The organism is Pseudomonas juntendi (assembly GCF_021560075.1).
GTDB lineage: Bacteria > Pseudomonadota > Gammaproteobacteria > Pseudomonadales > Pseudomonadaceae > Aquipseudomonas > Aquipseudomonas juntendi.
Window position 1 is genome coordinate 280,838 of sequence record NZ_CP091088.1, and the last position, 57,671, is coordinate 338,508.

A 57,671-nucleotide genomic window follows, 5' to 3' on the forward strand; every position below is an offset into this window, starting at 1 on the left:
GGCGGGGTGGCGAGGTTATACCAGAGCCAGTCAGCCTCGGCCACGTGCTCGCCAAGCGGCGCGACACGCACCAGCCAGGGCTCGATCGCCAGCTGGAAGTGGCTGAAGGTGTGGGTCAGGCCATCCATGGCCTGGCTGCCGGCCAGGCGCAAACCGTGCTGGTAGGCCAGGTCGTCGAGTTGGGCGATGTCGTCCAGCTCTGGCAGGCTCCACAAGCCACCCCACAGGCCGCTGGACGGGCGCCGATAAAGCAGAATGGCGCCCTCGTGGTTGGCCAGCAGTGGCATCAGCGTGCGGCGCTGTGGCAGCGCCTTGCGCGGTTTGGGTTCGGGGTAGCGGGTTTCTTCACCGTGCAGGTGGGCTTCGCAGCCACGTTGCAGCGGGCAGATCAGGCAACTGGGCTTGCTGCGCGTGCACAGCGTGGCACCCATGTCCATCATGGCCTGGGTGTAGTGGTTGGCGCGCTGCTGCGGGGTAAAACGCTCGGCCGTGGCCCACAGCTGGTTGGCCACCTTCGGTTCGCCCGGGTAGCCGCCCTGGGCGGTGAAGCGGGCCAGCACGCGCTTGACGTTGCCGTCGAGGATCGGCGCGCGAATGCCCATGCTGATGCTGGCGATGGCACCGGCCGTGGAGCGGCCGATACCGGGCAGCTCGGTGAGCTGCTCGACACTGCGTGGGAACTCGCCACCATGTTGCGCCACGACGATCTTCGCGGCTTTTTGCAGGTTGCGGGCGCGGGTGTAGTAACCCAGCCCGGTCCACAGGTGCAGCACTTCGTCTTCGGGCGCTTCGGCCAGCGCCTGCACGGTCGGCAGCGCCTGCATGAAGCGGTCGAAGTAGTTCAGTACGGTGCTGACCTGGGTTTGCTGCAACATGATTTCCGACACCCACACCCGGTACGGGGTTATGCCCTGTTGCCAGGGCAGGTCGTGGCGGCCGTGTTCGTCGTACCAGTCCAGCACAGCGCTGGAGAACTGCTCGGGGGTCATCGCTTGAACAGCCCCTTGAGCGCGTCTTTCAATTCCGGGCTCACTTTGTCTCCGAGTTTTTCATCGAGTTTTTCGTCGATCTTGTCTTTCAGGCGGTCACCGGCCAGCTTGGCTGCGACCTTGCCCAGGCCGTTCTGGTCCAGGCGGCAGGCCTTGGCGCCCAGCTCCAGCGGGCCGCGGCAATGCAGCGGTACTTCAACCCCCACATAGCGCTCGTTGACCTGGCAGGCCGGGTCCGGCATGGCACGCTGGTCGCCTTCTACGATCACGCCGATGTTGTAGTCCATACCCAGTACACGCAGGTCGAGGTCGCCATGGCCGTTCACGGTCAGGCCCGGGATGCGTGCCTTGAGGTCCGGGTTGCTGGCAACGCCATTGCGCACCACCAGGCTGCCACGCAGTTCCTGGAACGGGGTGTCCTTGCCGCGTGGCTCGCCGGTGAGGGTTTTGCGGTTGAGGGTGGCGATGGCCTGGCACAGTTGCTGCTCAAGGTTGGCATTGACCAGCACACCGTCGTTGATGGTGAAGTTTGCACTGCCATTGAGCGTGTCCACCAGTGCCTTCTGGCTGTTGCCGGTGGCGGTCAGATCACTGGTCAGGGTCAGCAGGCCCTTGACCGGTGGCGCCTGCTCCTTGCCGTCGGCCTTGATGAAGTGCTCCACCGGCACCCGTTGTATGCGGGTGCTGACCCCCAGCTGTGGCACGGCAGGGCGCACATCGACCGTGCCCTTGGCGTCGAAGGTGCCGTTATACAGGCCGCCGCGCAGGGTTTGCAGGGTCAACAGGCCGCCCTGGCCGCTGGCCTTGAGCTGGGCGTCGACGATCGGCAGTTTGTCCAGGGTCAGCGAGCCAAAGGCCAGCTCGGCCTGCAGGTCCAGGGTACGCAGGCGGTCGACCGGCAGCAGCTTGTCATCGCTCCAGGCTACCTGGGTCGGTGCGTTGGGCAGCGGTGTGGTGCCGGCACCGGCAACCGCGCTGGCTTCCTGTTGCTTGACCTCGGCCTGGCGCGCCGCCGTGGCGCCTTTGGCTTGTTCGCTCTTGGCTGGCAGGTAGCGGTCGGCGTCGAAGCTGTCGCCTTTCAGCTGCAGGCGCAGGGCTTGCCTGGCGAAGTCTTCGATGGCGACGCGGCCGCTGAACGTGCTGTCGTCCAGCTTCACCGCCAGGTCATCCAGGCTCAGGCTGCTGGGTGTGCCTTGCAGGCGGGTCACCAGCTCCAGCTTGCCGAAGGCTGCCGGGTCGTTGGTTGCCGGCAGCGGGTGGCCGATGCCGTCCAGGAAGGTGCGCAGGTCGAACTGGGCAATGGACAGGCCGCCGCTCAACTGGGGGGTCTTGTCCAGGTCGCGCAGGTTCAGTTCACCCAGGGCGCGCAGTTGGTTGGCCGAGACTTTCAGGCCGTTCCAGGAGGCGACATTGGCGGCCATGTCGACCAGCAGCTGGCCTTGGGCAACGAAGGCCACCGTTTTGCCGCCGGTCGGTTCACCCGAAGTTTCACCCGACAGGCGCATGTCCTCGAAGTTGTAGCGCTTGAGCTTGCGGTCGAAACGCAGTTCGCCGGCCAGCTCGGTGCGGGCTTTGATATTCGGCTGGTTGGCACTGACAAAAGCACTGGCCTTGAGCGGGATGTTCGCGCCTTCATGCACGGGGCCGGTGCTCAGCTGGATGCTTTCAGCGCTGTAGCTCTGGCCGGTCTTGGCGTCGGTGTACTGCACCCGGGCGTTGTTGACGGTCAGGCTGTCGATGTCCAGCTTGACAGGGCGTTCGTTGCCGTCGGCGGCCGCGGGTTTCTGCTCGGAGGGGGCCTGGGCCGGCGCGTCGGTGGCAGTGCCAGGCTGCGCAGGCAGCGGCTTGCCAATGTCTTCCCAGTTGCCATGGCCTTGTTCGTCACGGGCCAGGGTCAGGTTCAGGCCCTCGACGCGCACGTCGCTCATTTGCACCTCGCGGCGCAGCAGCGGCAGTACCCGTACCGACAAGCCGAGCATCTGCAGGTCGGCGAACGGCTCTTTGGGTTTGGCCAGGGTGGCGATGCTGGCCTCGTGCAGCTCCAGGCCCAGCCATGGGAACAGGCTCCAGCCGATATCACCGTTGAGGGTCAGTTCGACATGTGCCTTGTCGCGCGCCAGTTGGCGAATCTCGTCTTTATAGTCGTTGGGATCGAATAGGTGGGTCAGGGCGAAGCCCAGCGCCACGATGATCAGCAGCAACCCGAGAAGCCCCAGTCCCAGGATTTTGCCGAACGCTTTCATGGGCGAATCCTTGTAGTCCGATTTTGAAATTCAAGCGGCTGAGTATAGCGCCGCCATGGATATCCCTGCGTATTCGACCAGAGATGCAGGATATTTCCTACGCTTTTAGTCGGTAGTACGGCTTCAAAAGGGGGACATGATCGATTCAGCCAAGCAAAAAAAACACGATATCAGATTGCTTTCACGCGACTCGATCCTGCTAACCTTGCGCCGCTTTGCCTGCCCTCACCCTATAAGAAAAGGATCACGTTCATGACCAGTACCGTCACGACGGGCGCCCCGGCGAGTACGCCAGGCTTCCTGTCGAAGGAGCGCATCATCGCCCGCCCGGGCTTCAACCGTTGGCTGGTTCCGCCAGCTGCCCTGGCCATTCACCTGTGTATCGGCATGGCCTATGGCTTCTCGGTGTTCTGGCTGCCACTGTCGCAAGCCCTGGGTATCACCGCCCCAGTGGCGTGCGCGGCCGACATGGGCTTCGTGGCCCGCCTGTTCAGCGCCGAATGCGACTGGCCGATTTCCATGCTGAGCTGGATCTACACCCTGTTCTTCGTCTTCCTGGGCTGCTCGGCGGCCGTGCTGGGTGGCTGGCTGGAGCACGCCGGCCCACGCAAGGCCGGCCTGGTATCGGCGCTGTGCTGGTGTGGCGGCATGCTGATTTCGGCCATTGGGGTCAAAACCCACCAACTGTGGCTGATGTGGCTGGGTTCTGGGGTGATCGGCGGTATCGGCCTGGGGCTGGGGTATATCTCGCCGGTGTCGACCCTGATCAAATGGTTCCCGGACAAGCGCGGCATGGCTACCGGCATGGCCATCATGGGCTTTGGCGGCGGCGCCATGGTCGGTGCGCCACTGGCCACCGCACTGATGGGCCACTTTGGCAACGCGCAGGAAGTGGGGGTGTGGCAGAGCTTCGTTGCCATGGCGGCGATCTACTTCGTGTTCATGACTGCCGGCGCCCTGGCCTACCGTGTGCCGCCCACCGGCTGGAAGCCTGAAGGCTGGACTGCGCCGCTGAAAAAAGCCGGCAACACCATGGTCACCGACCGCCACGTGCACGTCAGCGTGGCGTGGAAAACCCCGCAATTTGCGCTGATCTGGCTGGTGCTGTGCCTGAACGTGTCTGCGGGCATCGGTATCATCGGCATGGCTTCGCCGCTGCTGCAGGAAGTGTTCGCTGGCAAGCTGCTGGGCAACGAGCTCACCTTCAGCGAGCTGAACGCCGCGCAGCTGGCGCAGATCGCCGCGATCGCCGCGGGCTTCACCGGCCTGCTGAGCCTGTTCAACATCGGTGGCCGGTTCTTCTGGGCATCGTTCTCAGACTACATCGGGCGCAAGAACACCTACTTCGCTTTCTTCGCCCTGGGCGTGGGCTTGTACAGCCTGGTGCCGAACATGGGCCACCTGGGCAATGTGGCGCTGTTCGTGGCGGCGTTCTGCATCATCCTGTCGATGTATGGCGGTGGCTTCGCCACGGTGCCGGCGTACCTGGCCGACCTGTTCGGTACGCAGATGGTCGGTGCCATTCATGGGCGCCTGCTGACCGCCTGGGCGGCTGCAGGGGTGCTGGGGCCAGTGCTGATCACCTACCTGCGCGAGTCGCAGCTGGCAGCCGGGGTAGAACGCGCGGCAGCCTATGACATGACGCTGTATATCCTTGCCGGGCTGCTGGTGCTGGGCTTTATCTGCAACATGCTGGTGCGGCCGGTTGCCGACAAGCACTTCATGAGCGATGCCGAGCTGGCGGCCGAGCGGGCGTTGAGCCATGACAAGGGCGCCGATGGCGCGCGTTCGCTGGAGTGGAAAGCCGCGCCGGGTAGCCTGCCACTGGTGCTGTTGGCCTGGGCAGTGGTGGTTGTGCCGTTGGCCTGGGGGGTGTGGATTACCCTGCAAAAGACGGCGGTACTGTTCCATTGATGAGTGATACAGCCGGCTGAATTTGCCGGCTGTACCGGCCCTATCGCCGGCAAGCCAGCGCCCACAGGTCCACCCTAGGCCTTGAACACGGTTGGGCCTGTAGGAGCGGCCTTGTGTCGCGATGGGCCGCAAAGCAGCCCCCTTCACCCGGTTGTATAGACCTGTAGCGCTATCAACCCCCCCGTCATTGCTCGCTTTGCCATATGTCATCCGCGTTTCAAGCTGGCGCGTTCTGGGCCTATAATGGCACCCTTTTCGCCCAATGATTTTGCGGAGCTGGTGATGGTCGAACGTAAGGCTTCCGTCGAGCGCAATACCCTGGAAACCCAGGTCAAGTGCTCGATCAACCTCGATGGCAGTGGCAAGGCCCGATTCGATATCGGTGTGCCTTTCCTGGAACACATGCTGGACCAGATCGCCCGCCACGGGCTGATCGATCTGGATATCGAGTGCAAGGGTGACACCCATATCGACGACCACCATACCGTCGAAGACGTTGGCATCACCCTGGGCATGGCATTCGCCCAGGCCATCGGTGACAAGAAGGGCATCTTCCGCTACGGCCACGCCTACGTGCCGCTGGACGAAGCGCTGTCGCGCGTGGTCATCGACTTCTCGGGCCGCCCAGGCCTGCAAATGCATGTGCCGTATACCCGGGCCAGCGTCGGCGGCTTCGATGTCGACCTGTTCCAGGAGTTTTTCCAGGGCTTCGTCAACCACGCCCTGGTTACTCTGCACATCGACAACCTGCGTGGCCACAACACTCACCACCAGATCGAAACCGTGTTCAAGGCGTTCGGCCGTGCCCTGCGCATGGCGGTCACCCTGGACGAGCGCATGGCCGGCCAGATGCCGTCCACCAAAGGGTGCCTGTAAATGCAGACGGTAGCCGTAATCGACTATGGCATGGGCAACCTGCACTCGGTGGCCAAGGCGCTCGAGCACGTCGGTGCCGGTAAAGTGCTGGTGACCAGTGATGCGGCGGTCATCCGCGAGGCGGATCGCGTGGTGTTCCCTGGGGTAGGTGCGATTCGCGACTGCATGGCCGAAATCCGCCGCCTGGGCTTCGACAGCCTGGTGCGCGAAGTCAGCCAGGACCGGCCGTTCCTGGGCATCTGCGTGGGTATGCAGGCACTGCTCGAACACAGCGAGGAGAACACCGGCGTCGACTGCATCGGTTTGTTCCCCGGCCAGGTGCGCTTCTTCGGCAAAGACCTGCAAGAAGACGGCGAGCACCTGAAGGTGCCGCACATGGGCTGGAACGAAGTCAGCCAGACCATCCACCACCCGCTGTGGCACGACATTCCGGACCGCGCACGTTTCTATTTCGTGCACAGCTACTACATCAATGCCGGCAAGCCTGGCCAGGTGGTCGGCCGTGGCCACTACGGCGTCGATTTCGCTGCCGCACTGGCCGATGGCTCGCGCTTCGCCGTGCAGTTCCACCCAGAGAAAAGCCATACCCATGGCCTGCAACTGCTGCAGAATTTCGTCGCCTGGGACGGGCGTTGGTAAATGAGCAGGTCAAAGACCAAGGCCCCGATCATCACCCTGGCCCCTGAGCAGGAGCGCGACGCGCTCGCTACGCTCAAACGCTTCCTCGAAGACCGTTTCGAGCTGGAGCTGGGGTCTTTCGAGGTGGCTGAGGTCCTTGAGCTGTTCAGCAAAGAAATTGCACCCCATTACTACAACAGGGCGATTGCCGATGTTCAGCTGCACCTCAAGGAGCGGTTCGAGAGCATCGAAAGCGATCTGTGGGCGCTTGAAAAAAGCTGAAAGTTGCAAGCTTCAAGCTGCAAGCCGAAGCTGGATCGCCTATCGAATACACGACGCGCATTGCTTGCAGCTTGTCGCTTGCAACTTGCCGCTTGAATTGACGAAGGAAAGAGCATGCTGATTATCCCCGCTATCGATCTGAAGGACGGTGCCTGCGTGCGCCTGCGCCAGGGCCGTATGGAAGACTCCACGGTATTTTCCGACGACCCGGTGAGCATGGCCGCCAAGTGGGTCGAGGGTGGCTGCCGCCGCCTGCACCTGGTCGACCTGAACGGCGCCTTCGAAGGCCAGCCGGTCAACGGTGAAGTGGTCACTGCCATTGCCAAGCGCTACCCCACCCTGCCGATTCAGATCGGCGGCGGCATTCGTTCGCTGGAAACCATCGAGCACTACGTCAAGGCTGGCGTCAGCTATGTGATCATCGGCACCAAGGCGGTCAAGCAGCCAGCGTTCGTCGCCGAGGCGTGCAAGGCCTTCCCAGGCAAGGTCATCGTTGGCCTGGATGCCAAGGACGGCTTCGTCGCCACCGACGGCTGGGCCGAAGTCAGCTCGGTGCAGGTCATCGACCTGGCCAAGCGTTTCGAGGCCGATGGCGTTTCGGCGATCGTCTACACCGACATCGCCAAGGACGGCATGATGCAAGGCTGCAACGTGCCATTCACCAAGGCATTGGCCGAAGCCACCTCGATTCCGGTAATTGCCTCGGGCGGCATTCACAACCTGGGTGACATCAAGGCTCTGCTGGACGCCAAGGCCCCCGGCATCATCGGCGCCATCACCGGCCGTGCCATCTACGAAGGCACCCTCGACGTGGCCGAGGCCCAGGCCTTCTGCGACAACTATTGAATAGGAGCGGCAAGCTGCAAGCTGCAAGCTGCAAGAGAAAAGCCGGACCGCGTACTGCTTTATCTTGCAGCTTGCCGCTTGAAGCTTGCAGCTGCCCCCAGGAGCTTCCATGGCTTTAGCTAAACGCATCATCCCTTGCCTGGACGTGGACAACGGCCGGGTGGTCAAGGGCGTCAAGTTCGAGAACATCCGTGATGCCGGCGACCCGGTGGAAATTGCCCGTCGCTACAACGAGCAGGGTGCCGACGAAATCACTTTCCTCGACATCACCGCCAGCGTCGATGGCCGCGATACCACCCTGCATACCGTCGAGCGCATGGCCAGCCAGGTGTTCATCCCGCTGACCGTGGGCGGTGGCGTGCGTACCGTGCAGGACATCCGCAACCTGCTCAATGCCGGGGCAGACAAGGTGTCGATCAACACCGCCGCGGTGTTCAACCCGGAGTTCGTGGGCGAGGCGGCAGACCGTTTTGGCTCGCAGTGCATTGTCGTGGCCATCGACGCCAAGAAGGTGTCCGGGCCGGGTGAAGAACCCCGCTGGGAAATCTTCACCCACGGTGGGCGCAAGCCGACCGGGCTGGATGCGGTGGCATGGGCAAAGAAGATGGAGGGCCTGGGTGCCGGCGAGATCCTGCTGACCAGCATGGACCAGGACGGCATGAAGAGCGGCTTCGACCTGGGTGTTACCCGGGCCATCAGCGATGCGCTGGGTATTCCAGTGATTGCCTCGGGCGGGGTGGGTAACCTGCAGCACCTGGCTGACGGTATTGTGCAAGGGCATGCCAGCGCGGTGTTGGCGGCCAGCATTTTCCACTTTGGCGAGTACACGGTGCCGGAGGCCAAGGCCTACATGGCAGCGCGCGGGATCGTCGTTCGCTGAAACATTGAGTGGGGCTGCTTGGCAGCCCTTCGCGGGTACGCCCGCTCCTACACTGTGGGAGCGGGCGTGCCCGCGAAAGGGCCGCAACGCGGCCCCAATTGCATCACCCGTGGTTCTTGCCAAGCAGTGCGTGATACAGCTCGGTATCCCCCAGGATCCCCACCAGTTTGTCGTTCTCCTGCAGCACCAGCTTGTTGCCGGTGTGGTAGCGAATCTGCAGCGCTTCACGCATGCCGATGTCCGCATGCACCAACGTCGGCCGACGCCCCAGGCCTTCCACCGACTGCCCCGGCGCCCATTGCTGCATCTCCAGGCCGTTTTGCCCTTGGCGTGCGCGCTTGATCGAGTTGCCTTCGCCCAGGTCCAGCCACGAGTCGCCGCTCGGGTCGAGGCACACCGAACCATTGACCCGTTTGCAGTTGTCCAGGCTGCGCATCAGGCTGCGGCCGCAAAGTACGTTCAGCGGGTTGGTGTGGGCGACGAAGGTACGCACGTACTCGTCGGCCGGGTTTAGCACGATTTCTTCCGGCTTGCTGTACTGGATGATCCGGCCGTCTTTCATGATCGCGATACGGCTACCCAGCTTCAACGCCTCGTCCAGGTCATGGCTGACGAACACGATGGTCTTGCTCAGTTTGGCCTGCAGGCCCAGCAGTTCGTCCTGCAAGCCCTGGCGGATCAGCGGGTCCAGTGCCGAGAAGGGTTCGTCCATCAGCAGGATGTCGGCGTCCATCGCCAGCGCGCGGGCCAGGCCAACACGTTGCTGCATGCCGCCCGACAGTTCTTCCGGCTTCTTGTTGCGCCACTGGGTCAGGCCCACCAGCTCAAGCTTCTCGTCGACCAGCTTGCGCCGTTCCTTTTCTGGCCGGCTCTGCATTTCCAGGCCAAAGCTGATGTTCTCGCGTACCGTCAGCCAGGGCATCAGGGCAAACTTCTGGAACACCATGGCAATGCGCTTGGTGCGCATCATTTTCAGCTCGGCCGGGGTGCAGTGGGCGATGTCGATGTGCTTGCCTTCATGTTCGACAAACAGCTTGCCGCGGCTGACGGTGTTCAGGCCGTTGATGCAGCGCAGCAGGCTCGACTTGCCCGAACCGGACAGGCCCATCAACACGCAGATCTCGCCCTTCTGGATGTCCAGGTTGGCTTTTTCGACGCCCACCACCAGGCCGGTCTGCTTAAGGATCTGCTCGCGAGTCTGGCCTTTGTCCAGCAGTGCCAGCGCCTCGCGTGGCTTGTTGGAGAAAATGACGTCGACGTCTTCGAAACGAATGATGCTCATGCTTCACCCCTTACCGGCAGTTCCGGTTGCTTGCAGATACGGTCGAGCATGATCGCCAGCAGCACGATCGCCAGGCCCGCTTCGAAGCCCAGGGAAATATCGGCGGTGTTCAGTGCGTTGACCACAGGTTTGCCCAGGCCGTCAGCGCCGACCAGGGCGGCGATCACCACCATCGACAGCGACAACATGATGCACTGGGTAACGCCGGCGGCGATGCTGGGCATCGCATGCGGCAGTTCGATACGGGTGAGCAGTTGGCGGCGCGAGCAGCCAAACGCCTTGCCGGCGTCCATCAGCTCCTGCGGTACGTCGCAGATGCCCAGATAGGTGAGGCGGATAGGGGCGGCAATGGCGAACACCACGGTCGAGATCAGCCCTGGCACCACGCCCAGGCCGAACAGCGTCAGGGTGGGGATCAGATACACGAAGGTGGGTACCGTTTGCATCAGGTCGAGCACCGGGCGCATGGCGGTGTAGAACATGGGTTTGTGCGCGGCGACGATGCCCAGCGGCACACCGATGGCCACGCACACCACGGTGGCGAAGGTCACTTGTGCCAGGGTTTCCATGGTTTCCTGCCAGTAACCCAGGTTGAGAATCAACAGGAACGACAGGGCGACGAATGCGGTCAGCGACCATTTACGCTGGATGAGGTGCGCCAGGGCGGCGAACAGGGCGGTGAGGACGAACGGGTTGAACCAGGTCAAGGCACTGGTGACGCCGTGGATCATGAACTCCAGGCCCTGTGCGATGGCGTCGAAGTAACTCGCGCCGTGCAGGGTCAGCCATTCAACGAACGAGGCGATGTACTGACCCAGCGGTATTTTCTGATCGATAAGCATGATAGCGAGCTTCCACCTGCATAGATTGAACTCAACCCGGGGCAGGCACGGTCCTGCCCCGAGGTAGCGCTATGGCGAATTGCGTTATTGCGTCAGCTTGGCCTTGGCCGCCTCCAGGCCGGGTTTGCCATCCACGGTGGTCACGCCGCCCAGCCAGGTGTCCAGCTTGCCTGGGTTGTCCTTGAGCCATTTCTTGGCAGCGGCCTCGGGCTTCATCTTGTCGTCCAGGACGTAGCCCATCATGGTGCTTTCATCCTTGAGCTCGAACGACAGGTTCTTCAGCAGTTGGCCAACGTTGCTGCACTCCTGCACGTAGCCTTTGCGGGTGTTGGTGTATACGGTCGCCTTGCCGAAGTCGGGGCCGAAGTAATCGTCCCCGCCGGTCAGGTACTGCATCTTGAAGCGGGTGTTCATCGGGTGCGGTTCCCAGCCCAGGAACACCATGGCTTCGCCACGCTTCTGCGCCCGGTCGACCTGCGACAGCATGCCGGCCTCGCTGGACTGCACCAGCTTGAAGCCGGCGTCCTTCAGGCCGAAGGCGTTCTTGTCGATCATGCTCTGGATGGTGCGGTTGCCATCGTTGCCGGGTTCGATGCCGTAGATCTTGCCGCCCAGCTCCTGCTTGAACTTGGCAATGTCGCTGAAATCCTTCAGGCCCTTGTCATACAGCGCCTGGGGCACGGCCAGGGTGTACTTGGCGTTTTCAAGGTTGGCGCGCACGGTGTCCACAGTGCCGGCGTCGCGGTACTGCTTGATATCGTTTTCCATGGTCGGCATCCAGTTGCCGAGAAACACATCCAGGTCCTTGCCGGTAGCCAGCGACTTGTAGGTCACAGGTACCGAGATCATGGTGGTGTGGGTTTTGTAACCCAGTGCTTCGAGCACAACGCTGGTGGTCGCAGTGGTGACCGTGATGTCGGTCCAGCCGACGTCGGAGAAACGGACCGTCTGGCACTGCTCGGGCTCGGCGGCTTGAGCCAGCAACGGTGCGGACAGCAATGCAACCAGCAACAGCGAGGGTGAACCTTTCATGGGTGGACTCCTGAGATTTTGTCTTCGGGTTCGCGTGGGTCGCCGGACGTTCTGACGGTCCGGTCGACCAGGCCTGCAGAGGGCAGGATGCGTGGCCGTGCTTTACGAGTCGCTTTCGATAATCCTCCACCGCCGGGCAATCGCCTACTGGTAGGGTCGTATCCAGTACGGAACGGGTCGTATCCAGTATGGGCGATGTCGCTTATGGATTTTTCCAGCCCCTCGCCCGCATTTTTGCGTCACCAGGCCGCTGGAAAACGGCGTATCGGGGCCATTCCCCAAGTAAAACCGTGCGGCGCTGCTGGACAAAATGGCGTCGGTTGCAGACGGCGAGAAGGCCGGTAAAAGCCCGATGATGCTGGCAATTCAAGGCGGCCCTGCTTGAGCCTAGCAGCTACCCCGCCGTGCGCATGGCGCGCACAGACAAGCCCAGCAAGAGGTGATTCGGTAATGGCCATCAGCGTGTTCGACCTGTTCAAGATCGGTGTCGGGCCTTCCAGCTCCCACACCGTCGGCCCCATGCGTGCTGGCGCCCTGTTTGTCCAAGGGCTGCGCGAGCGCGGCGAGTTGGAACGGGTACGGCGGGTCGAGGTGCGCCTGTATGGCTCGCTGTCGGCCACCGGCGTCGGCCACGGCACCGACAACGCCACCATCATGGGGCTGATGGGCGAGTGGCCAGACGCCATTGACCCGACCCAGATCGTGCCGCGCATCGCCGACCTGCGCGAAACCAATACCCTCAAGCTGGACGGGCGCCTGCCTGTCGAGTTCGTGTGGGCGCGCGACATGCTGTTGCTGGACGAGAACCTGCCCTACCACCCCAACGCCATGACCTTGATTGCCGAAGGCGAGCAGGGCGAGTTGCACCGTGACACCTATTACTCGGTGGGTGGCGGCTTTGTGGTGGATGCCGCGCAGGCCGCCAGTGGTGTGCTGGATGCCGACCAGACGGTGCTGCCGTACGATTTCAACAGCGCCGCCGAGCTGCTGCAGCTGTGCAAACAAAACGACCTCAGCGTGTCGCAATTGATGATGGCCAACGAAAAGGTCTGGCGCAGTGAAGAAGAGATTCACGCCGGCTTGCGCAAGCTCTGGCAAGCCATGCAGGAATGCGTCAACAACGGCCTGAAATACGAGGGCACGTTGCCCGGTGGGCTCAATGTGCGCCGCCGCGCCGCCAAACTGCACCGCAGCCTGCAGGAGATCGGCAAGCCCAACGTGATCGGCTCGACCATGAGTGCCATGGAGTGGGTCAACCTGTTCGCGCTGGCTGTCAACGAAGAGAACGCCGCAGGCGGGCGCATGGTGACGGCGCCGACCAACGGCGCGGCGGGTATCATCCCGGCGGTATTGCACTACTACATGCGCTTCAGCGATGAGGTGGATGAGTCCAGTGTTACCGATTTCTTCCTGGGCGCTGCGGCGGTCGGCATCCTGTGCAAGAAGAACGCCTCCATCTCCGGCGCCGAAGTAGGCTGCCAGGGTGAGGTCGGCTCTGCCTGCGCCATGGCCGCTGCCGGCCTTGCGCAAGTGTTGGGCGCGACCCCGGCGCAGCTGGAAAACGCCGCGGAAATTGCCCTGGAGCACAACCTGGGGCTCACCTGCGACCCGGTGGGCGGGTTGGTGCAGGTGCCGTGCATCGAGCGCAACGCGATTGCTGCGGTAAAAGCCATCAACGCGGTGCAAATGGCCCTGCGTGGCGATGGCGAGCACTTCATTTCCCTCGACCAGGTGATCCGTACCATGCGCGACACCGGTGCCGACATGCACGACAAGTACAAGGAAACCTCCCGCGGTGGCCTGGCGGTCAGTGCCATCGAATGCTGATGTTCCAGTAGGCACCCAGGGCCTCTTGGCGGTTGAACCCGGCAAGAGGCCCTCGCGTTTCAAGGCAGCGCAAAATGCCTGCCAATGCTCCTTTATGGTGCGCTCGAATCTGCCAATTGCCGGATGTCGTAATCAGTGTGGGGCTTGTCGGTGACACTAAACAGTGTCGGTTCTGGGCAACTGCCCCATGGCGTGTCACCAAACTGCTCAGCCGTTACCCGCACGGCGCCTAGCACGGCTGTTTGAGACAACTTGGCCAGCACCTCCAAAGCCTATGATTTGCCTGACAAAGGGGTCGTTTTCAGGTTTTTTTGGATGGCCATTCAATTTCAGGCACGGCGTTTGCGTAGGTAATGGTCACCCACCCCCCGGCATGTGGCGGGGGCAATAACAAGAAAATGAGTGCCCGCCTGAGGCACATCCAGCATTTGTGTGAGGAGAAACCGCGATGACGTCCTACACCTCCGGGACCCCGTCCCAGAACCGCACAGCACCCCAGTCCATCGGGTTTCTTCTATTGGACAATTTCACCCTGATTTCCCTGGCTTCGGCTGTGGAGCCCCTGCGCATGGCCAACCAGCTGTCCGGCCGCGAACTGTACCGCTGGCACACGCTGACGGTCGATGGCGGCCAAGTGTGGGCCAGCGATGGTTTGCAGATCACCCCGGACGCGGCCATGCACAGCGCCCCTGCGATCGACACCGTGATCGTCTGCGGCGGTGTAGGCATTCAGCGCACCGTGACCCGCGAGCACGTAACCTGGCTGCAAGCCCAGGCGCGTCAGTCGCGGCGCCTGGGTGCCGTGTGCACGGGCAGCTGGGCCTTGGCCTGTGCCGGCCTGCTCGACGGCTTTGATTGCAGCGTGCACTGGGAATGCCTGGCCGCCATGCAGGAGGCCTACCCACGGGTCAACATGAGTACCCGGCTGTTCACCCTCGACCGCAACCGCTTCACCAGCTCTGGCGGCACCGCGCCGCTGGACATGATGCTGCACCTGATCAGCCGCGACCACGGCCGCGAGCTGTCGGCGGCCATTTCCGAAATGTTCGTCTACGAGCGCATTCGCAACGAGCAGGATCACCAGCGCGTGCCGCTCAAGCACATGCTCGGCACCAACCAGCCGAAGTTGCAGGAAATCGTCGCGCTGATGGAAGCCAACCTGGAAGAGCCGATCGACCTGGACGAGTTGGCGGTGTATGTGTCGGTGTCGCGGCGCCAGCTCGAGCGGTTGTTCCAGAAGTACCTGCACTGCTCGCCGTCGCGCTACTACCTGAAGCTGCGCCTTATCCGCGCCCGGCAGCTGCTCAAACAGACACCCATGTCGATCATCGAAGTGGCATCGGTGTGCGGTTTCGTCTCCACGCCGCACTTCTCCAAATGCTACCGCGAGTACTTCGGCATTCCGCCGCGTGATGAGCGCGTGGGCTCCAACACCACGCAGCAGGTGGCAATGATGCCGATTCCGCAGGCCATGACCTTGTCGCCGCACAGCGGGCCGATGGCTGCCCTGAGCCAGGCGCGCAACGAGTCGACTTTTGCCAGCGTAAGGCTCTGATACCGAGTCGCCTGCTTCGCGGGCACGCCCCACAGGTAAGGTGCAATCCTCGAGACTTGTGCGGTCCCTGTGGGAGCGGGCGCGCCCGCGAAGAGGCCCGCACTGGCAATATAAATACATTGGTTGATAATGATTCTCGACTACGGGTAACATCGCCGCCCCCGAAACACTCTGGCATACCACCCCGTGGCGGACGACAAACTCCAGCTCTACCTGGCCCATCGGGCGGCATTGCTCGACTATGCCGCGCCGATCGTCGGCTGCCGCGCGCGTGCCGAGGATGTGGTGCAGGAAGCCTGGCTGCGCTTCAGCCGGCAGCAGGACGACGCCGACATCCGCCACCCGGCCAGCTACCTGTACCGCATCGTGCGCAACCTGGCCCTCGACCAGACCCGCCGCAGTGCCACCGAAAAGGCCCAGCCTGGCGGCGACGAGATCCTCGCCGAGTTGCCGTCCAGCAGTGCATCGCCCGAACAGGCGGTCACCCAGCAGAACGAACTCAGCGCCATCAGCCGCGCGCTTGAAGAACTGCCCCTGCGCACCCGCGTGGCCTTCGAGATGCACCGCCTGGGCGGTCATACCCTGCAAGAGGTGGCCAGCCACCTGAACGTCTCGGTCAGCCTGGTGCACCAGCTGGTGCGCGACGCCCTCAGCCACTGCATGGCGCGGCTGGAGGATGACCTGTGAAAAAACACCAGGCTGCCGCGTCTTTTGCTGAACGGGGCGACTCTGTGCGACCCTTCGCGGCCTTCGCACCTTCGAGCCCCCAGGAGCCTTGCCCGACATGACGTCAGCAGACCTCATCACCCGTCGCCGCGAGCAGGCCCTGGACTGGTTGCTGCGCTTGCAGCAGGCCCCGCACGATCCGCTGCTGCGCGGTGAGTTCGAGCAGTGGTGCGCGAGCGACGCGGCCAATGCCGAGGCCTATCGCAAGGCCGAGCGGGTCTGGCAGCTCACTGGGCAGCTGGCGCCGACCACCACCGAGCAATGGCCCAAGGCGCCGGTGGTGCAACTACCTGCGCGGCGGCGTCGCTGGTGGCTGGGCGCTGCTGTTGCGGCCTGCCTGCTGATCGCCGTCGCGCCCTCCTTGAGCCTGCGTCTGCAAGCCGACTACCGCACCGCCCAGGGCGAAACCCGCGATATCACCCTGGCCGACGGCAGCGTGGTGCAGATGGACAGCGACACAGCCATTGCCGTGGACTATTCCGGCGGTCATCGCGACGTGAAGCTGCTCACGGGCCAAGCGTTCTTCGAGGTCAAGCCCGACAAGGCCAAGCCGTTCCATGTGCGCGCCGATGCGATCAAGGTGACGGTGACCGGCACCGCCTTCAACGTAGCGCTGCGGCCGGGCAGGGCGGGGGTGGATGTGCAGCATGGCTCGGTGCGGGTAGAAGATGCTGCTGATGGGCATGTGCTCTCGGATGCCCTCACGGCCGGAGAGCGCTTGCGTTATGTCGAGGGCATCGTACAGGTAAAAACCTTCGTGCCTTCGCAGGCAGCGGCTTGGCGTCAGGGGCAGTTGATTGCCGATGACCAGCGCGTAGCAGAGCTGGTGCAGGAGCTGGCGCGGTACATGCCGGGACAGGTGGTGCTGCGCGATGAGGCGTTGGGCAACAAGCGTGTCACTGGCGTGTATGACCTGCGCAAACCTGAGGCGGCCCTGCGAGCGGTGATTCGGCCCCATGGGGGTGTAGTGCGCAGTTATGGGCCTTGGCTGTTGGTATCAGCGAAGCCTTGATGATATAGGGCGCCGCTAGCTAAGAGAGGGGGAGAGAGCCTCGGCGCAGAGAGGGCTCTCTAGAGAATTACATAGTACATCGCACTGCTAGGTAGCCTAACTTTCTAGTTTGATCTTGAAGTCGGATAGTAATACGTCCCCTCTTGAGCTCAAGGACTCAATGGAAACCATCACCGGGAAGTCATCGTAGGTCAGATAAAATCTTTCTTTGTCAATAGTCACCTCCCATACTCTTATGTCGATAGCGTCAGTTTTTTTATCGATGTTGCCATCAAGTAGATTAAGTACTGCTTTTGCATATTCCGGGAAGTCATCCCAATTTATGTGTGAAGTTAAATTGAGGCAGGCTCGCCCAGAGTGCATGGTTTCTATGTTTAAAGCGTCCAGTCTTAGGCTATTCATTAAAATAAGTCTCCACCGCCGGAGCGAGTTGCGCTCTCGATGATTTGCTCAAAAGACTTGCCTTTTTCAACAAGCCATTCAAATGTTGGTCCGAGTTTGTCGCCGTATTTTCCTATGTTGCGCTCGTCAATTGTTTTCAAAAGGTCTGGAGGTGTAAACTCTCTGTACTTTAACTTGATTTTTGTGCGGGAGGAATAGGCGAATTTTGCAATCGCCTCAAGGCTCTCTGTCGAGCCTCTCATTGCGGCTACACGTTGCTGCAGATCGAAAACTTCTCGGACATACAGCTGTCTCAGTGCAGGTAGGTTCCCGAAATCACCATCGGCTCTAAATCGAACGTTCTCCCATTTTGGGGCCTCAAATTCGGTTGATGTCCTGATTTTTGTTAAGGCTTGTCCTGATGGTGGCTGCAGTTCCGGGTGCGACAATATTGCGATCTGGTTCTTGCCTAGCCAAGAGGCTAGTGCGCTGTTTGTCAGTTCAGCCTGGAAATTCAGACTTCTGGAAGCAATGCTTTCCATGCTGTTGGAAATGCCGGAGTTGATCGGACCGCGCAATAGGTAAGCGACTATTGCAGAGAGTAGCAATTGGATCAGTTGCTCCTGTCCTCTGGCCAGTTGGTTGGCGGCTCGGCTTATCATCTCCTCTCGTCGAGCTGCAGATCCTCCGGTTGGATCAAGCCCACTCGGTAATCCATCCTCGGACTGCCAGGCAGTAATAATACCATCTTGAAGTGTGGCTAGGCATTGAGGTGCTCCAAGAAGGAAGTACTCAGTGATTGCTGATAAGCCTAAGCCGACAAGTACGAGATTGCCAACTTCCAGTCCAATAGCGCCTCCGGCAATCGCACCGGGAGCTGCTCCTGCACCAAACGCCAGTGAGCCAGCAGCCCCGCCTACAATGGAACCAATGGCTATGCTGCCTCCAAGAATCATGGATACTTCTTTTGCAAGCGTGCGAAGTATGTCGATTATCTGGTTTATGTTAATCGCTGACCAATGTTGCCTGACTCGCTCTAAAAAATAGGCTCTGCGCGGTAAAGTGCCTCGCGGACGGCATCAATTCGATCTCCTCCTATGCTCCCATAAGCTCGATCAAATTGATGGTTTAAACGTCGTGTAAATCCATCCCAGCTGTGGGTAGTATCATGCCAAGACGTTTGAATGCCTTGGTTTAACTCGCCAAATTTGGTTTCAAGATTTCGCTCTATTTCGTCCCATGTTGGGATCCTGTTTAAAAAGTCCATTTACTCGATCTTCCTTGTTACATCCAGTTCAGCTAGTTGGGGCCTTCCACACGTTTTGGGTTGGCTGGCATTTTGTTGCCTTGCTTTACATCTGCATGAGTTGACGGGATTATAGTTTCTAGCTGGATTTTGGCGGCTTTTGAAGGGCTCGGCTATAAACGTTACGTTTATCGATGGCCGATCTCGCTGACAGGCTTCGCAGTTGATCGCCGATGACCAGCGTGTGGCTGAGGTGGTGCAGGTGCTGGCGCAATACCTGCCGGGACAGGTGGTGCTGCGCGATGAAGCGTTGGCAACAAGCGTGTCACTGGGGTTTATGACCTGCGCAAGCCTGAGACGGCCTTGCGCGCGGTGATCCGGCCGCATGGTTGAGAAGTGCGCAGTTATGGGCCCTGGCTGTTGGTGCTCGGTAAGCCTTGAGATCAGCGGGGGCCTCCGTGTGTTCACCGTGAGATTTTCAGCGCCTGTGAGATCGAGCGCCGCGCGGGCGGCGCTCGATCTCACAGGCGCCAGAGCACTCAAGACGGGCCCTTCTAAAACCCACCACGATCCCCAAAAAAATAATTTCACAATTTCCTGAAAATTCCCCGCACTGCCCCGTCTTCTCCCTCGCGCGCAACAACTGATATCGATTCGTATTCAATTTTGCTGCCCGGCGACTGTCCGGGGCGGGGATGTGGGATGACTCAAACAACAAGCCGGAAGCCGCGCGGTGCGCGGGGTTGGTCGTTGCGCCTGAAATCTGTGGCGGGGGCCGGGGTGCTCGGCATGTGCAGTGTGCTGGCGATGCTGCCTGCGTCTGCCGAAGAAGCGACCCAGCCAGGTTCGGAACTGGCCCAGGTCCACGCGTTCGACATTCCGGCCCAGAAACTGGCCATCGCCCTGATCACCTTCGGCCAGCAAAGCGGCCTGCAGGTGTCGGTCGACCCGGACCTGCTCGAAGGCCAGCAGTCCACCGCCGTCAGTGGCCATCTGAGCAGCGAGGCTGCGCTGGCGCAGCTGTTGCTGGGCACCGGCATCACCTGGGACTACGAATACGGCACCCTGATGTTTCGCCTGCTGCAGGCCGACAACGGTGCCGTCGAACTGCACAACACGGTGATCCTCGGCGACACCGAAGAGAACAGCTACATGGGCGCCAAGGTCATCGACCGCAAGGCGATCCAGGCCTTCCCTGGTGCCAACGGCGACATCACCACCCTGCTGCAGATGCACCCCAACGTGCAGTTCAGCACTGCGCAGAAGAGCTCCAACACGCCAGGCGAAATCGACCCTGCCGACATCAGCATCAACGGCGCCAAGTTCTACCAGAACAACTTCATGATCGACGGCATCTCGATCAACAACGACCTCGACCCCGGTGCCCACGGCTACAACGAAACCCGCCAGTTCGACTCGGCGCCCAGCCGTTCGCACGGCATCGCCCTGGACGCCGACCTGCTCGAGGAGATCAAGGTCTACGACAGCAACGTGCCGGTCGAGTACGGTGGCTTCAATGGCGGCGTGGTCGATGCCATCACCCGTCGCCCCAGCCACGACCTGCATGGCAAGTTGTCCTACGCCATGACCCGCTCGGAGTGGACGAGCTACCACATCACCCGGGAAAACAAGGAAACCTTCGACACCTCGTCGAACGAGAAGAACCAGCCCGAGTTCACCAAGACCACCCTGCGCGGCACGCTCGAAGGGCACTTCACCGACGATTTCGGCGCCTTGTTCAACTTCTCGCAGAAGCGCTCGTACCTGCCGCTGCGCACCTATGCCAACGGCTACAACAGCCCTGACAACGACAACGAACAGGAGCAGACCCGGGCGCTGGACAACTTCCTGCTCAAAACGTACTGGAACGTCAGCGACCGCCTGACCCTGGACACCTCGATCGTCTACGCCCCGCAGGAGAACACCTACTACCGCGAGGACTACCGCGACTCGGGCTACACCAACATCAATGGTGGCTGGCAGGGCTCGTTCAAGGCCATCTTTGAGGGCGACAACGCGCGCTGGACGCAGCAACTGGCGGTCAGCAACCTGTATGCCTCGCGCGACTCCGATCGCAATGAAGAGATCAAGTGGTACTGGTCCGACACCAAGGACTGGGGCAACCCTGACGACAGCAACGCGCGCAGCGCCGAGGGTGGGTTCGGCAGCCTGTACCAGACCCAGCGCAGCCTCGACTACAAGCTCAAGGCCGACTGGCAGACCTTCAGCCTCGGCGCGGCCGCGCACAGCCTGACCACTGGCCTGGAGCTGGGTTATCAGCGGGCGAGCTGGGAACGTGAGGACGACGCCCTGTCGATCACCACCTTGAAGCGCGACAACGGCGTGTGCAACGGCGGCGACCGCTGGTGCTCGAACGGCCAGTTGCTCAACGGCAACAACCGCCAGTGGGGCTCGGCGATGATGGTCTACGGCGCCGGCGAGATCGAAATGACGCAGAAGAAGTACGCGCTGTTCGCGCAGGACGAGATCGGCTACGGCAACCTCACCCTGCGCCCCGGTTTGCGCTTCGAGGGCGACGACTACATGGAGAAGAAAAGCCTGGCGCCACGCTTTGCCGGCGACTACGACTTCTTCGGCGACCGCAGCACGGTACTGGTGTTCGGTGCCAACCGCTATTACGGCCGCAACCTGTTCAAGTATCGCCTGGCCGATGGCCGCCAGCAGTTCACCTCGCGCTATACCCGCGCCACGCAGACCAGCGATTGGGTCCTGTCCAGCCAGAACAAGAACATGAGCAAGTTCTCCAGCATGGACATCCCCTATGACGATGAATTGATGCTGGGGCTCAACCAGCGCTGGTTCGACACCGAGTTTCAGCTCAAGTACGTCAACCGCAAGGGCAAGGGCCAGATCTACCGCACTCGGCCCTATTACAACCTGGATGCCAAGGATATTCCGGAGGGCTACAGCAAGGACTACTACGCCTACCTCAACGCCGGCACCAGCGAAACCGAGAACCTCAGCCTGACCGTCACGCCGATGCAGCCGCTGCGTTTCAGGGGCACCAGCACCAGTGTGCAGCTGGCCCTGGACTGGTCGCGGACGAAAAGTGGCTACGGCTCGACCTACGAGGCCGGCCTGGACGGTGACGAGCTGGCCGGCAACGATGTGGTGCTCGACGGCAAGCGCATCCCCTACAACGAACTGCCGGGCAGCGATTACAACCGGCCTTGGACCGCGCGGCTGACTACCATCACCGACATCCCCCAGTGGAACCTGTCGATCAGCAACTTCCTGCGCTATCGCGGTGCGTACGACCAGGTCGTCAACCTGGATGAGGACATCGAGGTCGACGGCGAGGTGCTCAGCCGCTACGAGACCGTGGCCACGCCGGCGGCCCCGACCTGGGACATGAAACTGGCCTGGGACATCCCCACCGGCAAGGACCAGGCGTTCTTCGTCAACGTCGATATCACCAACGTCACCGACAAGGTCAACAAGATCACCAGCCGTGAGTCGGTGAGCCTGGTGAGCTACGAAGTCGGCCGCCAGTACTGGCTGGAAGTCGGCTACCGCTTCTGACCCCATAACAACACCGTGGATAACCTGATGAACAAGCTCATCGCGGGCCTGCTCGGCCCGCTGCTGCTCGGCGCCTGCGCCACAGTGAACGAACCCGACGCGCCTCTGCCCTGGGATGCCCAGGTGGTGCATGGCCAACTGGCCAACGGCCTGGCCTATCGCCTGGTGCGCGAACCTTCGCAAACCGGCCGCCTGGACCTGCGCCTGACGGTCAAGGCCGGCTCGGTGGACGAAGCCGACGACCAGGTCGGCGTGGCGCACATGGTCGAGCACCTGACCTTCCACAGCCGCGCCGGCGGCAGCCAGAACCTGCGCCAGCGCATGACCGGCCTGGGTTGGGTGCAGGGCCGCCACTTCAATGCGGTGACCAACTACGAGCGCACCCAATACCTGATCGGCCCGCCCGCTGGCGTTCGCCAGGCCCCGCAGGCATTGCAGGCGCTGGCCGATCTGGCCTTCGCCGGTGACTACAACGCCCAGGACCTGGAGCGCGAGCGCCCGATCGTGATCGAGGAATGGCGTGGCGGGCTGGGCGTGGCACAACGCATGAATGAGCAACGCACCGCTTCGCAGCGGGTCGGCTCGCGCTATCCCGGGCACCGCACCATCGGCAACGAAGCGGCAATCCGCTCGGCCAGCCTGGACAGCCTCAAGGCCTATCAGGCGCGTTGGTACCTGCCGAACAACATGGTGCTGTCAGCCGTGGGCGACTTCGATCCGCAGGTGATGCTGGCGCAGATCGAACGGGCCTTCGGGTCGGCCAAGGCTGGTGCAGTGCCGAGCCGTGAGCAGCGTGAGTTGCCGCTGGACGACAAGCTCAAGGTATTCCGCCTGCAGGACCCGCAGTCGGGCAGCAACCTGGTGGCGATGCTGTTCCGCGCCCACGAACCCGACAGCCGCGGCACAACGCGTGCCGCCTTGCGCGAACGGCTGATCGACCGCATGACCCTGGCCGCCATGCTCGACAGCCTGCGCCGCCAGCCGCGCGAGCCTGGTGTGGGCAGCCTGATCGTGCAGAAGACCCTGATCGGCGAGCATTCCAGTGTGCTGGGCGTCGCCGCCAGTGTCCAAGGCCAGGCTCACGCCCAGGCATTGCAGCAATTGCTGACCGAGATCGAGCGGTTGCGCCAGCACGGCTTCACCCAGGCAGATCTGCAGCGCGAGCGCGAACACATTCGCAAGCTGGGCGACAAGACGCTGGCCAACCACGGGCTGCGTACCTTCGAACAATGGGTCGAGCAGCTTAACAATGCTGCCGTGCAGGGCAATGCGCTCAGCGAACGCCAGGCTGTCGCCGAGCGCTATCTTGAGGTGCTGGGTAGCATCGAGCGCGCTGATCTCGATGCGCGCCTGCGGCGTTGGCTCGCCAGTCCGGACCGGGTGCTGCAGTTCAGCGCCGCAGGCAGTGCCGACGTGGTGTTGCCGAGTGTCGCCGAGGTTGAGCAGCAGCAGGCCGAACTGGCCGCTCGCGCACTCAGCGCGCCAGCCCGGCAAGCAAAGGTTGCGCTTGCGCCGCCCAGGCTGGTCATGCCCCCAGCGGTGGGTACTGGCAGCATCGTTGAGCGCAAGGTTTTCCCTGAACAGCAGGTCGAGTACTGGCAACTGAGCAACGGTGATCGCCTGGTCTGGCTCAAGCGTAATGGCCCGGAAGGCAAGTGGTTACTGCAGGTCGATTCGTCCGCTGGCTATCACCTTGCCGGTACCCCGGCGTGGCGCTTGCAGATGGCCGCGCAACTGGCCATGCACAGCGGCCTGCCCGGGATGGATCAGCAGGCTCTGGCAAGCTGGCGCCAGGAACAGCACGCCACGCTTGGCTTCGACCAGCAGCCCCAGCGCCTGCAACTCAACCTTGGCGCAGCACCGGAGCAACTGCTGGCGCTGATGCAGAGCTATCGGGTAAGCCAACTGGCCAGCATCGACCCGGAAGTGTTTAGCACCACGCGCGATGCCTTGCTGCAACGCCTGCGCAGCCGCCCGGATGACGTACGCGGGCTGCAGGAAAGCCGGCAGCGTGTGCTCAAGTACGGCCTCGACCATTGGCGGTCACCGGATATCGACGCCCTTGAACAACTGAGCGCCGAACAGCTGAGTGCCGATTGGAAGCGCCTGGCGGGTGCGCCGGTGACCTATTACCTGATGGCGGACACGGCGCCGGAATCGCTGGAGAAAATGGTCGGTGAACTGCTCGCGACCATCCCGCGTACAGCGCCGTTGGGTAGCCAGCAGGCTTTGCAACAGCCCGGCCAGCGTCGTGATGACCTGGCGATCGCGCTGGAACCGCGTGCCGTTCTGCAAGCCAGCAGCTATCAGCCCCAGGCCTGGAGCCCGGAAGCGGCGGCACGGGTAGCGGTGCTGCGCGATCTGGCCAACCAGCGGCTGAAAGCCCAGCTGCGGGGTGAGGCTGCCGGCGTGTATCGCTTGCGGTTCGAAAGCGAACTGAATGCCGACACCCAGCGCATCGAGAGCAGCCTGAGCTTCACCTGCGACCCGGCGCGGGTCGACGAGCTGTGGGCCATGGCCCAGCAGACGTTGGCCGAGCTGCATCCGGATGCCCAATGGCTGCGTAGTGAACGCGCCGAGTTCCAGCGCCAGGAGAGCAAACGCCGCGAAGACCCGCAAACCCAGTTCAAGCGCCTGATCCTGAGTGACCGCCGCTGGCATGACCCGCGCTACTTGCAGACTCAGACGCAACTGCCTGAAGCTTTGAGCCTGCCAGCGCTGCAACAGCAAGCGAAACAGCTGTTCCCTCGTGCTAATCAGGTGCAACTGCGCGTGCTGCCATCGCCTGCGGCGTTGGAGCAGGCGATGTGAAAACCCTGCGTACGTTCTATCGCCTGAGCCGCCCGTTCTGGGCCAGCCGCCGGCAATGGCCAGCCTGGCTGATGCTGGCAGCGGTGATCGGCCTGGGGCTGCTGGTGGTGCAGATCAATGTGCTGATCAACAGCTGGAGCAAGACCTTCTATGACACCCTGGCCGCGTTCGACACGGCGGGGCTGTATGGCCTGGTCGGCGAATACGCGCTGTACCTGGGCAGCTATGTGCTGATCATCGTGGCCATGGACTACATCCGCAAAGGCCTGGAGTTGCGCTGGCGCCAGGCGATGACCGGGCGCCTGACCGACACCTGGCTCGCCGACCAGGCGTTCTACCGTCTGGGGCTGACCGGCGAGCCGGACAACCCCGACCAGCGCATCGCCCAGGACATCGATCTGATGGTCGGCCTGAGCATCGAGCTGGTGGCCTCCCTGGTGATCAACCTGGCGCAGGTTGGCGCGTTCATGCTGATCCTGTGGAACCTGTCGGGTGTGCAGACTTTCAGCCTGTTCGGCGAGACCTTCACGGTGCATGGCTATCTGGTGTGGATCGTTCTGGCCTACACCTTGGCCGGCAGCCTGCTGACGCACCTGATCGGCAGGCCGCTGCATGCACTGAACTACGAGCGTGAGCATCGCGAGGCCGATTTTCGCGCAAGCCTGCTGCGCAAGCGCGACCATGCCGAGCAGATCGCGCTGTACCGGGGCGAGGCCGTCGAGCGCGAGCACCTGGCCACGCGCTTTCGCGCCATCGCCGACAACTGGCGGCAGCTGATGGGACGCGAGCGCAACCTCAGCCTGTTCACCGTCTCCTACGAGCGTCTGAGCCTGATCATCCCGGTGTTCGCCGCGTTGCCAGCGTTCATGGCCAAGACCATCACCCTGGGTGGGCTGATGCAGATCCGCAGTGCCTTCAACGCTGTGCACGGCTCGCTCAGCTGGTTCATCAAGCTCTATCACAAGCTGGTGCGCTGGAGTGCGGCATTGCAGCGGCTGGAGCAGTTCGAGCAGGCGATTGCCGCGAGCCGCCAGCAAGTGCTTGCGGCGCTACAGGGGCACTGCCTGTGCACCCAGGGGCTGACGCTGTGCAAGCCTGATGGTGGTGTGCTGCTGGAAACACTCGACCTGCGCGTCGGGCAGGGCGAATGGGTGCGCCTGGGTGGACGCAGCGGGCTGGGCAAGTCGACCTTGCTGCGGACCTTGCAGGGGCTGTGGCCTTACTGCCTGGGCGAGTGGCAGTTGCCGCCGGGGCGCAGCTTGCTGTTGCCGCAGAAGCCTTACCTGCCGCGCATGAGTTTGCGTGGGTTGTTGGCTTATCCACAGTTAGTGGTTGGGGATGACCGATTGCTGCTGGAGGCATTGTCCAAAGTCGGGCTCAGTGGCCGCTTGGATGACGAGCAGGAGTGGGAGCGGGTGTTTTCAGGGGGCGAACAGCAGCGGCTTAGCCTGGCGCGGGCGCTGGTGTATCGGCCGGATACCTTGTACCTGGATGAGGCGACCAGCCAGCTGGATATCGAGAGTGCGCGGTCGTTGCTGGAGATGCTCAGGCGGGAATTGCCGGGGTGTACGGTGGTGGGGGTGACTCATCAGCAGGGGTTGGCACGGTTGTTCGACCGGACCGTTGAGCTGGAGAAACTGGCCGAACCTGCGTAAGCCTGTACTGGCCTCTTCGCGGGGCAAGCCCGCTCCTACAGGTTATCCACCCGTCCACGGATGGTGATTTCCCTGTAGGAGCGGGCTTGCCCCGCGAAAGGGCCGGAACTGGCGAAATCAGGCGCGGCGGCTGAACTGGGCCAGCGCCGGCAACAGCTGCTTGTCGATGGCCTGGCGAACCGCCGGCAAGATCGTCGCGCTACCGGTGTACATCTGTTCGACCATGCCCTTGAGCGCCCGCGCATTGGGCTCGGTCAGCCCGCGCACCACCGCTTCGCAGGCCTGCTCGGCACTGGCCCCGGCGGGAATGTCGAACCCGCGTGCGCGCAGGTGGCCTGCCAGGTCGTCCTGGTCTATCAAATCCGCATGCATCATGGCTGTTGTCCCTTTTATCGCTAAGAGAGTGCTGCTGTGATTTACGACCGATTCTGTGTCTGCAGCGACACGCCCGCAAGGGCAGAATGTCGCAATGGCTGGTTTGGCTAAGAACAGGTCGCTCCCGGCTAATTGCAGGTGCCGGGAAGCCAGCAGACTGCATCCATTCACGGTCCACGAGGGTTTGGTCACCCTCAATCATGCACAGTGGATGTTGCTCGCTCTTGGCCCCGGATGCTCACGGCTTTCCGGGGTTATTTTTTTGTTTTAAACCAACTGCGTGTTCCTGCACATCCATCCACCTGGCATTTCTGTCAGATGACAGTAAAGCTGGGGTAATGATCTGCTGAGGGTGATGAATGTCCTCAGGAGCGGCAATGTGAAAACGGCAATCTGGAACAGGATCCTGCTGGCTTCAACAGTGATGTTTTTTGGGGGCTGTTCGTCCTCTGGTCCCACCGTCACTGCAGCCACAAGTACCCCAGCCCAACTGTTCACCCTAGAACCCACCCCTACGCGCAAGGGCCTGCTAGACACGGCTAGCGGCAACCTGGCCACATTGCTGGCCGACCCTGCGAACGCAGAGTTTACGCTGGTGAAGATCAACCCGGCACTTATCAGCCAGCAAACGCAGGATTTGGCGGTGAGCTTACCGGACGGTAAAACCGCGCAGTTTCATTTACGCGATTTCACCACCATCACACCGGGTATTGACGGTTGGGTGGGCTACAAGCCGTCGGCATGGAAAGCGGCCCATGCGGCATCTGCTTCGGAGATCGAAAACGATCCGCTTTACTACCTCTCTTTGGTGCGTGAGGGTGACAAGTTGGCGGGCCGCGTAATTGTCGAAGGGCAGCGTTATCGGCTGGATTCAATCGGCTCGGGTCAGTATGTGCTGATCAAGGTTGATGAATCCAAGCTTCCTGCGGAAGGCGAACCCCTCGTCGACCCAGCAGGGCAGGCGCTCGATGAAACCCAAGGGAAAGTTCCGCAGTCCGCGCACAGCACAATACGCGTGATGTTTCTGGCCACTGATCAACGAAGGGCCAAAAGCCCCTACTATCGGTTTGAACTCGCCCTGGCGCTTTTCACTGCTAACCAGTACATGAAAAACAGTGACGTGCAGATCACATATGAACTGGCCGGCTTTTTTGATGAGCCTTACGACGAAACCGGAAGAGATTACAAACAGCAACTGAATGATATCCGTCTAGCCCAACCGTTCGCGGGGAATGTCTTGCGCAGGAGAGAGGCGTTGGGAGCGGATATGGTGTCGATGTATTCTACAGCGACTGCGCTATGCGGTCAGGCCTGGCTTGCGTCGAGTAAAGCCCGGGCTCACTCGGTCATTAGTTGTACCGACGCGCTTGCTCACGAACTCGGTCATAACTTGGGCGCCAGCCATAACTGGAAGGAAGGTAAGGAGGAGGGCGATCCGCCCTATATGTATGGCTATCGATATACAGGATCGCCCAGGTTCCGCACGCAGATGTCGTACGGCTGCTCGCCAACGTGCACGGGCGTTGCGTACCACTCAAACCCTCGGCTGACGTATCAGGGCATTCCTCTTGGGACTGAGGCACATCATGATGTCGCGCGCCTCTTTAACGAACGCAGGGAAACGGTAGAGAATTTCTATCCCGTGCCGCTTGCGCCACCTATGGAGTTGGAATTCTACCCCGAAAAGAATTTTTCTGGGCGCCATTGCAGCCTAGAGTTTCTCCCCAATGACATACGCCCCAACTGCAATGAAGTACATTCGGTTAAAGTTCAGAATTTCAAAGCTGGAATGAGGTTGTGTTTCTACGCCACCGATTTTGACTATGCCTGTTACCGCGGGTCTTACACGGGCAACTTTGAGGTGGCGGACCTTGATGCATCAGGCACATTGCCTGATGGGCTGGGGCGAGAAAGCCTTCCTGGTCATGAACCGTTGATCGGAAAAGTTCGAAACATCGTGTACACTCTGGACACTTCCGTAACTATTAAACTTTATTCTCTCGCAGACTATCAAGGTGATACCTGTACGTTTCGCCTGTACCAAGGCAAGGTGGCCAATATTTCAGATTTTCCAGGATGCGACGTAGTAGCCGGTGGAAAATCACGCTCCGCGAAGGTGTATGCTTTCCCCGGGGCTAATACCAAGCTTTGTTTCCTTAACGCCGACGACCGTCGAAGTCTTTGCTTCACAGGTAGCTATAAGGGCAACTTCCAGATCAGAAATTGGGACGAGGGCAGTGGCTTGCCGCCAGGGCTTGTTCGCACTCGTGCAGGAGGTGGTTACATGAACGGCTCAGTGCACCGCGTCTCCTTCGGCATGCAATAGCCCAGGTTGGGTACCCGCTGCTTGGAGGTCGTACCAGTGCAGACGAAATCAAATAGTAACCCGTCTGCGCTGGTTTGGTAGCTGCTGCCGTTCAAGATAACGTGATTTGGCGGCCTACGAAGGAAGCTGCCGCCTGGTCGTGTTGGTCATGGAGCAGCTCTTGGAGTATCTGAATGCTTATTGGGCTGAACGGTGCGGCTTTAGGCCCTGCCAGGTCGACGTGCAGCAGCATCTGCTCGCTAGCCGCCAATACTCCGTCGAATCCCTTCCTATGCAGGCTGTGGTAGATGTGTAGGCGCTTTTGATCAAAACCGACGATCTGCGTCTGCACCCACACCTCGGTGCCAAGCTTCACCTCATGCAGGTAGTTGATGTGCGCCTCCAGGGTGAACAGCGAATGCCCACTCTGCCCCCGGCTGTCGGCATCCAGGCCGATGCGCTCCATCAGCGCATCGGTGGCATAGCTGAAAATCAGCAGGTAAAAGGCATCGCGCAGGTGCCCGTTGTAGTCCACCCAGTCCTCCTGGACTGGGGTGCGATAGGTGATCAGTGCGGGCATTGGGGGCTCCTCATTCGCCGAACGACATGCCGTGCGTTTGCTTGCTGCTCTTTACGGCTTCAAGCACTGCAAGCAGGGTGTCATCACGATAGCGTTCCAGTGCGGCAATGCTGCGTTCACCCAGTTGCGCCGAGGTGCCGTCCACCACATCGTCGATCAGTTTGTCGGTCAGTTCCGGTGCGGGCAGGTAGGTCCACGGCAGTTTCAGCGCCGGGCCGAACTGCGACATGAAGTGGCGCATGCCTGCATCGCCACCGGCCAGGGTGTAGGTGAGGAAGGTGCCCATGAACGACCAGCGCAGGCCGGCGCCGAAGCGGATTGCGTCGTCGATTTCGCCAGTGCTGGCCACGCCATCGTTGACCAGGTGCAGGGCCTCGCGCCACAGCGCTTCGAGCAGGCGGTCGGCGATGAAACCGGGGACTTCCTTGCGCACATGCAACGGGCGCATGCCGAGGGCGGTGTAGATGGTCCTGGCGGCTTCGATGGCTTCAGGTGCGGTGCGGTTGCCGCCGACGATCTCGACCAGCGGCAGTAGGTATACCGGGTTGAACGGGTGGCCGACCACGCAGCGCTCGGGGTGAGTGGCCGATTCGTAGAATTCGCTGGGCAGCAGGCCCGAGGTGCTGGAGCCGATGATCGCATCGGGCTTGGCGGCGGCGCTGATCTTGGCGTGCAGGTCGAGCTTCAGGTCCAGGCGCTCGGGTGCGCTTTCCTGGATGAAGTCGGCGTCGCGCACGCATTCTTCGATGGTGGCCACGAATCTCAGCCGGCTCTTCGATGCACCTGGCGCCAGGCCTTGTTTCTCCAGTGCCGGCCAGGCATTGGCGATACGCTTGCGCAGGGCTTGCTCGGCGCCGAGGGCTGGGTCCCAGGCGACCACGTCCAGGCCATGGGCCAGGGCGCGGGCGACCCAGCCGCTGCCGATCACGCCGCTACCCAGGGCGGCGAAGGTCTTGATCTCGGTGATGAAGGGCATATTGGTCTCCTGAGTGGGATCAGCGGCGCTTGAGGTTCATTTTTTCCCGGCCTTCTGCCGGGCTGAGCACGCGGCCACCCATGCGGGTGATGATTTCGGCAGCGCGTTCCACCAGCTGGCCATTGCTGGCCAGCACGCCACGGTCCAGGTACAGGTTGTCTTCCAGGCCCACCCGCACGTTGCCGCCAAGCAGCACGGCCTGAGCCGCCATCGGCATCTGCATGCGGCCGATGCCGAAGCCGGCCCAGGTGACGTTGGCCGGCAGGTTGTCGACCATGGCCTTCATGGTGGTGGTATCAGCCGGCGCGCCCCACGGGATGCCCAGGCACAGCTGGAACAATGGGTCTTCGAGCAGGCCTTCTTTCATCATCTGCTTGGCGAACCACAGGTGGCCGGTGTCGAAAATCTCCAGCTCGGCTTTCACACCCAGCTCGGTGATGCGCTTGGCACCGGCGCGCAGTTGCGCGGGGGTGGAGACGTAGATGGCGTTGCCGTCGCCGAAGTTGAGGGTGCCGCAGTCGAGGGTGCAGATTTCCGGCAGCAGGGCTTCGACGTGGGCCAGGCGCTCCAGCGGGCCGATCAGGTCGGTGCCGGGGCCGAACTCCATCGGCGATTCGCCCGGGCCGATTTCCAGGTCGCCGCCCATGCCGGCGGTGAGGTTGACGATGATGTCGACGTCGGCTTCGCGGATGCGCTCCATGACTTCGCGGTACAGCGCCACGTCACGGCTGAAACGGCCGGTCTGTGGGTCGCGGACGTGGCAGTGGACCACGGTGGCGCCGGCTTTGGCGGCTTCGACGGCGGATTCGGCGATCTGTTTCGGGGTGACCGGGACCAGGTGGCTTTTGGCGACCGTGTCGCCAGCGCCGGTAAGGGCGCAGGTGATGATGACGTCGTGGTTCATGGCTTTGTTCCTTGTGTTGTTTGTGCTGGCCCTTTCGCTTGTAGGAGCGGCCTTGTGTCGCGAAAGGGCCGCGAAGCGGCCCCAGATTTCAGCAGCGCGCACAAATCCTGGGGCTGCTGGCGCAGCCCTTTCGCGACACAAGGCCGCTCCTACAGGCGAAGAGGCCGGATCAGTTGGCGGTGAGCTTGAGGTTGTCCGCAGCCGGCTTGCCGTCAAAGGTGGTCACACCCTCAAGCCAGCGGGCTTTGTCCTCGGGGTGGTCCTTGAGCCACTGGCGGGCCGATTCCAGTGCGTCCTTGTGGTCGAGCAGCGGCTGCATCATGCGGCTCTCGTCCTCGGCGCTGAATTTCAGGTTGGCCAGCAGGCGGTTGGCGTTGGGGCAGCGTTCGGCGTAGTCCGGCGCGGTCACCGTCCACACCGTGGCTCGGCCTTCGTCCGGGCCGAGGGCGTCCTGGCTGTCACCCAGGTAGGCCATGTCGATGTTCACGTTCATCGGGTGCGGTGCCCAGCCGAAGAACACCACGGCTTCCTTGCGCCGCACGGCGCGGTCGACCGCGGCGAGCATGCCCGCTTCGCTGGACTCGACCAGCTGGAATTTGCCCAGGCCAAACTGGTTCTTGGTGATCATGGCCTTGATCTGCGTATTGGCCCCCGAGCCTGGCTCGATGCCATAGATCTTGCCGCCCAGTTCCTTTTCGAACTTGTGGATATCGGCAAAGGTTTTCAGGCCCTTGTCATACAGGTATTTCGGCACGGCGAGGGTGGCGCGGGCGTCTTCCAGGCTTGGCTTGTCGAGCACCTTGACCTGCCCGGCGTCGACGAACGGGGTGATGGTCTGGGTCATGATCGGGTTCCAGTAACCCAGGAACATGTCCAGGCGCTTGTCGCGGATGCCGGCAAAAATGATCTGCTGCGAAGCGCTGGTCTGTTTGGTCTGGTAGCCCAGGCCATCGAGCAGCACCTGAGCCATGGCGCTGGTGGCAATGACGTCGGTCCAGTTGACCACGCCCAGGCGGACGTTCTTGCAGGCCGCGGGTTCGGCGGCCAACAGTGGGGAAGTGGCGATGCTGCTCAGGGCAAGGGTCAACAGGCTGCGGCGGATCAAGCTGTGCATGGTGGCTCTCCATCGGCAGTGCATATTGTTATAGGGTTCGGTCTCTCTGGGCCGTGTGAATACGCTACGCTGGCGCCATCTTGCCCAAGCGCACGCTAGCGACAGGAATTAGCACCTGGGCGACCAGTTTCTGTGGAGGGGGATGATGGAGACGATTGCCTTTCTGTTGGTGCCCGGTTTTTCCGCCATGGGGTTCATTTCCGCGGTGGAACCACTGCGGGTAGCCAACCGTTTTGGCGGGCCGTTGTACCGGTGGCAGGTGCTGAGCCTGAACGGTGAGGCGGTGCTGGCGAGCAATGGCATGTCCATCAATGCCGATGCCGCTCTGGGGGAGGGCGAGCCGCCCGACATCCTGCTGGTGGTTGCGGGCTTCGAACCACTTGCCAATGTCGCACCCAAACTGTTGCATGCGCTGCGCCGGCTCAACCATGACGCTGTCATGCTTGGGGGCATCGACACCGGTGCGATGGTGTTGGCCGAGGCGGGGCTGCTCGAGGGTTACCGGGCGACGTTGCATTGGGAGGCGCTGGAGGCCTTCAAGGAACGCTATCCAGGTCTTCAGGCCACCCAGGAGCTGTTCGAGATTGACCGCAGCCGCATCACCTGCGCAGGCGGAACGGCCTCGATCGATCTGATGCTGTACTTGATTGCCCAGGCTCATGGCAGCGAACTGGCGGTCAAAGTGTCCGAGCAGTTCGTGCTGGGGCGTATCCGTCAGCGCCAGGACCACCAGCGCATGCAGATCGGCGCGCGTTACGGCATCAGTAACAAGAAGCTGATCCATGCCATTGGCGAAATGGAAAAACACTTCGAGCCACCACTGACCACGCTGGATCTGGCAGCCGCGATCAAGGTCACGAGGCGTCAACTGGAGCGGTTGTTTCGCATACACCTGGATACCACACCCAGCAGTTTCTATCTCGCGTTACGGCTGGACAAGGCGCGTCAGCTGTTGGCCCAGACCGACATGTCGGTGACCCAGGTCAGCATTGCGTGCGGGTTTGAACTTCCATCGTATTTTACGCGGCGCTACAAGCTGAAGTTTGGGCGGTGCCCGCGGGAGGAACGTCGGCCGGGCGGCCCCAAATGAGCTTCACTCAAGCTCGCGCTCGAGAATCGCCCTCAGTTTTTCCCGGTTGCTCGCTTGCAGGTCCTGGCGAAGCGGGGCAAAACCTTCTGCATTGAAGCGTGCACCCAGATGGTCGAATGTCAGGTTCAACTTTCGGGTGGGCTCGACCGGGTCGGTAACGCAGTAGGTATAAAACAGGATCGCCACCGGAACCTGGTCACCTTCATGGTCCATTTCGATACTTAGGTGTGAAGAAGCGTTCATGACGGTGAATTTACGTGCACCCGCCGACTGCAGGGCGTTTTGAATATTTTCTTCCAGGCTTTTGAACCAAGGCCCTTTGACGCGCGGTGGCGGTAGAAAGCCATTGTATACATCGCTGAGCGCAAGCAAGTGCGGCTCATACACAATGGTTTTGTGTGTATGTTCACACAGGCTGAATTTCAATGATTTCAAGGTGGCGAGGGCGTGCGCGAACCATTGCCGAGGCTGGGTCTCCATCGAGTAGCTTTCATTGGCCAATGCTTGTGAATGACGCAGGCAGAGCTGCAAATCTTCCCATGTCTCCAGTGTCAGCCAGGGGGCAGGCTTTATTCTTAGCCGCTCCTCGAATATTCGGGTGTCCAGGCTTGTATCGCTCATGTGGCATAGTTCCTCGATGGCTGCACATGACCAGAACCGGGTACCAGCACCTTCTGGTACCCGGCCTCGCTCATCAGCTAGTGAAAAACTCGCCGAGGTCTTTTTTGACTTTCTCGTTCACAAGTTCCCGCGCAGCGTCGAAGTGACGAACGCTGAACGTGCCTTGTTGCGAAGCGCGGTAGACGCGGGTAGACGTTCTGTCGACCTTGCGGGTCAGGGCGCCCTCACGCTCGATCTTCGAGTCGTAGCTGGCCTGGAAGCTGGTCATGTACATGGCGGGCAGGCCTTGTGGCGTCATTTCGCACTGGGCTACCACGAAGTTGCTCGATTTGCCGGATTCGCTATGGCTGTGCTTTTCCAGGTGTGCCTTGACTTCCGGCTTCTGCACGACAACCTGCAGAGCACGCCTGGCGCAAGCGGCGCGGCGAGGGTCCGCGGCAACGCTGATGGTGACGGACTTGGTGATCAGCTCTGCCAGGGTCAGGTTGTCCTCATCAATGGCATCTTCGGCATGTGCAGTACCTGTCATGGTCCAGCCGAATTTAATCAGGCCATCGTTGTAGAAGTTGTACCACTCGCGCTGCTGGGTTTCCTTGTCAAACTTCTTGTTGGCCAGTGCGGTCATCAAGCCCAGGCCGGACAGGATGTCTTGGGCAACGTCGGCGGGCACATTGTCAGCGAAAACGCAGATGGCCTGGCCGGTAGCGGCAACGCGCTCCTGCCCCTCTTTGCGGATTTTTTCCATTTCAACTTTGATGTCAGCCACTTTGTAATTCCTTGATAGTTTTGAATTTCAAGACACACATGCTGAGCACGTGGTCTGAGGGCACTATCGAGCAACGACGCAGGGAGCATCAGCGGCATGTTGTTCCTCGGGCGTTGGTCCTTCTCTGGTGCTGATCAATCTTCGGGGGCTGGCTCGTCACCGTCTTGCAGGCCCAGGCCGCGCAGGTATTCCGCCCGCTCATCACTGCGCTGTGCAATGCAGCTGTTCCAGGCAGTCTGGTAGGCCTTGCTGCCTGGCTGTTCAGCGTGGGTTTCGACCTTGCAGTCTGCATCACGCAGTTGACGCCAGAGTTGCTCGGCTGCCTCTATTCGCGACATCAGGCCGGCTTCGTCGCCGAACTGGTCACGCATGCGTGCGGCGAGTTCGTCGTAGGCCGACTGCAGCTCACGCTCGGCGACCTGCTTGTTGAATGCTGCGCAGGCGAAGGTTTGCTGGTCGGTTTCCACATTGTCGCAAGGCGTGCTTTCTTCCTCGCTGGCCTGGGCCCCGCTCACAACGGCCAGCAGCGCCAGCCATGCCATTGATTTCATCCTTTTTCTCCTCACCTGGCTGTCGAATCGCAGGGATTCTCGCTCAGCCTGCGCTCTGGCGGTAGCTACCTGACCAAATGTTCATGAAGTGGCCGCAAATGCCGTTGTCGAGACTGTCTCGCATCGCCAGCCCGCGCGCCAGATGCCCTGTTGTCGCGCATTGACGCTTTCGGCAAACCCCCTGTCGTTTTTGCATCGGGGCGCCTTTGGGCACAGGCATATGCTGGCCCCAAAGCGCCGGCACAAGGTTTGGCGCCAACCCATTCGATAAAAGGGGACAGCCTGATGAGCCCAGCCGAACTTCACGCCGACAGTATCGTCATTGACGGCCTGATCATTGCCAAGTGGAACCGCGAGCTGTTCGAGGACATGCGCAAAGGCGGGCTCACTGCGGCCAACTGCACGGTATCGGTGTGGGAAGGGTTCAAGGCAACCGTCGACCAGATCGCCGCCAGCCAGAAGCTGATCCGCGACAACAGCGACCTGGTAATGCCGGTGCGCACTACCGCCGACATCCGCAAGGCCAAGGAACTGGGCAAGACCGGCATTCTCTTCGGCTTCCAGAACGCCCATGCCTTCGAAGACCAGATCGCCTACGTCGACGTGTTCAAGCAACTGGGCGTTGGCATCGTGCAGATGTGCTACAACACCCAGAACCTGGTGGGCACCGGTTGCTACGAGCGCGACGGCGGCCTGTCGGGCTTTGGTCGCGAGATCGTCGCCGAAATGAACCGCGTCGGCATCATGTGCGACCTGTCCCACGTCGGCTCCAAAACCTCCGAAGAAGTCATTCTCGAATCGAAAAAGCCGGTGTGCTACTCGCACTGCCTGCCATCGGGCCTCAAGGAGCACCCGCGCAACAAGTCCGACGCCGAGCTGAAGTTCATCGCCGACCACGGCGGCTTCGTTGGCGTGACCATGTTCGCCCCGTTCCTGGCCAAGGGTATCGATTCGACCATCGACGACTACGCCGAAGCCATCGAGTACACCATGAACATCGTGGGTGAAGACGCGATCGGCATCGGTACCGACTTTACCCAAGGCCACGGCCAGGACTTCTTCGAGTACCTGACCCACGACAAGGGTTACGCCCGCCGCCTGACCAACTTCGGCAAGATCATCAACCCGCTGGGTATCCGTACCGTGGGTGAATTCCCCAACCTCACCGAAACCTTGCTCAAGCGCGGCCACTCCGAGCGCGTGGTGCGCAAGATCATGGGCGAGAACTGGGTCAACGTCCTCAAGGACGTGTGGGGCGAATAAGCCGCTCTCCAAGCCTGAATGCCCCTGCCAGCAACGCCGGGGCACCCAAACAAAAATTTTTATGGAGTTGAGTTTCCATGGCCAAAATCGCCCCGCAATTGCCAATCGAAGTCGACAGCGAGACCGGTGTCTGGACCAGCGACGCCCTGCCGATGCTGTACGTGCCGCGCCATTTCTTCGTCAACAACCACATGGGTATCGAAGAGGTACTGGGCGCCGACAAGTACGCCGAGATTCTCTACAAGGCCGGCTACAAGTCCGCCTGGCACTGGTGTGAAAAAGAAGCCGAATGCCATGGCCTGGAAGGCGTGGCGGTGTTCGAGCATTACATGAAGCGCCTGAGCCAGCGTGGCTGGGGCCTGTTCGAGATCCAGGACATCGACCTGGATAAGGGCACCTGCAGCGTCAAGCTCAAGCACTCGGCGTTCGTGTACGTCTATGGCAAGTGCGGCCGCAAGGTCGACTACATGTTCACCGGCTGGTTCGCCGGCGCCATGGACCAGATTCTCGCTGCCCGCGGCAGCGCTATCCGCACTGTGGCCGAACAGGTCTATGGCGGGTCGGAAGAAGGCCACGAAGATGGCCTGTTCGTTACAAAGCCGTTGTAAGCCGGAGATAGCGTCATGGCATTCGAAGCAATGTTCCAGCCGATCCAGATCGGCAAACTGACCATCCGCAACCGCGTGCTCAGCACCGCGCACGCCGAGGTCTACGCCACTGACGGCGGCATGACGACCGACCGCTATGTGAAGTATTACGAAGAAAAGGCCAAGGGCGGTATCGGCCTGGCGATCTGCGGCGGTTCGTCGGTGGTGGCCATCGACAGCCCCCAGGAATGGTGGGCATCGGTCAACCTTTCCACCGACCGCATCATCCCGCACTTCCAGAACCTGGCCGACGCCATGCACAAGCATGGGGCCAAGATCATGATCCAGATTACCCACATGGGCCGCCGCTCGCGCTGGGACGGCTTCAACTGGCCGACCCTGATGTCGCCTTCGGGTATTCGCGAACCGGTGCACCGCGCCACCTGCAAGACCATCGAGGTGGAAGAGATCTGGCGGGTGATCGGCAACTACGCCCAGGCCGCGCGTCGCGCCAAAGAGGGCGGCCTGGACGGTGTCGAGCTGTCGGCAGTGCACCAGCACATGATCGACCAGTTCTGGAGCCCGCGGGTCAACAAGCGTACCGACGAATGGGGCGGCACGTTCGAGGGCCGCATGAAGTTCGGCCTGGAAGTGCTGAAGGCTGTGCGCGCCGAAGTCGGTGACGATTTCTGCGTGGGCATGCGTATCTGTGGCGACGAGTTCCACCCCGATGGCCTCAGCCACGAAGACATGAAGCAGATCGCGGCCTACTACGACGCGACCGGCATGCTGGACTTCATCGGTGTGGTCGGCTCGGGTTGCGACACCCACAACACCCTGGCCAACGTCATCCCGAACATGAGCTACCCGCCAGAGCCGTTCCTGCACCTGGCGGCCGGTATCAAGGAAGTGGTCAAGGTACCCGTGCTGCACGCACAGAACATCAAGGACCCGAACCAGGCCACGCGCATTCTCGAAGGCGGCTACGTGGACATGGTCGGCATGACCCGTGCGCACATGGCCGACCCGCACCTGATCGCCAAGATCAAGATGGGCCAGATCGACCAGATCAAGCAGTGCGTCGGTGCCAACTATTGCATCGACCGCCAGTACCAGGGCCTGGATGTGCTGTGCATCCAGAACGCCGCCACCTCCCGTGAATACATGGGCGTGCCGCACATCATCGAGAAGACCACTGGCGTGAAGCGCAAGGTGGTGGTGGTAGGTGCCGGCCCGGCGGGCATGGAAGCGGCCCGCGTGGCCGCCGAGCGTGGCCACGATGTGACCCTGTTCGAGAAGAAGGACCAGATCGGCGGGCAGATCACCATCGCCGCCAAGGCACCGCAACGTGACCAGATTGCCGGTATCACCCGCTGGTACCAGCTGGAACTGGCGCGCCTGAAGGTCGACTTGCGCCTGGGCACCGCCGCCGACGTGGCGACGATCCAGGACCTGCGCCCGGACGTGATCGTGCTGGCGGTAGGTGGCCACTCGTTCCTTGAGCAGAACGAACACTGGGGCGCCGCCGAAGGGCTGGTGGTCAGCAGCTGGGACGTACTCGACGGCAAGGTTGCGCCGGGCAAGAACGTGCTGGTGTACGACACCATCTGCGAGTTCACCGGCATGTCGGTGGCCGACTTCATCGCCGACAAGGGCAGCCAGGTCGAGATCGTCACCGACGATATCAAGCCGGGCGTCGCCATGGGCGGTACTACCTTCCCGACCTACTACCGCAGCATGTACCCGAAAGAAGTGATCATGACCGGCGACATGATGCTGGAAAAGGTCTACCGCGAAGGCGACAAGCTGGTGGCGGTGCTGGAGAACGAGTACACCGGCGCCAAGGAAGAGCGCGTGGTTGACCAGGTGGTGGTGGAAAACGGCGTGCGCCCTGACGAGCAGCTGTATTACGCGCTGAAGGAAGGTTCGCGCAACAAAGGCCAGATCGACGTGGAGGCGCTGTTCGCCATCAAGCCACAGCCGATCCTCAGCCAGCCGGGCGAAGGCTACCTGCTGTACCGCATCGGTGACTGCGTGGCCCAGCGCAACGTGCATGCGGCGATCTACGACGCCTTGCGCCTGTGCAAGGACTTCTGATCGCACCGTCTACCTAGAGACGGGACTGGCCCCCCTGAAGGAGCGGCCTTGTGTCGCGAAAGGGCTGCGAAGCGGCCCCAGCAATTCATCAGCGCTGAGAATGCTGGGGCCGCTTCAGGGCCCTTTCGCGACACAAGGCCGCTCCTACAGGGGTCCGCGCCGCCCTTGAGGTGGCGCAAGAATCCAGCTGTTGTGGGAGCCTCCCATGTTGAACACCCTGTTACCCATCCTGCTGTTCGCTGCCCTTGGCCTGGCAGTGCTCGGCGCCTTGCGCCGGGTGCGTATGTGGCGACGTGGCCGGGCCTCCAAGGTTGACCTGATCGGCGGCCTGCTGGCCATGCCGCGCCGCTACCTGGTGGACCTGCACCATGTGGTCGAGCGCGACAAGTACATGTCCAAGACCCACGTGGCCACCGCAGGCGGCTTCGTGCTGTCGGCCGTGCTGGCGATCCTGGTGCACGGCTTTGGCCTGCAGAGCAAGATCCTTGGTTACGCGCTGCTGGTCGCCACGGTAATCATGTTCAGCGGTGCCATCTTTGTCTTCAAGCGCCGCCTCAACCCGCCTTCGCGCCTGTCCAAGGGCCCGTGGATGCGCCTGCCCAAGAGCCTCCTGGCGTTTGCCGTGAGTTTCTTCATCGCCACCCTGCCGGTTGCTGGCATCCTGCCGGCCAACACCGGTGGCTGGGTGATGGTCGGCATCCTTGGGCTGGGCGTGCTGTGGGGTGTGTCCGAGCTGTTCTTCGGCATGACCTGGGGCGGCCCGATGAAGCACGCCTTCGCCGGTGCCCTGCACCTGGCCTGGCACCGCCGCGCCGAACGCTTTGGCGGTGGCCGCTCCACCGGCCTCAAGCCGCTGGACCTGGAAGACCCCAACGCGCCGCTGGGCGTGGAAAAACCGGTGGACTTTACCTGGAACCAGTTGCTTGGCTTCGATGCCTGCGTGCAGTGCGGCAAATGTGAAGCCATGTGCCCGGCCTTTGCCGCCGGCCAGCCGTTGAACCCGAAAAAACTCATCCAGGACATGGTCATCGGCCTGGCCGGTGGCACCGACGCCCAGTTCGCCGGCAGCCCGTATCCTGGCAAGCCGATTGGCGAGCACGGCGGCAGCCCGCACCAGCCGATCGTCAATGGCCTGGTCGACGCTGAAACGCTGTGGTCGTGCACCACCTGCCGTGCCTGTGTCGAAGAGTGCCCGATGATGATCGAGCACGTCGATGCCATCGTCGACATGCGCCGCCACCTCACCCTGGAAAAGGGTGCCACGCCGAACAAGGGCGCCGAGGTGCTGGACAACCTGATCGCCACCGACAACCCTGGCGGTTTCGCGCCTGGCGGGCGTATGAACTGGGCCGCCGACCTCAACCTGCAACTGCTGTCGGAGGTGAAAACCACCGAGGTGCTGTTCTGGGTGGGCGATGGCGCATTCGACATGCGCAACCAGCGCACCTTGCGCTCGTTCGTCAAAGTGCTCAAGGCCTCGGGTGTCGACTTTGCCGTGCTTGGCCTGGAAGAACGCGACAGCGGCGACGTGGCGCGCCGCCTGGGCGACGAAGCGACCTTCCAGCAACTGGCCAAGCGCAATATCCAGACCCTGGCCAAGTACAAGTTCCAGCGTATCGTCACCTGCGACCCGCACAGCTTCCATGTGTTGAAGAACGAATACGGTGCATTGGGCGGCGACTACCAGGTGCAGCACCACAGCACCTACATTGCCGAGCTGATCGCCGCCAACAAGCTGAACTTGGGCCAGCACAAGGGTGGCAGTGTCACCTACCACGACCCGTGCTACCTGGGCCGTTACAACGGCGAGTACGAAGCCCCGCGTGCGGTGCTCAAGGCGCTGGGTATCGAAGTGCGCGAAATGGAGCGCTCGGGCTTCCGTTCCCGGTGCTGTGGCGGTGGCGGCGGTGCGCCGATCACCGACATCCCCGGCAAGCAGCGTATTCCGGACATGCGCATGGACGACATCCGCGAAACCAAGGCTGAGCTGGTAGCCGTGGGTTGCCCACAGTGCACTGCCATGCTCGAAGGCGTGGTCGAACCGCGCCCACAGATCAAGGACCTGGCCGAGCTGGTGGCTGATGTGTTGATCGAAGAAGACGCGCCTGCCGCCGCCAAGCCGCAAGCGGCCAAACGTGAACCTGCGGAGGTGCACTGATGAGCGACATTGTCCGCCGCGACCCACGCGCCGAGTGGATCGCCCGTAACCGTCTGCATCCGCTGCATGCTGCGATGCAGACGCAACAGACCAGCTGGATGGGCCCCAACGGCATCATCCGCAAGAACCCACATGCGCTCGCCGCAGGCTTTGTGGGCCCGGCCGGCCTCAAGCGTATCGACCGCAGTGGCGCCCAGCAGGGCACGGCTGTGGGCGGCCGACGCACCGCGGCGGCCGAGGTCAAGTTGCCGCTGCACCAGGTGCCTGAGCCGGCGTTCTACATTGCCGTGGTGCCAGACATGGTCGGCGGCCGCCTGAGCAGCCATGACCGCGACCTGCTCGGGTTGGCCCATAGCCTGGCCGGCAGCGACGGCGCCGTGCTGGCAGTGGTGTTTGGCGAACACAAGGAAAGCAACTTTTCCACAGCCGGTGTCGATCGCCTGCTGGTGCTCGAAGGCGAGGAATTCGCAGGTTATGCGCCGGAGCAACTGGTGCAGGGCCTGCGCGCTGTGGATAACCAGTTCACCCCGCGCCACTGGCTGCTGCCCGACAGCCGCAGCGGTGGCGGCGAACTGGGCCGGCGGCTGGGTGCGTCCCTGGGCGAACGCCCGGCGACGCGGGTCTGGCAGGTCAAGGACGGCCAGTGCATTGGCCGGGCCGGTGCCGGCCAGCAAGACCTGCAACGCGCCGTGCCACGGCTGATCCTGGCGGCGGCCGAGTGTGCCGAGCCGGTCAGCGAAACCCGCCATGAAGCGTTGCCGGTGGAGTTGTCCACAAGCATCGCGCGCAGCCTGTCGCGCATCGAGGACCTTGGCTCGGTAGCTGTAGACCCGGCCACCATCGCCATGGCCGAAGCCGAATTCATCGTCTCGGGCGGCAACGGCGTCAAGGACTGGGACCTGTACCACAAGGCCACAGCCGCCCTCGGCGCGACCGAAGGCGCCTCGCGGGTGGCGGTGGACGATGGCTTCATGCCGCGTAACCGTCAGGTGGGTGCCACCGGCACCTGGGTCACTGCACGGGTTTACGTGGCTGTGGGTATCTCGGGCGCGATCCAGCACCTGCAGGGCATCGGTGCCTGCGACAAGGTGGTGGCGATCAACATGGACCCGGGCTGCGACATGATCAAACGGGCTGACCTGTCGGTAATTGGCGACAGCTCGGCGATTCTCAAGGCGTTGATCGAAGCTGTGGACAACTACCGCAGCGGCGGCCAGCGCGACGCGGCATAAGGGCACGAGCATGAGTACGAAAGTGATCAGCCTGGTTTCCATCGGTGCCCACCCCAGCTCCGGCCGGGCCCGCCGCGCCGAACAGGATGCCCGCGCCGTGGAACTGGGCTTGCAGCTGGCTGGGGATAACTTGCAGGTGGTGCATGCCGGCGACCCTCGTGAAGAAGCGCTGCGCGCCTACCTGGGCATGGGCCTTGAGCACCTGGACGTGCTGGAGCAACCGGCCGGTGCCGATGTGCTGGGCGTGCTGGGGGATTACCTGCGCGATGCCGGGGCGCAACTGGTACTGACCGGCAGCCAGGCAGAGACGGGCGAGGGGTCGGGCATGTTGCCGTTCCTGCTGGCGGAGAAGCTGGGTTGGCCGTTGATTGTAGGGCTGGCCGAGGTGGAGTCGATCGACAACGGCACCGCCCAGGTCCTGCAGGCTCTGCCACGTGGCCAGCGGCGTCGCTTGAAGGTGCGCCTGCCGTTGCTGGCGACTGTGGATAACGCCGCACCCAAGCCGCGCCAGAGTGCCTTTGGCCCGGCACGCCGGGGCGTATTGGCGGCACGTAACGTGGCCATCGTCGAAGACGAACTGCTGGCCGAGGCAGAGCTGCAACCGGCCCGGCCACGCCCCAAGCGGTTGAAGGTGATCAAGGCCAAGAGCGGTGCCGACCGCATGAAGGCAGCGACGGCCAAGGCCAGTGGGGGGGGCGGCAAGGTATTGAAGGACGTTTCTCCACAGGAAGGCGCCGAGGCCATCCTCAAGCTGCTGGTGGAAGAGGGCGTGCTGCGTTAAGGCTTCACGCGATCCCTTGTAGGAGCGGCCTTGCGTCGCGATGGGCTGCGCAGCAGCCCCGGCAATCTTGAGTCAGGCTCGAAATCCAGGGGCTGCTGCGCAGCCCATCGCGACATAAGACCGCTCCTGCAATGAATCGCGCAGGCTTGATCAGCGCTGACTCGGCTTATAAGTCATGGATGAGCCTGGCTCTTTAGGGTTTTGCCCACAATCACTGTTAGCTGCTCTGTGGATAATCTGTTCGGTACTATCTGAAACCCGCGCAGGTCGTGGCTTGAGAAGAATTGATCAAAAAATAATCAAATTGAATCGGTGGCCTTCTGATTCATGATTATCAAGGTCTTGAATCGCTTATCCACAACCCAATCGCCGCGCTTTCGCGTTTTGCCCACAAACTCTGTTGGTGTTTCTGTGGGTAAGGTGTACGGAGTCTTCTGTAGCCCTACAGTCATGGCGCCTTGGTGGATTTGACCAAAAAATGATCAGCCATTTCCCCTGACATTTATGCCAGTAGGCAAACCTTCCTGTGACCGCTACGGTATTCCTGCCAGCTCATACCTGTGGATAACCTATGGCAACTTATTTATTGACGACAGATCTACAGCGCTCGGTGTTGCCAAGTCTGCACGCTTATTCACCCTACGGCTTCCGGAAAACCAGCCCAGCACCCGTCCTGGCTTTTGGTGGCCAGCGTCGCGATCCATTCACGGGCAGCTACCCGTTGGGCAATGGCCATCGTTTCTATAGCCCGACCCTGATGCGCTTCACGACTTGCGACTCACTCAGCCCCGTTTCCAAGGGAGGTATCAATGGGTATGTGTACTGTGGGGCAGATCCGGTAAACCGCCATGACCCAAGCGGCGCATTCTGGAGCGTTGTGCTAAGAACCATCGCCTTCCTGTCAAGCGGTGCCACCTTGGGTGGGGCGTTGGCACGTACTGGTCAAAATGTAGTGAAGCGCAGAGCCGCTTTTCGGGAAGCAGCTACCAATCGGGGGATGGAGAGTGGCGCTACTCATAGCGAGTTGCCCCATTTCAGCAGGGTTGCAAACCAGCAATTCCTCTTTACAGGGGGCACTGGTACTGCAGCGCAGCTGTACGCTGCGATCTCTGGTCTGAGCCCGGCCTCTCAGACGGCAACGGATGTACTGGGCTTGTTCAATGCAGGCACTAATCTGAGCGGCGGATACTTTGGCAACTATGTGTCAGCCAGTGACCTGGTCAAGTACCTGTGGCAATACCCGAGGGAAATCCCAGGAGTAGCTCTGGAGACGGTCATGGATGTCACGATGTTGGATGAGATGCTATCTAGCGTAGGCCGCGCATTTACTTATGTAGGGCGAGGGGTTGCAGCAGCTGCGGCCAGCATAAGGTCTTGGAGGACGGGCCCCTATGACGTCCCTGAATAGCAGTGATTTACAGTGATTTGGGCAAGCCTGACGCGCTCCGCCCAAAGCAGGCAGAGCGTTGTCAGGTGGCGGGTTATTCTTACTGCGCCTGCACTTCCTTCAGGTACGGCGCCGGCTCCGCTCCCAGGTTGTTCAACACCCGCTGGCTGTACCAGTCGATGAAGTTGACCACGCCAAACTCGTAAGTCTTCGAGTACGGCCCTGGCTGGTACGCGGTGGAGTTGATCCCGCGCTGGTTCTCTTCGGCCAGTCGACGGTCCTGGTCGTTGGTGGCGTCCCACACCTTGCGCATGTTTTCCGGGTTGTAGTCCACACCTTCCACAGCGTCCTTGTGCACCAGCCACTTGGTGGTGACCATGGTTTCCTGGGCACTGATCGGCCATACGGTGAACACGATCATGTGGTCGCCCATGCAGTGGTTCCACGAGTGCGGCAGGTGCAGGATGCGCATCGAGCCCAGGTCCGGGTTCTTGATGCGGCCCATCAGTTTCTGGCAGGCCTGCTTGCCGTCCATGGTCATCGACACGGTGCCCTTGAGCAGCGGCATGCGCACGATACGGTTACGCAGGCCATGGCTCTTGTGCAGGTAAGGGATCTTCTCGGCTTCCCAGGCGGCGGCAGAGGCGGCCACGTGGTCCTTGAATTCCTGGCTGGCGCGCGGGTCGTTGGTGTCGTCCCATTCCAGCAGGGTTTGCAGCAGCTCCGGGTGCGAACCGTTGCAGTGGTAGCACTCGCGGTTGTTTTCCAGTACCAGCTTCCAGTTGGCCTTTTCCATCAAGGTGGTCTGCACCGCCACCTTGGTGTTTTCCATGTCGTACGGTTCCATGTAGTGGTCCAGGGTGGCCAGGAACTCGTCGATGGCTGGCGGGTTCTGCGCCAGGCTGATGAAGATGTAGCCGCCAGCGACCTTCACGTTCACGGGCTTGAGGCCATACTGGTTCATGTCGAAGTCGGCACCCATCTCGGTGCCGGCGAACAGCAAGCGGCCGTCCAGCTCGTAGGTCCACTGGTGGTATGGGCACACCAGCTTGGCCACCTTGCCTTTTTCGCTGACGCACAGGCGTGAGCCGCGGTGGCGGCAGACGTTGTGGAAGGCATGCACCTTGCCTTCGGCACCGCGCACCACGATGATCGGGTTCTTGCCGATCTGCAGGGTGATGTAGTTGCCCTTGGCCGGGATCTCGCAGGTCATGCCGGCAATCAACCATTCCTTATGGAAGATTTCCTGCATGTCGATCTGGAACAGACGCTCGTCGGTGTAGAACGGCTGGGGCAGCGAGTAGGTGCGCTCGCGGGTCTGCAGCATCTCGGCGGTAGCCTTGCGTGCAGGTTCAAGTGGATCGCCCAGGCTCAGGGTTGCGGTGACGTCCATCGTGTATTCCTCGGGGCCGTGCGCGGCCGGCAAAAGGTGGCTAATCGTTGTGGTGGTGCCGCAAGGCTGTCGTTGAAAAAACAGCATGTTGTTTTGCCGTGGAGTGTGCGTCCGAAGACGTCGTGAACCGTATCCATGGGCGACATGGCCGAATTGAATAACGACGCGCCAGGCCTTGTGCCACGGGCCTGGTCGCGATAAGCACGTCGATGTCGCAGGCAGGAATGTGCGTCGTGTTCAGCTTGCGCATTATCGCAGCCATAAAAAGGGCCATAGTCGGCCGCTGGAGATGAACATGTCCGATACCTTCCTCAATCCGGTCACTACCCAGACCTGGGCCAATGGCCGCCACATCGTGCGCTGCGTCAAGGTCATCCAGGAGACCTGGGACGTGCGCACCTTCTGCTTCATGGCCGACCAGCCAATCATGTTCTTCTTCAAGCCAGGGCAGTTCGTCACCCTGGAGCTGGAGATCGAAGGCAAGCCGGTGATGCGTTCCTATACCATCTCCAGTTCGCCATCGGTGCCGTACAGCTTCTCGATCACCGTCAAGCGCGTGCCGGGCGGGCTGGTCTCGAACTTCTTGCACGACACCATGCACGAAGGCCTCGAGGTGCCGGTGCACGGCCCTGTGGGCCTGTTCAATGCCATCGACTTCCCTTCGGGCAAGGTGCTGTACCTGTCGGGCGGGGTGGGCATTACCCCGGTGATGTCGATGGCGCGCTGGTTCTACGACACCAACGCCAATGTCGACATGGTGTTCGTGCACAGCGCCCGCTCGCCGAAGGACATCATCTACCACCGCGAGCTGGAGCAGATGGCTTCGCGCATCCCCAACTTCAGCCTGCACATCATTTGCGAAAAGCACGGCCTGGGTGAGCCGTGGGCGGGTTACCGCGGTTACCTGAACCAGCGGCTGATGGAGCTGATCGCGCCGGACTACATGGAGCGCGTGGTGTTCTGCTGCGGCCCGACGCCGTACATGAATGCGGTCAAGCGCCTGCTGGAAGCGGTCGGCTTCGACATGGCCAATTACCACGAGGAATCGTTCGGCGCCACGCCGCCGGAGGCCAAGGCCGACGCCGTGGAACACGCCGAGCAGGCGGCCGATGCCCCAGAGCTGGACGTCTCCGACCTCAACCTGGTGGAGTTCATCGGCAGCGAGAAGAGCATTCGCATTGCCCCGGGCGAGACCGTGCATGCCGCGGCAGCCAAGGTTGGCCTGATGATCCCGAAAGCCTGCGGCATGGGCATTTGCGGTACGTGCAAGGTGCTCAAGCTGGGTGGCGAAGTGGAAATGGAGCACAACGGCGGCATCACCGAAGAGGACGAAGCCGAAGGCTACATCCTGTCGTGCTGCAGCGTGCCGAAAGGGGATGTGCGGATCGATTACTGATCCGAAATCGGGGGGCTGCTGCGCAGCCCATCGCGACACAAGGCCGCTCCCACAGGCGATCGCGGTCCCTTGTAGGAGCGGCCTTGTGTCGCGATGGGCCGCAAAGCGGCCCCAGGTAGCAGGGTGTCCATGACCTTGTTCATCTGCTCGGAGTTGGCCATCAGGTCGCGGTTCAGCATGTCGCTCAGTTCATCGAGGTGGTTCTCCTGGCTGAGGGTGCGCATACGCGACTCAAGTTGGCGGTATTGGCTGAGCTGGTCGAAGGCTGCCTGTTCGTCGTCGGCGCGGATCATGGGCACGTAGGCCTCGCGGGCGCGGTCCATCTGGGCATTGCGCTGGTCGAGCAGGTTCAGGGTATCGCGCTGGGTCTGGGCATCGCGGTTGACCAGCAGGCGGTACGAGAGCGTGCGCATGCGCAGGTTCAGCTCATCCAGAATCTTGATGCTCGGTACGTTGTCCTGCTCGATGACCTCGCCTGCCTGGCGGATGTTGCCCATTTGGACCAGCAAAAAGATGCCGAGGCCGAGCATCAACAGGCCAATCAACGCGAAGCCAAGTAGCGCGCGCGGGGCGATATTCATGTTGCGTAGAGACATGGCAGAAGGGTTCCAGGCAAGGAAGAGGAGGGGTGCTGGAGGTGCGACGAAATGGGGCTTGCCGGGCTATTGGACGTGGCCGCCGAGTCTTGAGTGCGGCTGCGAAATAATTATGAGGGCGCTAACCATTTCCTGACCGGCGGTTGACCCAGGTCGGAACAAGGGGGTGGTTCCTCTGTCAATCTGCGGGTCAGCAACCTTGTGAATCCGATATTTAATGGCGATGGGCGGCAGTTTTCTTTATCGTGTGCGCCCCTCGCAACAACCTGAGATAGACCCATGCTGGAAGCTTCCCTGAATCAAATCGAGCAACTGGTCAGCGACCTGATGCAGAAGAACGCTCAACTTGCCGAGCAGAACACCGCCCTTGGCCAAGAACTGGCCCAGGCCAAGGAAGAAAACGAAACCCTGCAGCTGTCGCTGATGGAGCAGGAAGAAAAGAATGGCGCCACCGCCGCACGCATCCAGGCCCTGGTTGAGCGCGCCAGTGCGGGCGTTGTCGGCGCATGAGACTGCAAGAGCAGCCGATCAATGTCGTGTCGATTCTCGGCATCGACTATTCGATCAAGGCGCCCGAAGGCCAGGAAGAAACCTTGGCCCAGGCGGTACGGATGCTCAACACTGCCCTTAACGAAACCAAGCGCCAGTACCCGACATTGATCGGTGACAAGCTGTTGGTACTGGCTGCCCTCAACCTTTGCTCCAGGCAGGTCGAGTTGCAGAAAGAACACCAGCAAACCCTGGCGCGCACCCAGGCGCAGATCGACGCGACCGTGGATGCCATCGTCCGCACAATCGCAGAGTCCTGATCGGTCTTTTGGGCGCTGCGCGCCCCTCCGCCAAACAAGGCCGCACCTACAGGTTGACCCGACCCCCGTAGGTGCGGCCTTGTGTCGCGATGGGCTGCAAAGCAGCCCCAAGTTCCAGTGCATTGTCTCCAACGACTGGATTAACTGAATACTCAAGTGTATACACTTCTCGCAAAACAATAATGTTGCGGGGGGGTAGGGCATGGGTTTCTGGCGCAAGAGCATCCAGTGGCAATTGATAACCAGCATGGGTGGTGCCTTGCTGGCGAGCATCCTGGTGGTGGTCATCATCTTCACCGTGGCGCTCAATCGCCTCACCGAGCGTTACCTGGTGGACACCGCCCTGCCGGCCAGCATCGAGGCCATTCGCAACGAAATCGAACACATGCTGGGCCAGCCGCTGGTGGCAGCGGCGGACATTGCCGGCAACACCCTGCTGCGCGACTGGCTTGCCGCCGGTGAAGACCCCGCCCAGGTTCCGCAGTTTCTCGAATACCTCACGGCAGCCAAGCAGCGCAACCGGGCGTTCACCACCCTGTTCGTGGCGACCGAAACCGGCCATTACTACAACGAAAATGGCCTGGACCGAACCCTCGACCGCAGCAACCCCAAGGACAGCTGGTTCTACGGCTACGTCGACAGCGGTGCCGAGCGGTTCATCAACATCGATGTCGACGGCTCTACGGGCGAGCTGGCGCTGTTCATCGACTACCGCGTGGAAAAGAACGGCCGGTTGGTCGGCGTGGCCGGTATGGGCCTGCAAATGACCGAGCTGTCGAAACTGATCCACGACTTCAGTTTCGGCGAGCATGGCAAGGTATTTCTGGTGCGCAACGATGGCCTTGTCCAGGTGCACCCGCAAGCAGCGTTAAGTGGCAAGCGCCAGCTCGGCGAGCAGCTTGGCGCCCAGGCCGCCAAGGCGGTACTGAGCGGCGGCGCCAGCCTGCGCAGCGGCCGCTTCGAGCGTGACGGCGAACAATACCTGGCCTTTGGCTTGCCTTTGCGTGACCTGAACTGGACCTTGGTCGCCGAAGTGCCGGAAGCGGAAATCTACGCCCCCATGCAACAGGCGGTATGGCTGACCAGCCTGATTGGTGGCGCCGTAGCCTTGGTATCGTTGCTGCTGGTGGTGTTGCTGGCACGCGGCCTGGTGCGGCCGCTGCGGCGCGTCACCGCTGCGCTGGTGCAGATTGGCAGCGGTGCGGGCGACCTCAGCCAGCGCCTGGATGACTCACGCCCGGATGAGCTGGGCGACCTGGCCCGTGGCTTCAACCGCTTCCAGGGCAGCCAGCGCGACCTGATCGGCGAGGTACTGAATACTTCCGAGCGCCTGCACCGGGCCGTGGAGCAGGTGACGCAGGTAGTGGACAACACCGCCGAGCGCTCTGGGCGCCAGCAAGACATGACCGCAATGGTCGCCACCGCCGTGCACGAGATGGGCCTGACCGTGCAGGACATTGCGCGCAACGCCGGTCAGGCAGCTCAAGCGTCGCAGGCGGCACGGGATGAGGCATTGCAGGCGCGCGAGGTGGTGCAGCGGTCGGTCCGGGGCATCGAGGGCATGTCGAGCGACATTGGCAAGGCCGCCGATGCAGTCAGCCAGTTGGCCGATGAAGTGGCCTCGATCGATGAAGTATTGGCGGTTATCCGCAGTATTTCCGAGCAGACCAACCTGTTGGCGCTGAATGCTGCCATCGAAGCTGCGCGGGCAGGGGACATGGGCCGCGGGTTTGCCGTGGTCGCCGATGAAGTACGGACGCTGGCCCGGCGCACGCAGTTGTCCACCGATGAAGTGCAGCAGATGATCCAGCGCCTCAAGCAAGGGGCAGGTTCTGCAGTGACTTCGATGCAGGCAGGGCAACAGGCGACGGGCACCGGTGTGGAAGCGAGCCAGCGTACAGGGGCGTCGCTGGGTGCGATTACTGATCAGGTGGAGCACATCAGCGACATGAACCACCAGGTGGCTACGGCGACTGAAGAGCAGTCGGCGGTGACCGAGGAAATCAACCGCACGGTGCAGGGGATTTCCGATCTGGCGCGGGAGACGGCGGCCGAGGTGCAAGGGTGCCGGGAGGAATGTCAGGCGTTGCGTAGCTTGGCTGATGACCTGGCGCGGCAGATGGGTGGGTTCAAACTTTAGATTGGTGTTGGCTTCTTCGCGGGCTTGCCCGCTCACACAGGTACTGCACAGCGCTCGAAGGCGGCGGTAACCCTGTGGGAGCGGGCATGCCCGCGAATGCAATCTGTCAGGCGGTGATTATGCTGCGGATATCCGCCGCCAGCTCACGCACCCGCTCTTGCTCGGTATCCCACGAGCACATGAACCGCGCCCCGCCGCTGCCAATAAAGGTATAGAACCGCCAGCCTTTGCCGCGCAGTGCTTCAATGGCGTGCTCCGGCATCTGCAGGAACACCCCGTTGGCCTCCACCGGGAACATCAGCTCGACCCCCGGCAAATCACTCACCAAAGATGCCAGCAGCTGCGCGCACTGGTTGGCGTGGCTGCCATGGCGCAGCCAGGCGCCACCTTCCAGCAGCCCCACCCACGGCGCCGACAGGAAGCGCATTTTCGACGCCAGTTGCCCCGCCTGCTTGCAGCGGTAGCCGAAGTCCTCGGCCAGCTGGCGGTTGAAGAACAGGATCGCCTCGCCCACCGCCATCCCGTTCTTGGTGCCGCCAAAGCACAGCACGTCGACGCCGGCCTTCCAGGTCAGCTCCGCCGGGCTACAGCCCAGGAACGCGCAGGCATTGGTGAAGCGCGCGCCGTCCATGTGCAGGTTAAGGCCCAGTTCCTTGCAGGTGGCGCTGATGGCCTTGAGTTCGTCGGGGCGGTAGACCGTGCCGACCTCGGTGGCCTGGGTGATGGTGACCACGCGGGGCTTGGGGTAATGGATGTCCTGGCGCTTGAGCGCCACTTCGCGGATGGACGCCGGCGTCAGCTTGCCGTGCACGCTGGCTGCGGTCAGCAGCTTGGAACCGTTGGAAAAGAACTCGGGTGCGCCGCATTCGTCGGTTTCGACGTGGGCGGTCTCGGAGCAGATCACGCTGTGGTAGCTCTGGCACAACGAGGCCAGGGCCAGGGAGTTGGCGGCAGTGCCATTGAAGGCGAAAAACACTTCGCAATCGGTTTCGAACAGCTTGCGGAAGTACTCGGCCGCGCGCTCGGTCCATTGGTCGTCGCCATAGGCGCGGTCGTGGCCGTGGTTGGCCTTCTCCATCGCCGCCCAGGCTTCGGGGCAGATGCCGGAATAGTTGTCGCTGGCGAATTGTTGGCTCTTGTCTGTCATGACACTACTGTCCTGTGAACGACGCAGATCAGCACTCTAAACCATCGATTCGGCGGTTGCCTATACAAGCTGTGCAACAGTCGGTTGCTGGGTTGCCTGTGCTGGCCGCTTCGCGGGCAAGCCCGCTCCCAAAGCGCTACCTCAAGCCCTCAGAACACCGCCATACCTGTGGCAGCGGGCATGCCCGCGAACGGGCCGGCAGCAACGGCAAAAAACGAATGTCGTAAACGCGCCATTGCAAGGCGTGCGCAGGCATCTGACCTACCCCGCCCAGTCATAACATCGCCACAAAGGGCCGCAGTGCCCCACGACAAAAAACGATCGCTGCCGGGAGATACACGATGTTCAGCAAGCAAGACCAGATCCAGGGTTACGATGATGCACTGCTGGCGGCGATGAATGCCGAAGAGCAGCGCCAGGAAGACCACATCGAGCTGATCGCCTCGGAAAACTACACCTCCAAGCGCGTGATGCAGGCCCAAGGCAGCGGCCTGACCAACAAATACGCCGAAGGCTACCCAGGCAAGCGCTATTACGGCGGCTGCGAGCACGTCGACAAGGTAGAGGCCCTGGCCATCGAGCGCGCCAAGCAACTGTTCGGCGCCGATTACGCCAACGTTCAGCCGCACTCCGGCTCGTCGGCCAACGGCGCTGTCTACCTGGCGCTGCTGCAGGCTGGTGACACCATCCTCGGCATGAGCCTGGCCCACGGCGGCCACCTGACCCACGGCGCCAAAGTGTCGTCCTCGGGCAAACTGTACAACGCTGTGCAATACGGCATCGACACCAATACTGGCCTGATCGACTACGACGAAGTCGAGCGCCTGGCCGTCGAGCACAAGCCGAAAATGATCGTTGCCGGTTTCTCGGCCTACTCCAAGACCCTGGACTTCCCGCGCTTCCGCGCCATCGCCGACAAAGTGGGTGCACTGCTGTTCGTCGACATGGCCCACGTGGCAGGCCTGGTCGCCGCTGGCCTGTACCCGAACCCGATCCCGTTCGCCGATGTGGTCACCACCACCACCCACAAGACCCTGCGTGGCCCGCGTGGTGGCCTGATCCTGGCCAAGGCCAACGAAGAGATCGAGAAGAAGCTCAACGCCGCGGTCTTCCCGGGCGCCCAAGGCGGCCCGCTGATGCACGTGATTGCCGCCAAGGCCGTGTGCTTCAAGGAAGCCCTGGAACCTGGCTTCAAGGCCTACCAGCAACAAGTGATCGAAAACGCCCAGGCCATGGCCCAGGTGTTCATCGACCGTGGCTATGACGTGGTGTCCGGCGGTACCGACAACCACCTGTTCCTGGTCAGCCTGATTCGTCAGGGCCTCACCGGCAAGGATGCCGACGCAGCCCTGGGCCGCGCGCACATTACCGTCAACAAGAACGCCGTGCCGAACGACCCGCAATCGCCGTTCGTGACCTCGGGCCTGCGCATCGGCACCCCGGCCGTCACCACCCGCGGCTTCAAGGTCACCCAGTGCGTGGCCCTGGCCGGCTGGATCTGCGACATCCTCGACAACCTCGGTGACGCAGACGTGGAAGCCGATGTGGCGAAGAACGTCGCGGCGCTGTGCGCTGATTTCCCTGTTTACCGCTGAGTGGAGTAAACGACAATGCAACGCTATTCGGGCTTCGGCCTTTTCAAACACTCCCTCAGCCACCACGAGAACTGGCAGCGCATGTGGCGCACGCCGACCCCTAAAAAGGTCTACGACGTGGTGATCGTTGGCGGTGGCGGCCATGGCCTGGCCACGGCCTACTACCTGGCCAAGGAACACGGCATCACCAACGTGGCCGTGATCGAAAAAGGCTACCTGGGCGGTGGCAACACTGCGCGTAACACCACCATCGTGCGCTCCAACTACCTGTGGGACGAGTCGGCCCACCTGTACGAGCACGCCATGAAGCTGTGGGAGGGCCTGTCCCAGGACCTCAACTACAACGTCATGTTCTCCCAGCGCGGCGTGTACAACCTGTGCCACACCCTGCAGGACATGCGTGACTCCGAGCGTCGCGTATCGGCCAACCGCCTGAACGGCGTGGATGGCGAGCTGCTGAACACCGCCCAGGTCGCGGCCGAAATCCCCTACCTGGACTGCTCGAAGAACACCCGCTACCCAATCCTTGGCGCCACCGTGCAGCGCCGCGGCGGCGTGGCCCGTCACGACGCCGTGGCCTGGGGCTTTGCCCGTGCCGCCGACGCCCTGGGTGTGGACCTGATCCAGCAGACCGAGGTGATCGGTTTCCGCAAGGAAAACGGTGCCGTCATCGGCGTGGAAACCAACAAGGGCTTCATCGGCGCCAAGCGCGTTGGCGTGGTCACCGCCGGTAACTCGGGGCACATGGCCAAGCTGGCCGGCTTCCGCCTGCCGCTCGAATCGCACCCGCTGCAAGCCCTGGTATCCGAGCCGATCAAGCCAATCATCGACAGCGTGATCATGTCCAACGCTGTACACGGCTACATCAGCCAGTCCGACAAGGGCGACCTGGTGATCGGTGCCGGTATCGACGGCTGGGTCGGTTACGGCCAACGCGGTTCGTACCCGGTGATCGAGCATACCCTGCAAGCCATCGTCGAAATGTTCCCCAACCTGTCGCGCGTTCGCATGAACCGCCAGTGGGGCGGCATCGTCGATACCTCGCCGGACGCCTGCCCGATCATCACCAAGACCCCGGTCAAGAACATGTTCTTCAACTGCGGTTGGGGTACTGGCGGCTTCAAGGCGACCCCGGGTTCGGGCAACGTCTTTGCCGCGAGCCTGGCCAAGGGCGAAATGCACCCACTGGCTGCGCCGTTCTCCATGGACCGCTTCTACAACGGCGCACTGATCGACGAACACGGCGCCGCCGCCGTCGCCCACTAACCGGAGACACCGTCATGTTGCATATTTTCTGTCCCCACTGCGGCGAGCTGCGCTCCGAAGAAGAGTTCCACGCCTCTGGCCAGGCGCACATCGCCCGCCCGCTGGACCCGGCTGCCTGCTCCGACGAGGAGTGGGGTACCTACATGTTCTACCGTGACAACCCACGCGGTATTCACCACGAACTGTGGGACCACGTTGCCGGCTGCCGCCAGTACTTCAACGTCACCCGCGACACCGTGACCTACGAAATTCTGGAAACCTACAAGATTGGCGAAAAGCCGCAAGTGACCGCCAACGGTAAAGCCGCCAGCGCACCGTCCGCCGTCAAAGGCCAAGGGGAAAAAGTATGAGCCAGACCTATCGCCTCGCCAGCGGCGGCCGTATCGACCGCAGCAAGGTCCTGAACTTCACCTTCAACGGCAAGACCTACCAGGGTTATGCCGGTGACAGCCTGGCCGCCGCGTTGCTGGCCAACGGCGTGGACATCGTTGGCCGCAGCTTCAAGTACTCGCGCCCCCGCGGCATCATCGCCGCCGGTACCGAAGAGCCGAACGCCATCCTGCAGATCGGCTCCAGCGAAGCCACCCAGATCCCCAACGTGCGTGCCACCCAGCAGGCGCTGTATGCAGGCCTGGTCGCCACCAGCACCAACGGCTGGCCGAACGTCAACAACGACGTCATGGGCATCCTGGGCAAGGTCGGCGGCAGCATGATGCCGCCGGGCTTCTACTACAAAACCTTCATGTACCCCAAATCGTTCTGGATGACTTACGAGAAGTACATCCGCAAGGCAGCCGGCCTGGGCCGTGCACCGCTGCAGAACGACCCCGACAGCTACGACTACATGAACCAGCACTGCGACGTGCTGATCGTCGGTGCCGGCCCTGCTGGCCTGGCAGCAGCACTGGCCGCCGCGCGCAGCGGTGCCCGGGTGATCCTGGCCGACGAACAGGAAGAGTTCGGCGGCAGCCTGCTCGATACCCGCGAAACCCTGGACGGCAAGCCTGCCGCCGAATGGGTCAGCGCCGTGGTCAAAGAGCTGGAAGGCCTGCCGGAAGTGACTCTGCTGCCACGTGCCACGGTCAACGGCTACCACGACCATAACTTCCTGACCATTCACGAGCGCCTCACCGACCACCTGGGCGACCGCGCCCCGATCGGCCAGGTACGCCACCGCGTGCACCGTGTGCGCGCCAAGCGCGTGGTACTGGCTGCCGGCGCCCACGAGCGCCCCCTGGTGTACGGCAACAACGACGTGCCGGGCAACATGCTGGCCGGTGCCGTGTCCACCTACGTACGCCGCTACGGCGTGGCCCCGGGCCGCAAGCTGGTGCTGTCGACCAACAACGACCACGCCTACCGCGCGGCGCTGGACTGGCACGATGCCGGCCTGCAAGTGGTCGCCATTGCCGATGCCCGCCACAACCCGCGTGGTTCGCTGGTTGAAGAAGCGCGTGCCAAAGGCATCCGCATCCTTACCTCCAGTGCCGTGATCGAGGCCAAGGGCAGCAAGCACGTGACCGGCGCCCGTGTGGCGGCGATCGATGTGCAGGCGCACAAGGTCACCAGCCCTGGCGAAACCCTCGAGTGCGACCTGATCGCTTCGTCGGGCGGTTACAGCCCGATCGTTCACCTGGCATCGCACCTGGGCGGTCGCCCGGTATGGCGTGACGACATCCTCGGTTTCGTACCGGGCGATGCGCCGCAAAAACGCGAATGCGTGGGTGGCATCAACGGTGTCTACGCCTTGGGCGATGTGATTGCCGATGGTTTCGAAGGCGGCGTTCGCGCGGCCACCGAAGCTGGTTTCAAGGCCACCGTTGGCACCCTGCCGAAAACCGTTGCGCGCAAGGAAGAGGCCACCGTTGCTCTGTTCCTGGTACCGCACGACAAGGGCACCAAAGGGCCGAAGCAGTTCGTCGACCAGCAGAACGACGTGACCGCCGCCGGTATCGAACTGGCCACCCGTGAAGGTTTCGAGT

Annotated in this window: 48 protein-coding genes and 2 pseudogenes (2 of these 50 running past the window's edge); 32 read left to right on the plus strand and 18 right to left on the minus strand. The window is 62.0% G+C overall.

What is annotated here, in order from left to right; translation table 11 throughout:
- On the minus strand, positions 1-989 hold the 5' portion of the coding sequence (gene mutY, locus L1P09_RS01245; protein ID WP_009682877.1) for an A/G-specific adenine glycosylase. It extends 76 nt beyond the left edge of the window; the window shows 989 of its 1,065 coding nt (coding positions 1-989); it begins with the start codon at positions 987-989; its stop codon lies beyond the left edge, outside the window.
- Positions 986-3,232, minus strand: coding sequence for an AsmA family protein (locus tag L1P09_RS01250; protein WP_235768334.1), 2,247 nt, complete (start codon positions 3,230-3,232; stop codon positions 986-988). Before L1P09_RS01250 ends, mutY begins: the two co-directional genes overlap by 4 nt.
- Before the next feature lie 252 nt (positions 3,233-3,484).
- Between L1P09_RS01250 and L1P09_RS01255 the strand changes: the two genes are divergently transcribed.
- The 6 genes from L1P09_RS01255 (at position 3,485) to hisF (ending at position 8,648) form a co-directional block, all read left to right on the plus strand.
- Positions 3,485-5,146, plus strand: coding sequence for an OFA family MFS transporter (locus L1P09_RS01255; protein WP_047150101.1), 1,662 nt, complete (start codon positions 3,485-3,487; stop codon positions 5,144-5,146).
- Positions 5,147-5,428: 282 nt separating this feature from the next.
- On the plus strand, positions 5,429-6,022 hold the full coding sequence (hisB, locus tag L1P09_RS01260; protein WP_009682881.1) for an imidazoleglycerol-phosphate dehydratase HisB: 594 nt from the start codon (positions 5,429-5,431) through the stop codon (positions 6,020-6,022).
- Positions 6,023-6,661 carry an imidazole glycerol phosphate synthase subunit HisH gene (gene hisH, locus L1P09_RS01265; RefSeq protein ID WP_009682882.1) on the plus strand — a complete coding sequence of 213 codons (639 nt, stop codon included), beginning with the start codon at positions 6,023-6,025 and terminating at the stop codon, positions 6,659-6,661.
- Complete coding sequence (locus L1P09_RS01270; RefSeq protein ID WP_009682883.1) at positions 6,662-6,922, plus strand: DUF2164 domain-containing protein; 261 nt, start codon at positions 6,662-6,664, stop codon at positions 6,920-6,922.
- A gap of 114 nt (positions 6,923-7,036) precedes the next feature.
- A complete protein-coding gene (hisA, locus tag L1P09_RS01275) occupies positions 7,037-7,768 on the plus strand; it encodes a 1-(5-phosphoribosyl)-5-[(5-phosphoribosylamino)methylideneamino]imidazole-4-carboxamide isomerase (protein ID WP_009682884.1) in 732 nt (243 codons plus the stop codon).
- A 109-nt stretch (positions 7,769-7,877) separates the two neighbouring features.
- A complete protein-coding gene (gene hisF / locus L1P09_RS01280; protein WP_029886410.1) occupies positions 7,878-8,648 on the plus strand; it encodes an imidazole glycerol phosphate synthase subunit HisF in 771 nt (256 codons plus the stop codon).
- A 103-nt stretch (positions 8,649-8,751) separates the two neighbouring features.
- Here hisF and choV read toward each other — a convergent pair whose 3' ends face one another.
- The 3 genes from choV to L1P09_RS01295 form a co-directional block, all read right to left on the minus strand.
- Positions 8,752-9,930, minus strand: a complete 1,179-nt coding sequence (gene choV / locus L1P09_RS01285; protein WP_235768336.1) for a choline ABC transporter ATP-binding protein — start codon at positions 9,928-9,930, stop codon at positions 8,752-8,754.
- Complete coding sequence (gene choW / locus L1P09_RS01290; protein ID WP_235768934.1) at positions 9,927-10,775, minus strand: choline ABC transporter permease subunit; 849 nt, start codon at positions 10,773-10,775, stop codon at positions 9,927-9,929. The genes choV and choW overlap by 4 nt, the downstream gene beginning before the upstream one ends.
- 81 nt (positions 10,776-10,856) lie before the next feature.
- The gene (locus L1P09_RS01295; RefSeq protein ID WP_192441460.1) at positions 10,857-11,804 is read right to left on the minus strand and encodes a choline ABC transporter substrate-binding protein; all 948 of its coding nucleotides are present in this window, start codon (positions 11,802-11,804) and stop codon (positions 10,857-10,859) included.
- 450 nt (positions 11,805-12,254) lie between these two features.
- Here L1P09_RS01295 and L1P09_RS01300 point away from each other — a divergent pair, with 450 nt between their 5' ends.
- The 4 genes from L1P09_RS01300 to L1P09_RS01315 all read left to right on the plus strand — a co-directional run bounded on the left by L1P09_RS01300 (position 12,255) and on the right by L1P09_RS01315 (position 16,924).
- Positions 12,255-13,631, plus strand: a complete 1,377-nt coding sequence (locus L1P09_RS01300) for an L-serine ammonia-lyase (RefSeq protein ID WP_009682889.1) — start codon at positions 12,255-12,257, stop codon at positions 13,629-13,631.
- A 448-nt stretch (positions 13,632-14,079) separates the two neighbouring features.
- Positions 14,080-15,186 (plus strand): choline metabolism transcriptional regulator GbdR, encoded by a 1,107-nt coding sequence (gene gbdR, locus L1P09_RS01305; RefSeq protein WP_009682890.1) that lies wholly within the window; start codon positions 14,080-14,082, stop codon positions 15,184-15,186.
- A 186-nt stretch (positions 15,187-15,372) separates the two neighbouring features.
- Positions 15,373-15,873: a sigma-70 family RNA polymerase sigma factor gene (locus L1P09_RS01310; RefSeq protein ID WP_054905527.1), complete on the plus strand. Its 501-nt coding sequence runs from the start codon at positions 15,373-15,375 to the stop codon at positions 15,871-15,873.
- 97 nt (positions 15,874-15,970) lie between these two features.
- Positions 15,971-16,924, plus strand: a complete 954-nt coding sequence (locus L1P09_RS01315; protein ID WP_235768338.1) for a FecR family protein — start codon at positions 15,971-15,973, stop codon at positions 16,922-16,924.
- 96 nt (positions 16,925-17,020) lie between these two features.
- On the opposite strand, the gene L1P09_RS01320 is transcribed toward L1P09_RS01315, so the two are convergent.
- Both L1P09_RS01320 and L1P09_RS01325 read right to left on the minus strand, forming a co-directional pair.
- Entirely contained in the window at positions 17,021-17,326 is a 306-nt protein-coding gene (locus tag L1P09_RS01320; RefSeq protein ID WP_054905529.1) for a DUF3630 family protein, read from the minus strand.
- Positions 17,326-18,315 (minus strand): DUF6861 domain-containing protein, encoded by a 990-nt coding sequence (locus tag L1P09_RS01325; RefSeq protein ID WP_428842584.1) that lies wholly within the window; start codon positions 18,313-18,315, stop codon positions 17,326-17,328. Before L1P09_RS01325 ends, L1P09_RS01320 begins: the two co-directional genes overlap by 1 nt.
- A gap of 459 nt (positions 18,316-18,774) precedes the next feature.
- Here L1P09_RS01325 and L1P09_RS01330 point away from each other — a divergent pair, with 459 nt between their 5' ends.
- The 4 genes from L1P09_RS01330 (at position 18,775) to L1P09_RS01345 (ending at position 26,560) form a co-directional block, all read left to right on the plus strand.
- Positions 18,775-18,927 (plus strand): hypothetical protein, encoded by a 153-nt coding sequence (locus L1P09_RS01330; RefSeq protein ID WP_177331340.1) that lies wholly within the window; start codon positions 18,775-18,777, stop codon positions 18,925-18,927.
- Between the two features lie 374 nt (positions 18,928-19,301).
- Positions 19,302-22,094: a TonB-dependent receptor gene (locus tag L1P09_RS01335; protein WP_225624734.1), complete on the plus strand. Its 2,793-nt coding sequence runs from the start codon at positions 19,302-19,304 to the stop codon at positions 22,092-22,094.
- A 27-nt stretch (positions 22,095-22,121) separates the two neighbouring features.
- The gene (locus tag L1P09_RS01340) at positions 22,122-24,905 is read left to right on the plus strand and encodes a M16 family metallopeptidase (RefSeq protein ID WP_235768340.1); all 2,784 of its coding nucleotides are present in this window, start codon (positions 22,122-22,124) and stop codon (positions 24,903-24,905) included.
- The gene (locus L1P09_RS01345) at positions 24,902-26,560 is read left to right on the plus strand and encodes an ABC transporter ATP-binding protein/permease (protein ID WP_235768342.1); all 1,659 of its coding nucleotides are present in this window, start codon (positions 24,902-24,904) and stop codon (positions 26,558-26,560) included. Before L1P09_RS01340 ends, L1P09_RS01345 begins: the two co-directional genes overlap by 4 nt.
- 117 nt (positions 26,561-26,677) lie before the next feature.
- On the opposite strand, the gene L1P09_RS01350 is transcribed toward L1P09_RS01345, so the two are convergent.
- Complete coding sequence (locus L1P09_RS01350; RefSeq protein ID WP_159412923.1) at positions 26,678-26,935, minus strand: hypothetical protein; 258 nt, start codon at positions 26,933-26,935, stop codon at positions 26,678-26,680.
- Positions 26,936-27,314: 379 nt separating this feature from the next.
- Here L1P09_RS01350 and L1P09_RS01355 point away from each other — a divergent pair, with 379 nt between their 5' ends.
- Entirely contained in the window at positions 27,315-29,261 is a 1,947-nt protein-coding gene (locus tag L1P09_RS01355) for a zinc-dependent metalloprotease family protein (RefSeq protein WP_235768344.1), read from the plus strand.
- Between the two features lie 91 nt (positions 29,262-29,352).
- Here the strand turns inward: L1P09_RS01355 and L1P09_RS01360 are convergent, their stop codons facing one another.
- The 4 genes from L1P09_RS01360 to choX form a co-directional block, all read right to left on the minus strand.
- Positions 29,353-29,820: a thioesterase family protein gene (locus L1P09_RS01360; protein WP_029886405.1), complete on the minus strand. Its 468-nt coding sequence runs from the start codon at positions 29,818-29,820 to the stop codon at positions 29,353-29,355.
- Between the two features lie 10 nt (positions 29,821-29,830).
- Entirely contained in the window at positions 29,831-30,796 is a 966-nt protein-coding gene (locus L1P09_RS01365; protein WP_192441472.1) for an L-carnitine dehydrogenase, read from the minus strand.
- 19 nt (positions 30,797-30,815) lie between these two features.
- The gene (locus L1P09_RS01370) at positions 30,816-31,700 is read right to left on the minus strand and encodes a BKACE family enzyme (protein ID WP_054886697.1); all 885 of its coding nucleotides are present in this window, start codon (positions 31,698-31,700) and stop codon (positions 30,816-30,818) included.
- 169 nt (positions 31,701-31,869) lie between these two features.
- Positions 31,870-32,814 carry a choline ABC transporter substrate-binding protein gene (choX, locus tag L1P09_RS01375; RefSeq protein WP_054905538.1) on the minus strand — a complete coding sequence of 315 codons (945 nt, stop codon included), beginning with the start codon at positions 32,812-32,814 and terminating at the stop codon, positions 31,870-31,872.
- A 142-nt stretch (positions 32,815-32,956) separates the two neighbouring features.
- Between choX and L1P09_RS01380 the strand changes: the two genes are divergently transcribed.
- Positions 32,957-33,904, plus strand: coding sequence for a GlxA family transcriptional regulator (locus tag L1P09_RS01380; protein WP_054905539.1), 948 nt, complete (start codon positions 32,957-32,959; stop codon positions 33,902-33,904).
- A gap of 3 nt (positions 33,905-33,907) precedes the next feature.
- On the opposite strand, the gene L1P09_RS01385 is transcribed toward L1P09_RS01380, so the two are convergent.
- The 3 genes from L1P09_RS01385 to L1P09_RS01395 all read right to left on the minus strand — a co-directional run bounded on the left by L1P09_RS01385 (position 33,908) and on the right by L1P09_RS01395 (position 35,842).
- Positions 33,908-34,525 carry a hypothetical protein gene (locus tag L1P09_RS01385; protein WP_192441475.1) on the minus strand — a complete coding sequence of 206 codons (618 nt, stop codon included), beginning with the start codon at positions 34,523-34,525 and terminating at the stop codon, positions 33,908-33,910.
- 73 nt (positions 34,526-34,598) lie between these two features.
- Positions 34,599-35,291 carry a hypothetical protein gene (locus tag L1P09_RS01390; RefSeq protein ID WP_054905541.1) on the minus strand — a complete coding sequence of 231 codons (693 nt, stop codon included), beginning with the start codon at positions 35,289-35,291 and terminating at the stop codon, positions 34,599-34,601.
- Between the two features lie 134 nt (positions 35,292-35,425).
- Complete coding sequence (locus tag L1P09_RS01395) at positions 35,426-35,842, minus strand: lysozyme inhibitor LprI family protein (protein ID WP_029886398.1); 417 nt, start codon at positions 35,840-35,842, stop codon at positions 35,426-35,428.
- A gap of 285 nt (positions 35,843-36,127) precedes the next feature.
- Between L1P09_RS01395 and L1P09_RS01400 the strand changes: the two genes are divergently transcribed.
- The 7 genes from L1P09_RS01400 (at position 36,128) to L1P09_RS01430 (ending at position 45,368) form a co-directional block, all read left to right on the plus strand.
- The gene (locus L1P09_RS01400; protein WP_009682902.1) at positions 36,128-37,105 is read left to right on the plus strand and encodes a dipeptidase; all 978 of its coding nucleotides are present in this window, start codon (positions 36,128-36,130) and stop codon (positions 37,103-37,105) included.
- 77 nt (positions 37,106-37,182) lie between these two features.
- Positions 37,183-37,713: a DUF5943 domain-containing protein gene (locus L1P09_RS01405; RefSeq protein WP_029886397.1), complete on the plus strand. Its 531-nt coding sequence runs from the start codon at positions 37,183-37,185 to the stop codon at positions 37,711-37,713.
- A 15-nt stretch (positions 37,714-37,728) separates the two neighbouring features.
- Positions 37,729-39,789 (plus strand): dimethylglycine demethylation protein DgcA, encoded by a 2,061-nt coding sequence (dgcA, locus tag L1P09_RS01410; protein WP_019096852.1) that lies wholly within the window; start codon positions 37,729-37,731, stop codon positions 39,787-39,789.
- 205 nt (positions 39,790-39,994) lie between these two features.
- Complete coding sequence (dgcB, locus tag L1P09_RS01415; protein ID WP_009682905.1) at positions 39,995-41,947, plus strand: dimethylglycine demethylation protein DgcB; 1,953 nt, start codon at positions 39,995-39,997, stop codon at positions 41,945-41,947.
- Positions 41,947-43,179, plus strand: a complete 1,233-nt coding sequence (etfA, locus tag L1P09_RS01420; protein ID WP_029886396.1) for an electron transfer flavoprotein subunit alpha — start codon at positions 41,947-41,949, stop codon at positions 43,177-43,179. Before dgcB ends, etfA begins: the two co-directional genes overlap by 1 nt.
- Before the next feature lie 10 nt (positions 43,180-43,189).
- A complete protein-coding gene (gene etfB, locus L1P09_RS01425) occupies positions 43,190-43,960 on the plus strand; it encodes an electron transfer flavoprotein subunit beta (RefSeq protein WP_054912227.1) in 771 nt (256 codons plus the stop codon).
- 571 nt (positions 43,961-44,531) lie between these two features.
- On the plus strand, positions 44,532-45,368 hold the full coding sequence (locus L1P09_RS01430; protein ID WP_235768346.1) for an RHS repeat-associated core domain-containing protein: 837 nt from the start codon (positions 44,532-44,534) through the stop codon (positions 45,366-45,368).
- 79 nt (positions 45,369-45,447) lie between these two features.
- Here the strand turns inward: L1P09_RS01430 and gbcA are convergent, their stop codons facing one another.
- Positions 45,448-46,740 (minus strand): glycine-betaine demethylase subunit GbcA, encoded by a 1,293-nt coding sequence (gbcA, locus tag L1P09_RS01435; RefSeq protein WP_009682910.1) that lies wholly within the window; start codon positions 46,738-46,740, stop codon positions 45,448-45,450.
- 295 nt (positions 46,741-47,035) lie between these two features.
- Here gbcA and gbcB point away from each other — a divergent pair, with 295 nt between their 5' ends.
- A complete protein-coding gene (gene gbcB / locus L1P09_RS01440; RefSeq protein ID WP_009682911.1) occupies positions 47,036-48,136 on the plus strand; it encodes a glycine-betaine demethylase subunit GbcB in 1,101 nt (366 codons plus the stop codon).
- 116 nt (positions 48,137-48,252) lie between these two features.
- On the opposite strand, the pseudogene L1P09_RS01445 reads toward gbcB, so the two are convergent.
- Positions 48,253-48,732 (minus strand): annotated as a pseudogene (locus L1P09_RS01445) (MCP four helix bundle domain-containing protein); the annotation flags it as partial.
- A 279-nt stretch (positions 48,733-49,011) separates the two neighbouring features.
- Between L1P09_RS01445 and L1P09_RS01450 the strand changes: the two are divergent.
- The 4 genes and pseudogenes from L1P09_RS01450 (at position 49,012) to L1P09_RS26270 (ending at position 51,681) form a co-directional block, all read left to right on the plus strand.
- Positions 49,012-49,242 carry a hypothetical protein gene (locus L1P09_RS01450; RefSeq protein ID WP_009683367.1) on the plus strand — a complete coding sequence of 77 codons (231 nt, stop codon included), beginning with the start codon at positions 49,012-49,014 and terminating at the stop codon, positions 49,240-49,242.
- Positions 49,239-49,541, plus strand: a complete 303-nt coding sequence (locus L1P09_RS01455) for a cell division protein ZapA (RefSeq protein ID WP_029886391.1) — start codon at positions 49,239-49,241, stop codon at positions 49,539-49,541. The genes L1P09_RS01450 and L1P09_RS01455 overlap by 4 nt, the downstream gene beginning before the upstream one ends.
- A gap of 247 nt (positions 49,542-49,788) precedes the next feature.
- Positions 49,789-50,817 (plus strand): annotated as a pseudogene (locus tag L1P09_RS26265) (HAMP domain-containing protein); the annotation flags it as partial.
- Positions 50,818-50,952: 135 nt separating this feature from the next.
- A complete protein-coding gene (locus L1P09_RS26270; RefSeq protein ID WP_390898617.1) occupies positions 50,953-51,681 on the plus strand; it encodes a methyl-accepting chemotaxis protein in 729 nt (242 codons plus the stop codon).
- Between the two features lie 106 nt (positions 51,682-51,787).
- Here the strand turns inward: L1P09_RS26270 and L1P09_RS01465 are convergent, their stop codons facing one another.
- Positions 51,788-52,828, minus strand: a complete 1,041-nt coding sequence (locus tag L1P09_RS01465) for a threonine aldolase family protein (protein WP_054906170.1) — start codon at positions 52,826-52,828, stop codon at positions 51,788-51,790.
- 341 nt (positions 52,829-53,169) lie between these two features.
- Between L1P09_RS01465 and L1P09_RS01470 the strand changes: the two genes are divergently transcribed.
- The 4 genes in view from L1P09_RS01470 to L1P09_RS01485 are tightly spaced (at most 15 nt apart) and all read left to right on the plus strand, a layout consistent with a single transcriptional unit that may run on beyond the window.
- Positions 53,170-54,423, plus strand: coding sequence for a serine hydroxymethyltransferase (locus L1P09_RS01470; RefSeq protein ID WP_009683372.1), 1,254 nt, complete (start codon positions 53,170-53,172; stop codon positions 54,421-54,423).
- 15 nt (positions 54,424-54,438) lie between these two features.
- The gene (locus L1P09_RS01475; RefSeq protein WP_003255680.1) at positions 54,439-55,689 is read left to right on the plus strand and encodes a sarcosine oxidase subunit beta family protein; all 1,251 of its coding nucleotides are present in this window, start codon (positions 54,439-54,441) and stop codon (positions 55,687-55,689) included.
- Between the two features lie 14 nt (positions 55,690-55,703).
- Positions 55,704-56,039, plus strand: a complete 336-nt coding sequence (locus L1P09_RS01480; protein ID WP_009683373.1) for a sarcosine oxidase subunit delta — start codon at positions 55,704-55,706, stop codon at positions 56,037-56,039.
- Positions 56,036-57,671, plus strand: the 5' portion of a protein-coding gene (locus L1P09_RS01485) for a sarcosine oxidase subunit alpha (protein WP_047150218.1). It continues 1,379 nt past the right edge of the window; only the first 1,636 of its 3,015 coding nucleotides appear in the window; the start codon lies at positions 56,036-56,038; the stop codon falls past the right edge of the window. Before L1P09_RS01480 ends, L1P09_RS01485 begins: the two co-directional genes overlap by 4 nt.

Bases quoted from the DNA above. Each gene is read 5' to 3' on its own strand.
- L1P09_RS01250 (WP_235768334.1), bottom strand. From the start codon at position 3,232: ATGAAAGCGTTCGGCAAAATCCTGGGACTGGGGCTTCTCGGGTTGCTG.
- L1P09_RS01255 (WP_047150101.1), top strand. From the start codon at position 3,485: ATGACCAGTACCGTCACGACGGGCGCCCCGGCGAGTACGCCAGGCTTC.
- hisB (WP_009682881.1), top strand. From the start codon at position 5,429: ATGGTCGAACGTAAGGCTTCCGTCGAGCGCAATACCCTGGAAACCCAG.
- hisH (WP_009682882.1), top strand. From the start codon at position 6,023: ATGCAGACGGTAGCCGTAATCGACTATGGCATGGGCAACCTGCACTCG.
- L1P09_RS01270 (WP_009682883.1), top strand. From the start codon at position 6,662: ATGAGCAGGTCAAAGACCAAGGCCCCGATCATCACCCTGGCCCCTGAG.
- hisA (WP_009682884.1), top strand. From the start codon at position 7,037: ATGCTGATTATCCCCGCTATCGATCTGAAGGACGGTGCCTGCGTGCGC.
- hisF (WP_029886410.1), top strand. From the start codon at position 7,878: ATGGCTTTAGCTAAACGCATCATCCCTTGCCTGGACGTGGACAACGGC.
- choV (WP_235768336.1), bottom strand. From the start codon at position 9,930: ATGAGCATCATTCGTTTCGAAGACGTCGACGTCATTTTCTCCAACAAG.
- L1P09_RS01295 (WP_192441460.1), bottom strand. From the start codon at position 11,804: ATGAAAGGTTCACCCTCGCTGTTGCTGGTTGCATTGCTGTCCGCACCG.
- L1P09_RS01300 (WP_009682889.1), top strand. From the start codon at position 12,255: ATGGCCATCAGCGTGTTCGACCTGTTCAAGATCGGTGTCGGGCCTTCC.
- gbdR (WP_009682890.1), top strand. From the start codon at position 14,080: ATGACGTCCTACACCTCCGGGACCCCGTCCCAGAACCGCACAGCACCC.
- L1P09_RS01315 (WP_235768338.1), top strand. From the start codon at position 15,971: ATGACGTCAGCAGACCTCATCACCCGTCGCCGCGAGCAGGCCCTGGAC.
- L1P09_RS01320 (WP_054905529.1), bottom strand. From the start codon at position 17,326: ATGAATAGCCTAAGACTGGACGCTTTAAACATAGAAACCATGCACTCT.
- L1P09_RS01340 (WP_235768340.1), top strand. From the start codon at position 22,122: ATGAACAAGCTCATCGCGGGCCTGCTCGGCCCGCTGCTGCTCGGCGCC.
- L1P09_RS01350 (WP_159412923.1), bottom strand. From the start codon at position 26,935: ATGATGCATGCGGATTTGATAGACCAGGACGACCTGGCAGGCCACCTG.
- L1P09_RS01360 (WP_029886405.1), bottom strand. From the start codon at position 29,820: ATGCCCGCACTGATCACCTATCGCACCCCAGTCCAGGAGGACTGGGTG.
- L1P09_RS01365 (WP_192441472.1), bottom strand. From the start codon at position 30,796: ATGCCCTTCATCACCGAGATCAAGACCTTCGCCGCCCTGGGTAGCGGC.
- L1P09_RS01370 (WP_054886697.1), bottom strand. From the start codon at position 31,700: ATGAACCACGACGTCATCATCACCTGCGCCCTTACCGGCGCTGGCGAC.
- choX (WP_054905538.1), bottom strand. From the start codon at position 32,814: ATGCACAGCTTGATCCGCCGCAGCCTGTTGACCCTTGCCCTGAGCAGC.
- L1P09_RS01380 (WP_054905539.1), top strand. From the start codon at position 32,957: ATGATGGAGACGATTGCCTTTCTGTTGGTGCCCGGTTTTTCCGCCATG.
- L1P09_RS01385 (WP_192441475.1), bottom strand. From the start codon at position 34,525: ATGAGCGATACAAGCCTGGACACCCGAATATTCGAGGAGCGGCTAAGA.
- L1P09_RS01395 (WP_029886398.1), bottom strand. From the start codon at position 35,842: ATGAAATCAATGGCATGGCTGGCGCTGCTGGCCGTTGTGAGCGGGGCC.
- L1P09_RS01400 (WP_009682902.1), top strand. From the start codon at position 36,128: ATGAGCCCAGCCGAACTTCACGCCGACAGTATCGTCATTGACGGCCTG.
- L1P09_RS01405 (WP_029886397.1), top strand. From the start codon at position 37,183: ATGGCCAAAATCGCCCCGCAATTGCCAATCGAAGTCGACAGCGAGACC.
- dgcA (WP_019096852.1), top strand. From the start codon at position 37,729: ATGGCATTCGAAGCAATGTTCCAGCCGATCCAGATCGGCAAACTGACC.
- dgcB (WP_009682905.1), top strand. From the start codon at position 39,995: ATGTTGAACACCCTGTTACCCATCCTGCTGTTCGCTGCCCTTGGCCTG.
- etfA (WP_029886396.1), top strand. From the start codon at position 41,947: ATGAGCGACATTGTCCGCCGCGACCCACGCGCCGAGTGGATCGCCCGT.
- etfB (WP_054912227.1), top strand. From the start codon at position 43,190: ATGAGTACGAAAGTGATCAGCCTGGTTTCCATCGGTGCCCACCCCAGC.
- L1P09_RS01430 (WP_235768346.1), top strand. From the start codon at position 44,532: ATGGCAACTTATTTATTGACGACAGATCTACAGCGCTCGGTGTTGCCA.
- gbcA (WP_009682910.1), bottom strand. From the start codon at position 46,740: ATGGACGTCACCGCAACCCTGAGCCTGGGCGATCCACTTGAACCTGCA.
- gbcB (WP_009682911.1), top strand. From the start codon at position 47,036: ATGTCCGATACCTTCCTCAATCCGGTCACTACCCAGACCTGGGCCAAT.
- L1P09_RS01450 (WP_009683367.1), top strand. From the start codon at position 49,012: ATGCTGGAAGCTTCCCTGAATCAAATCGAGCAACTGGTCAGCGACCTG.
- L1P09_RS01455 (WP_029886391.1), top strand. From the start codon at position 49,239: ATGAGACTGCAAGAGCAGCCGATCAATGTCGTGTCGATTCTCGGCATC.
- L1P09_RS26270 (WP_390898617.1), top strand. From the start codon at position 50,953: ATGGTCGCCACCGCCGTGCACGAGATGGGCCTGACCGTGCAGGACATT.
- L1P09_RS01465 (WP_054906170.1), bottom strand. From the start codon at position 52,828: ATGACAGACAAGAGCCAACAATTCGCCAGCGACAACTATTCCGGCATC.
- L1P09_RS01470 (WP_009683372.1), top strand. From the start codon at position 53,170: ATGTTCAGCAAGCAAGACCAGATCCAGGGTTACGATGATGCACTGCTG.
- L1P09_RS01475 (WP_003255680.1), top strand. From the start codon at position 54,439: ATGCAACGCTATTCGGGCTTCGGCCTTTTCAAACACTCCCTCAGCCAC.
- L1P09_RS01480 (WP_009683373.1), top strand. From the start codon at position 55,704: ATGTTGCATATTTTCTGTCCCCACTGCGGCGAGCTGCGCTCCGAAGAA.